The organism is Mesorhizobium sp. P171375 (genome assembly GCF_057786075.1).
This window is the reverse complement of record NZ_JBYNWF010000001.1, coordinates 2,205,372-2,261,984: the sequence shown is the minus strand read 5'-3', so window position 1 is coordinate 2,261,984 and position 56,613 is coordinate 2,205,372. Positions and strand designations below refer to the sequence as shown.

The following is a 56,613-nucleotide window of genomic DNA, read 5'->3' as shown; positions in this document are numbered from 1 at the left end:
GGATGTCGGATATGTCGGGCGCGGTTTTCCATGGCCCATGTTGAGCGGAATGTTGAGCTGATCCAAGGGAATGTGGGCAAGCTGCATGGTTACTCTCCTTTCGCTTTGGTTAAGGTTGTCCCCGCCGCGGAGGCCGAAGGCCGACGCGGCGGGACGGTTTTTGCGCCTATCGGCGCTGCTGTTCCGCCGTGTCGGGCGGAAGCTCGGAATGGGGCTTTGATAGGGCGTCTGCTGCCTGCCGCAGCAGTCGCTCGGCCTCGGTGACGTGGCCGCAAAGTGCGGGCGGCTTCGGCATGGACGGAGATCGGAAAGCGCGCCTGGAAATGCAGGTCGCGCTCTATGCCGAGGCCAAGCGGCCCTTTTACGGATGCAAGCTCGGCCAGACTGACGCTGCCAAGTTCGGGGAAGCCGAAGCCGAGATCGCAAAGACCGAACAGCGTGTCGCCATCGGCGTCGAGTTCGCTCAGAAGCGAGGTCGTGGCACCTGTCGGATCAAACAGTTTCACAACGGGAAAATGGTCGATGTCGGCGCCGGCGGCGCCATGGGCGAGCAGTCGTGCGCGCAGTGGATTGGTGATCAGGATCATGGAAAGACTCCTTGTCAGAACGGGTCGCGTTGACTTCTTGCGTCCGGCGGGAGAAAGGTTCACCGGACCTTCCTCTGATCCGCCTCCCCATTAGAGACCGACCTCGAGCAGCTTTGCGCCGCGCGCGGACACATCGGCGCGTCCATCAGGAGGCGTTTGCCCGCGTGGTGATCGGCTGGACGCCGGGAATGAGCGTCTGCTCCTTTGCGGCGTCGGCTCGGTCGCGGTCAGTTGAGGATCGCGCATCGTCATGCCGCAATCCCTTCTTGCGCCTCGCCTTCCGCATCGGCCGGAAGGCCAAACAGGAAATCAGCGGCCTTTGAAGCTAGGCTGGCGGCACGGAATATAGCGCGGTTGTCCTCGCGCAGCACCTTCAGCCATGAGCCGATGTAATCGGCGTGACGCACGGTCGGCTCGATGCCGAGATTGCTGCAGACGAAGGCGGCAGTGATTTCGGCGACCAATTCTTCACGCGCGTAGGCCTTGGAGCCGAACGAGCCGGAGAGGTCGCGAGCAAGCCGCGTCGGGTGGCCGGTCCAGTGGCCTAGCTCGTGAAAGCAGGTCCGGTAATAGTCGATCTGCTGATGGAACGCTGGCTGCGGCGGCACCTGAATGTGGTCGCTGCACGGCATGTAGAAAGCGCGATCGCCGCCGACCCTGAAATCCGCACCGCTGGCGAGAATGAGCGTCTCGGCCTGCGGCACGATCTCGCACTGTGGCAGCGGCTCGGCGGGGGCATGGAGGTGTTCCGGAAGATTGTCGCATTGCGCGACATTGAAGACGGTAAAGCGCTTCAGAAAATTCACGGCCTGTGGTGCATCGCCCTCGTGGCGTGCGCGCTCCTTCTCGTTCTTTGGGACAAAGCGGTCGGCATGCACGATCGTCGTGCCGCGCTCGCCCTTCCTGACATTGCCGCCCAGGGCAAGCGCCTGCCGGAAGGTCAGCCAATTCTGGCTGGGATAGCTGCGCTCGATGACGGCGCCCCACAGGATGAGGATATTGATGCCGGAATAGGTGCGCCCCGTGGACGCATTCCTCGGCAGGCCGAGGCCTGCTTTTGCGCTGCCCCATGGCTTGACCCATGGCACGGTGCCGCGCTCCAGCTCGGCAATGATGCGGTCGGTGATCTCCTGATAGAGGCTTGCGCCTGGGCGCCTGCCCTTGCCTGCGCCAGCCTCTCCGCTGGTGGTACGCTTGCTGTTTGCACGCATGTGTTATCCTCCGCTCGCCAATCGCCGCGCCTTTCCCCGGAAGCGGGGTGGGCGGCGAGTCGCGACCGGAAAGGCCCGCCGTGGTAGGCGGACCGCATCCGAAGGACCGGAACGAAGAGGAGGACCCTGAGCGGCACGCGAAGGGTTGCGGGCTGCCGCGGCGGGTCTAGAAGGGAGTGTCGCCCGCCCCGCGCCACCGGGAAAGGCCAACAGACAAACCGCGCCGCCCGCAAGGGCGGCGGCCGTCACAGCCCGAAGGGCTGCCCACGCCAAGGGGCGAAGCCGAATGGCCGAGACCGCCTGAGCTTGCCGAAGAAAAGCGGGCTCGGTTCACGAGCACCTGGTGCGCGTCGTCAGGCGCGCGGGCGCCCGCCAAGTTTTTTCGCACATGGTCAGGCGCCGCAGTTACGTCGAGAACCAAAAGGCATCGGCGCCGTGCGCGCGGCTTCCTCCGAAAACCAGCGCTCGCCTTTCAACAAATTGAGGCGTTGTCCCACTCAATATTCCTGTCCGTGATCATGATGGATGCGGCGCGCCCGCTAGGACCGGAGGCTGGAGAGAATCTCGCACGGATCAGCGTCAAGGGCCGCAGTTATGTCGAGAAACTCGATGACATCGAGACGCCGCTCTGCGCCCTCGTACTTGGCCACGAAGGATTGGGGACGACCAAGCTTGTCAGCCAGCTGCTTCTGGGTCAGGCCTTTGGCCTTGCGCAGCAAAACCAGCCGGGCCAGGAACCGCTGGTGGCGGGGCGATCGAAGGGATTTGGGCATGGAGGCGAACCGGTCGGGTAAAGACCGGATCAGCGACTAATCCCGGTTTCGGATTATCCCATTTTGGGATATACTGCCTGCGCTCACAGGCGAGGTTCGCAGGCATGAATGGACCAATGGGAACAGATGAGACTCGAAGCTCAAGTTTGAGCGATGAAGTCCCCTGGTCGGAGAACCTCACGAGCTACGACAGGGAGCATTTCACGATCTACCTGCGGATCCTGGATGCCTGCGCCGAGAATGCCAGCGAAAAGGAGATGGCCGAGCGCATCCTCGGCATCGACCCGTCCATTGACCCGGTCCGCGCCCGCAAAGCTCTTCGCAGCCATATCGACCGTGCGAACTGGATGGTGACGACCGGCTACAAGGAACTGTTCGCCGGCTGATGCACAGCGCCCAATGCCACGTGTTTCGAGTAGGCAAGTCTCTGTAGCCAAATTCGGCAGCGCACGGCCGCGACAGCGGGCGCTGCGGGAGCGGTCACAACTGGTTCGCGTACTGTTTGACTGCCATTTCCAGTGCTTGCATCAAAGGCACAGCCTTGGAGAAGAGGAAGCCTTGGGCGGTTCGGCAACCAAGCTTGTGCAGGGTTTGCCGATCCGCCTCTGTTTCGACGCCCTCGGCCATGACCTCGATCCCGAGCATGTCACCGAGTTCGATGACGGATTTGACAAGCAGTCGGTCCTCTCGGGACTTGGCCAAGCCGCGAATGAAGCCTTGGTCTATTTTCACCTTGCGTATCCGACGGTCCTTGAGAGATGCCAAGGTAGAAAAGCCGGTGCCGAAGTCGTCGAGCGCGATGGAAATACCGGCATGCGAAAGCCGTCCGAGCTTTTCATCCACTCTGTCCGGATCCACCGGCGATTCTTCGGTAATCTCGATTTCGAACATCGTCGCAGGCAGGCCTCTTGCGGCCAGACCATCCAGAACCATGTCGTCGATATCGCCGGCTTCCAGTTCGCGCGGGGAAACATTCATCGCCACACGAATGTTACGACAGTCAGCTTTCACCAAGCCGTCGATAAAAGCACAACAGTCGGCGAATACGGTTTGCGTCAGCAGCTGAAGCATTCCGGTTTCGCGTGCGGCTGTGATGATTTCGGGTGGAGAGATGGCACCATGTGTCGGATGGGACCATCTCAGCAAGGCTTCAAAACCGACCACGGCCTCGGTGTCGAGTTTCACGATCGGCTGGAACCAAGGTTGCAATCTTCCCGTCTTTATCGCCGAATGAAGGTCCCGTTCGATGGACTGGCGGCGTTGGAGTTCCCGGTCGAGTTCGGCATCGAACAGGCAAAATTCGTTCCTGCCATGGCGCTTGGCCGTATAAAGGGCGATATCGGCCCGCAACAGCATTTCAGTCAGGCTCGACGTCTGCGCCAAGTATATCCCTATCGATGCCCCGACGCGCACGGACGCGACCCCGATATAGGGGCGAGCAATTTTGGCTATGATATTGGAGGCGAGATCACTGGCAGAAAGCGAAGCTCTCGTTGAGGGAAAAACCAGCACGAATTCATCGCCGCCGATACGAGCTAGCGTTGAGCCTTCCGGTGCTTCCTGCTCTATGCGGCGGGCGATCATGACAAGCAGTTCATCACCGGTCCTGTGACCGTAGGTGTCGTTGACAGATTTAAAGCCGTCCAGATCAATCAGCATTGCCACGAAGGGGCCATCCGCGGTCTTGAACCGACCGATGGCGTGTTCAAGGCCCCGCCTGTTGAGAAGGGCGGTCAAATGGTCCTCCCTGGAGTTGCGCTCCATTTCCGACGCAAGTCGCTCTGCCTCATGTCTCAGGCGGCTTGCTTCGCGGAAGCGCGCCTGCCCAACAAACGAAGCTCGGACCAAGCCGCCCATGAAGAGCAGAACGGTGAAAGCCAGAATGTAGCGTTCAAAATTGCCTTTCGCCAAAAGGCACGCCACCGTGATGAGGAGTGGAGGTGTGATGAAGCTGGTCGCCGCCGCGGCATACGAACTGCCATATGTAACCGCACCAGCTGAAATGCCCGCCAGTATGACCAGATGCATCGGTGCTTGAGGTGTTGTGTATCCAACAGTCAGCACGGCCGGGAAGGACCAGGCAAACCCTGCCAGAAGGGCAAGGACGCCAAACATGCGAAGGCGCGGCAAAACGCCAAGCGAATCCTGATGGCGCCCCGTTTCCTTTAGCTGAAAACGGGCGAGTGCAAGCCGGGCGGCATTTAGCGCATTGACGACCAGGAACCAGCTTGCAGCGGCAAAGCCGCCGCCAGAAAGGGCCTGCACCCCGCAAATCAGGCCTGACAGGATCGCGCTTATCGGCATCGACACGAAGAGCCCGGCCCTCAGGTCAGCAAGCTGATCCTGACGGATTTTGGCCTCCAGCGATTCTTCTTTCTTTAGGGGTGCCATGAATGGACCAGCTTGCTTCCGTCATTGTTCGCGAGGACCAAACCTATGCAAGCCCACTGAAGGACGGGTTAACTACCCAGCGAGGGTAACCGGTGCGCTCACCATGCTTCGGGTCACACCTTTGGCTTAGCATTGCCGAATCATCAAGGTTTCGCCCGCGCGCGTGCCTTGATCCGAATCATGCCATGATCGGCAACGTCACCAGGAAGCAGCCTTGCCCGCGACGCTGCGAGCCAGCAAGAGAAGCCGCGCCGAGACAGCGCTCCAGAGCGGTAGCGCTCTGTGCGATTCACCGCCTGAGCATGGCCGAAATGCCATGGCGGACAAAGGGAAGATGTTGGGCAAAGCGGAGCCCAGCATGTCTTGCAAGCCGTGCCGCCGGGTGCTCGCTTGAGTAAAGACCGACAAGCATGTTGGTGGCATGATAGAGCGGCGCCGCCGACAGCCGCAGCCGGCTTTCATATCTGCCGAGCATGTCGGGATCGGCAATGTCGCGGCGTGCGCGACATGCTGTCAGTATTTTATGAGCGAGTTGCTTCTGGCCGCTGAGGCCGATGTTGAAGCCATGCGCGGTCACCGGGTGCATGCCGATGGCAGCGTCTCCTATAAGTGCCGCACTCGGTGCCGAGAACTTGTGCGCCCAGGTCGTGACCAGCGGATAGGCATGGCGGGTGCTTGCCAGGGTCAACTGCCCGAGGCGTCCTCGACACCGGTTCATCAATTCCATGAGGAACAATTCGTCATCGAGAACAGACAGTCTATCGGCCTCGATTGAGCGCAAAGTCAGAAGCAGCGACGACACGCCTTCCATGAGCGGCAACATCGCTATGGTCTGATGGTGGTCGAACCATTCGACCGCGATCTGGCGATGGAAGCGCTCGTGCCTCACTCGGCAAATCAGCATGGAGTGGCCAAGCGGATGGATGTTGGCGCCAATGCCGAGCAGGTCGCGCATCGCGGACAAACGCGAATCCGCTGCTACGAGCAGCCGAGCGGCCAATTGCCTGCCATCAGAAAGCGTTATGACCGCCTCGTCGTCGCTGGTTGTTGCATTCACGACCGAGTTGCCGCACAGCAGCCGGGCATGATCCTGGAAGTAGACAATTTTGAACAGGGCATCGCGGATCCGACAATTTGGGACCAGAAATCCGAGTGGTTCCCCAGATCCGCTGCGAGTATCGAAGCACAGGGCGAAAGGGCTCGATCCGTTGAGCACGCGCGCGCCATGAAGCGGTGATTTGTCAGATGCGGGCATGGCGTCCCAGGCGCCGAGCTCGCGAAGGATTCTCACCGAAGCGTGCGTCAGCGCGATCTCGCGACCGTCGAAAGCCGGATTCGCCAGGCTGTCGAGCGACTGCCGTTCAACCACTGCCACCTTGAGTCGGCTCAGGGCGAGCGATGCTGCGAAGGCAAGTCCGACCGGCCCAGCTCCGACGACAATGATGTCGAATGTGTCGACAGAGCCGGCCATCAGCGTGCCGCCATAGCGGCTATCTGCGATACGAAGCGCTCTTGAAGCATCGCAATCACCCACGGTTTGCCGCTCATCTCCCCATCGTCGATAGACATGCGTTCTCCGTTGGAAGCCTGGTCAATGAAACCACGCCGACGAAGAGATAACGCTGATCTGGATCAACCAGGCTCGATAACCCGGCAACGGCGGGTTCACGGTCGAGTGGTCGATTGCCGTGAAAACGTTTGCATGTCTAGGCATTCTGAATGGTCGGCTTCCCAATCGCGTGCCCCTACTGGCCAAAGGTTCGGCAACGTATTGTGGCTGATCCGTTCTTCGCACGCGCGCCGATATCATCATGACGAGGCAATCCAGCAAAGACTCGGTCGACTGACGACCAGCATCCGCACAGTCGTTGGGCGCCGCCAACCGGTTCAGCCTCGCGGCTCTTCCCGATCGATAAGGATCCGCTGGGCGGAGCCGTCGAGATCTTCGTATTGGCCGCTCTTCAGATCCACAGGAAGCGCCGGTCCAAGCCCCACCAAAACAGGCAGCGGCCATCGCATTCCGTCAGGACGGGCATCTTGCTGCCGACAGCGTACTCTCCGCCCATGACGGGCGCTAGACGCCGAAGGAACTCGCCGACGGCCTCATGTCCAAGTGATGTGGGAAGGGAGCAGAACCAAAGGGACTCTGCTCCGCGTCCCCGCCTTTCCGCAGCTATGAAACCTTCACCGAACGGATCCGTACTGAGGAGGAGGCCGTCCTTGACTTGCCCGACGCCGGCAACCTTCTCAGCCGCAACGATCGCTGCCTTCCGCTGACGCTCGTCGACAATCGCCCCCTTCAGTTCGACAAGGCCGTCGCTGACCCTCACATCGATCAAGTCACCACCGCTCCAGGTTTGTGACTGCAGTTCGGCAAGGATAGCCTTGCGGATCAGGTCGTCATCGGGTGGCGTGGTTCCCTGTTTCGGCATGGCGCGGATCAGGACAAGCAGCAAATCAGTTCGCGTGATGATGCCGATGACCCTGTCCCGATCGACAATCGGAAGATTGTTGATGCGATGTTGCATCATCAGGTCGACAATATCTGCAATCGAGGCGCCAGGAGGCGCCGAGATGACGGGTGTGGTCATCACCTGATGGATGATCCGTCCGTTCGAGCGCGCATAGTCATTGGCGACTGTGCCCGGGCCAAGATCAAACTCCAGCCAGCGCGGACGCACACGCTGGGTCCCAAGTTCTTCTCGGCGCAAGAAGTCGCTTTTGCTTACAATACCAATCAGGGTGCCGTCGCTGTCTGCTACCGGCAGGCAGCTGACCTTGTTTGAAAGCATGAGCTCGATCGCTTGCGCGATCGTCGCGTTCGCATCCGTCGTGATGACTGGCTTTGTCATTATGGATTCGGCTTGCATCCTCACCCTCCTGATCTTTCGTCGGACGACGATAGGACATCCCGACCCGCGGCGCGTTGATCTGAGTCACTTGGAACAAGGAGGATTCTCCGCGCCGTCGTCGCGGTCGATAAGAATGCGCTCCGCAGCGCCATCGAGATCATCGTACTGGCCGCTTCTCAACGCCCACAGGAAGCCGGACAGGCCGAGTGCGCCAAGGAACAACGCCACCGGAATGAGATAGGCGAGCGTCGTCATGAGTATCGGGCCAAGGTGCCGGCCCGCGCGGGCCTGTCCTGCCGCGCAGTTTCGGACGACGCACCCGTTGCGAAGCCTTGCAGACGCATTGCGTTTCCAATCACAAGCAATGACGAGGCAGACATCGCGACCGCCGCGATCAGAGGCGTAACATGACCCAGAATGGCGATCGGCACGGCCACAGCATTGTAAACGATAGCAATTGTTATGTTCTGTCGGATCAGGCTTCCCGCCTTGCGCGACACGTCCAGCGCCAGCGGGATCGCCAAGAGGCTTTCGCGCAGAAAAACGAAGTCGGCTGCATTGCGGCCAATGTCGGCGGCGGTGGCGGGTGCGATCGAGACATGCGCGGCGCTCAGCGCCGGCGTGTCATTGAGGCCGTCGCCAACCATCAGAACCTTGTGCCCGTCTCTCGCCAGGCTCTCGATGCGTTCAACCTTGCCGGACGGCAGCAGGCAGGGAACGAAGTCATCGACACCAAGCACGTCCGCAACCTCGGCGCAGCCTTTCGCGGTATCGCCCGACAGCATTTCCACGCACATACCAGCGTTGCGCAGTTGATCGATCGCTGCCCTGGTGTCGAGGCGCAGCGCATCCTCGAAAACGAAGGATGCGACAATCATGCCGTTTTTCGTCAGGACTGTTCCGCCGTAGCCATGTTTGCCTTCGCCGCCGGTTCGAGCCTTCCAGCCAGCCCATCCGCGTCGACCCAGCCGCCAGATGCTACCGGCGGCTGTGGCTTCGATCCCGAAACCCGGGTGCTCGGTCACCGCGTCGAATTTGTGCTGGCTGCTGCTGACGGAAAAGCTGGCAATGGCCTTTGAATATGGATGACGCGAATGCGCGGCCAAGTCGGCAGCGATTGCCAGCATGGCGGGATCAATCGAAGCTGCGTTGACGAGCCGTGGCTTCCCAAGCGTGAGCGTCCCGGTCTTGTCGAACACGGCTGTATCGATCGTCGCCAGGCGCTCCATGGCCGAGCCGTCCTTGACCATGATGCCGTTTTCGAACAGGCGCCGCGCGGCCACCACCTGAACGATTGGAACGGCGAGGCCAAGCGCGCAGGGGCATGTGATGATGAGAACAGCGATTGCGATCGTCATCGCCCGGTGCCAGTCGCCAGTCACCGCCATCCAGCCCAGGAAGGTTGCCAAGGCGGTGAGATGAACCACGGGCGCGTAGAGTGCCGACACGCGGTCGGCGATACGGCGATACCGGGCGCGACCACCTTCGGCGGCCTCCATCAACCGAACCATTTCCGCCAGGAACGAATCCTTGGCGGCCGCTGTCGCCTCAATCGTCAGCGGACCGGTGAGGTTGAGGACACCGGCCTGCACAATCTCCCCTGGCGCGACGTTTCGCGGCGTGCTCTCGCCAGTGACCAGTGAGCAGTCAAGATCCGACGCTCCATGAACGATCGTGCTGTCGACGGGGATTCTCTCGCCGGCTGCAATGAGCAGTTGCATCCCCGGTTCGATTTCGCCAACCGGCAAATAGTCCCGTGCGCCATCGCCGCGCAGCACCATGGCGCCACGCGCAGCCAACTGTGACAGGTTCTTTACCGCGGTCCGCGCGCGTTCGCGCATCACGTGATCGAGCGTGCGGCCGATCAACAGGAAGAACAGCAGCGATACCGACGCGTCGAAATAGGCGTGGTCGCCATGGGTGATCGTCTCATAGAGGCTCATGGCGTAGGCCAGCGACACGCCGACGGCGATCGGCACGTCCATGTTCATGCGGCCGTGGCGCAGCGCAGTCCACGCCGATTTGAAGAAGATCCCGCCGGCAAAGGCGAGGGCGGGAATGGCGATGAGCGCCGAGACCCAGTGGAACAGGTCGCGGGTAGCGCCTTCGGCGCCGGACCAGACCGATACCGAGAGCAGCATGATGTTGCCCGCAGCAAAGCCGGCAATAGCGACGGCGCGGATAAGCTCCGAAAGCATCTTGTCCTTTGCATCAATCTCGGCTTCGAACAAATGCGCCTGATAGCCGAGCCGGCCGAGCACAGCGACCAAAGGTGGAGCCTCGTCGCCGCGCCAGCGGACTGAGACCCGCTTGGTTGACAGGTTCACGCGAGCTGCCTCGACGTGACCGAGTTTTCCCAAGGCCGTCTCGATCGTCTGGATGCAGGCGCCGCAATGAACGGTCGGCACCGAAAGGTCGGTCTGATGAAGGTCGTCGCCAAGCGATCGGCTGGCCAGCCTGACCTCCTGGCTGGACGGCAGAACTGAAGTGGCGCTGACAAGATCCAGCGCGACTTCCGCGCCCGGTGCACAGCAGCTCATTTTAGCGCTCCATTGGAAATCATGACCCTGCGCACGTCGCGATAAGGTCTGGCCAGGCCGGCTTCGGCGTCGATTTCGATGATCCAGACACCATCCCTTGGCACGTGTTGTGCTGCAAACTCCTGGCCAGAGACCAGGGCGAGCGTGACGGACTCATCCTCTTTCTCGTAAGCGGGATGGCGAAACAGCGCCTTCACGCCATGCAGGGGAACCGGTTTGCCGGCGGCGTCGGTGAGGCCATAGCGGACTTCACCCCATGCGACGGTCAGCTTTCCGGTCCAGCCAAGCGCTGCCTGCGCACGGCCTTCCTCGGCCTTCTTGTTGAATTGCTGGCTCGCCACATAGGTATTTCCGACGACAAGGCCGGTCCAGCTTGTGTTGGCAAGCGTCGCCATCGTGAGATTGACCGCGATGACCACGCCGAAAAAGGCAAGGATGGTGGCCAACATGTGCCTGCCGGTGAACTCGCGGGGGTTTCGCGTGGTGGCGTTCATCTGGCGATCTCCGGCGAGTTGAAGGTGGCGGTGTATTCGTTGGACTCGAAGCTGACCTTGTCTTCGACCCGGAATGTGAAGGTATGCGCCTGGCCATGAATCTGGTCGGCGGGCAGGCGCACGAAAACCTTCAACATCTTCAGCCGGTCGGGTTCGACCTGGACTGCAAAGGAGCGATCGGCGGGGAGATCGACGCCAACGATGCTCATCTCCGCGCCTGGCAAACCCCCGAGGGTGACGATAATCGTTCTCGGTTCGGGGATCATGTTCAAGAGCTTGACGGTATAGCCATTGCGGATCGAGCCGTCCGAGAGCGTCACGAATTGCGGGTTGCGGTCGTGCAGGACATTGATTTCGAGCCGGTCGCGCGTCAGCAGCGAAAAGAGCAGGCCCAGCCCGATCAGCGACCACATGGCCATGTAGACATAGGTTCGTGGCCGAAAGATCTTGCTGATATGGAAATGCGCCACCCTGTCCGAAAACAGGCCGTCATCCGTCCTGACCAGTGATGGATTGACCGAGCTGGCGCCGCCGGCGGTGGCCAGGATCATGTTGGCGTTGTAGTCGGAGAGCGTCGCGTAGGAGATCAGTCCTCGCGCTTTGCCGAGCTTGTCCATGACGCCGTCACAGGCATCGATGCAGAGCGCGCAGGTGATGCATTCGAGTTGCTGACCGTCGCGTATGTCGATCCCCATCGGACAGACGGCGACACAGGCATTGCAGTCGACGCAATCGCCGACGGGATGCCCTGCGGCAAGAACCTTCTTGGCGTGACGCGTGCGCGGTTCGCCGCGCCAGTCATTGTAGGTGACGGTGAGCGAGCTCTCGTCGAGCATGGCTGCCTGGATGCGCGGCCATGGGCACATATAGGTGCAGACCTGTTCGCGCATCAGCCCGCCAAACGTGTAGGTCGTCGCCGTCAGGACCGCGACGGTGATGTAGGCGACAGGCGCTGCCGTGCCGGTGAAGAGTTCGCCGAGCAGCGTCGGCGCATCGGCGAAATAGAAGATCCATGCGCCACCAGTCGCTGCGGCTATGACCAGCCAGATGACGTGTTTCGATGCCCGCAGCACAAGCTTACGAGTGGTCCAAGGACCGGCATCGAGCTTGATGCGTGCGTTGCGGTCGCCCTCGATCGCGCGCTCGACGACCAGGAACAGATCGACCCATACGGTCTGTGGGCATGTGTAGCCACACCATGCACGGCCGACGGTTGACGTGATCAGGAAAAGACCGACGCCGGCCATGACCAGAAGGCCGGCGACATAGTAGAATTCCTGCGGCCATATCTCGACGAAGAAGAAGTAGAAGCGCCGGTTGGCGACATCAAGCAGCACCGCCTGGTCGGGGGCAAACGGACCCCGATCCCAGCGCAGCCACGGCGTCAGATAGTAGATGCCCAGCGTGAGCGCCATCACGATCCATTTGAATCGGCGAAAGCTGCCCGAGGCCCGCTTCGGGAAGATCTTCCTGCGCGCGGCATACATTGGCTGGCGCACCTTGGCGGAGTTGAAAGTGGGTTCGATCCGTTCTATTTGCGTGTTATCGAGCACGAGAAGCTCCAGTCACCAGCGACGATTTCGCCGGAAGCCGACTCATCGGTTCTGGATGATGCCGAGGCCCGGCTTGCGCCGGGCCTCGTCGCTTGGCGGGAGGGGGAGGACGAGAATAGGCTGCTTTCCTATTCTCCGCCGCCAAGCGAATGGATGTAGACCGCCAGTTCCTTGACCTTGATCTCGCCGAGGCGCGCGCCCCAAGCCGGCATCACGCCGTGTTTCGGTGCGGTTACCTGGGCGGCGATGGCCGCTTCGCCTGACCCGTAGAGCCAGATGGCGTCGGTCAGATCTGGAGCGCCGAGTTCCTTGTTGCCTTTTGCATTGTCGCCATGACAGGCCACGCAGTTTTCGGCAAAGACCTTTGCGCCCGGCGCGACCAATGCTTGATTGACGACGGCCCCCGACAGACTGGCGACGTAGGCGCTGACCTGTTTGATCTGGTCGGCGGTGATGATGTCGGCAAAGGCGGGCATTTCCGACAGGCGCGTATCCGGATCGGAGGCGAAGCGAATGCCATGTGTAACCGTCTGCTGGATCTGCTCCGCCTTGCCGCCCCACAGCCAGTCGTCGTCGTTGAGGTTGGGGAAGCCCTTGGAGCCCTGGGCGCCGGAGCCATGGCACTGGACGCAATTGAGCTTGAACGCGGCACCGCCGGCGGCGACGGCGAATTCGCGCAGCGTGTCGTCCGCCGCGATCTCCGAAACACTTTTCGCTTCTATCGCGGCGACATATTTGCCCTTGGCCGCTTCAGCCGCGGACAACTCGTTCCCGACATCGTTGCGGCTGGAGTAGCCGAGCACCCCCTTGGTTGCCGTGTGCAGCAGAGGCCATGCCGGATAGGCGATGGTGTAGCCGATCGCCCAGACTATGGTGATGTAGAACGTCCAGATCCACCAGCGCGGAAGCGGGTTGTTGAGCTCCCGGATGCCGTCCCACTCATGACCGGTGGTTGAAACACCAGAGATTTCATCGATGTGCTCGTCGCTCATGATCAGTCCTCCTTCAGAGGAATTTGAGCTGCTTCGCCGGCTTGCCTGCGGCTTCCGGGACGAACTGCAAAGGCAACAGATCCGATGAAGAAAAGAGCCATGGCAAGTAGGCCCCAGCTGTCGGCAAACTCCCGCATGAAATTGTACGTCATGGCCATTGTCCTCAGCGGTAGCCGGCGGTCTCATCGTAGTTCTTGAAATCGACCAACGTGCCGAGCATCTGGAGATAGGCGACCAGCGCGTCCATCTCGGTGACCTGTTGCGGGTTGCCGTCGAAGTCGCCGATCTCAGCCTTGGGGTAGCGGGCCTCGAGGCCGGATGTGTCGGCGTTGGGATCAGCCTGCGCCATCAAATCGGCATTGGCGTTGGCGATCATGTCGTCGGAGTAGGGGACGCCGACGCGCCTGTTGGCGACCAGATGCGTAGAGAAGTCCTTCACCGCGATCGGCTTGTCCTTCAGGAAGGCATAGCTCGGCATGATCGATTCCGGCACCACGGACCGTGGATCTGTCAGGTGATCCACGTGCCACAGGTTGGAATAGCGGTCGCCGACGCGGGCGAGATCAGGTCCGGTGCGCTTCGATCCCCACTGGAACGGGTGGTCGTACATCGACTCGGCCGCCAGGCTGTAGTGGCCGTAGCGCTCGACCTCGTCACGGAACGGCCTGATCATCTGGCTGTGGCAGAGGTAGCAGCCCTCGCGGACGTAGATGTTGCGCCCGACCAGTTCGAGCGGCGAGTAAGGCCGCATGCCTTCCACCTTCTCGATCGTGTTATCGAGATAGAAGAGCGGCGCGATCTCGACGATGCCGCCGATTGTCACGACCAGCAGCGACCCGAGGAGAAGAAGTGTAGCGTTCTTCTCGATCAGTGCGTGTCTGTTCATCAACCTCATTTTCTGTCTCATCATCGCGCAAGCTGGAGGGCGGGGGTGGAGCGCGGCAGCGGATCCTGCTCGCGCCGGTAGCCGAGGATGGTCATGGCAATGTTCCAGGCCATGATCAGGGCGCCGGAGAGGTACATGGCCCCACCGATGGCGCGCATGATGTAATAAGGATGCATGGCTGCCACGGTTTCGGCGAAGGAGTAGACCAGGAAGCCCTGCTCGTCGTATTCGCGCCACATCAGGCCCTGCATGATGCCGGACACCCACATCACCGCGGCGTAGACAACGATGCCAAGCGTCGCCAGCCAGAAGTGCCAGGTCACGAGGCGCAGCGAGTAGAGCCGTTCACGGTTCCACAGCTTCGGCACCATGAAGTAGATCGCGCCAAACGAGATCATGCCAACCCAGCCGAGTGCGCCCGAATGGACGTGCCCGATGGTCCAGTCGGTATAGTGCGACAGAGAATTGACCGTCTTGATCGACATCACCGGGCCCTCGAAAGTCGACATGCCGTAGAAGGCGATGGCCATCACCATCATGCGGATGATCGGGTCAGTGCGCAGCTTGTCCCAGGCGCCCGACAGCGTCATCAGGCCATTGATCATGCCGCCCCATGACGGCATCCACAGCATGATCGAGAACACCATGCCGAGTGTCTGCGCCCAGTCAGGCAAAGCGGTGTAGTGCAGGTGATGGGGCCCGGCCCAGATGTAGAGGAAGATGATTGCCCAGAAATGGACGATCGACAGGCGGTAGGAATAGACCGGCCGGTTGGCCTGCTTGGGCACGAAATAATACATCATGCCCAGGAAGCCGGCGGTCAGGAAGAACCCGACGGCATTGTGGCCGTACCACCACTGCGTCAGGGCGTCCTGGACTCCGGAAAATGCGGAATAGCTCTTGGATCCGAGGAAGGAGGCCGGCATCGAGAGGTTGTTGATCACATGCAGCATCGCGATGGTCACGATGAAGGAGAGATAGAACCAGTTGGCGACGTAGATGTGCGGTTCCTTGCGCTTCAAGATCGTGCCCAGGAAAAGGATCAGGTAGGCGACCCAGACGATGGTCAGCCAGATGTCGACATACCATTCGGGTTCCGCATATTCGCGGCTCTCGGTGATGCCGAGCAGATAACCGGTCGCGGCCATGACAATGAAGAGCTGGTAGCCCCAGAACACGAACCAGGCGAGATCGCCACCGAACAGCCGAGCGCGGCATGTGCGTTGGACGACATAGAGAGACGTGCAAAGCAACGCGTTGCCGCCGAAGGCAAAGACGACGCCCGAGGTGTGCAGAGGCCGCAAGCGGCCGAAGTTGAACCAGGGCTGGATGTTGAGATCGGGATAGGCAAGCTGCAGCGCGATGACCACGCCGACAAGCATGCCGATGACACCCCAGAACATGGTGGCGATGGCGCCATAGCGGATTGGACCATCCATGTAGACGGACGGGTCGATCGGAGCGGCAGGCTTGAACTCAGTGTTACGCAGTAGGATCGCAGTGAAGCCGGCCAAGGCGAAGAACAAGACCCACATATGCTGGCGAAAGGGTTCATCCACCCCAGCGCCAGCCGCCACCAAAGCCGCGAATGCGAACAGGCTTAGAAGCACGATTTCTTTGCCGAATTTCATCGCAAGCCCCGATTTCCAATTCCGGCGGATGCCAAACCGCGGTGCCTTATTGCGCAGCCGTCGCCTGCTCGCCCTGATCCATGTCAGAGCCGCACCATTTTGCTCGAGCAGCATCGAGTTCGGTGCGATCAGACTGCGACGATCGAATGTGGAAGCGCACCACCGGCCGCCCGTTTATGGATGGGGCCTGGTGTCCCCGGTCGGGCCCCGGGCTGCGGAGGCGACCGCGGGCGTGTGGGGGAACGCACCTTCTGCGACGCTGGAAAGCAGGTCGATGCCTTACCGAACGCCGATCGTTCAATGCCTTGGAACAGCCAGCGCCAGCGTTACGCTGCCGTCGTGACATTCATGGCTTGGGGAGACGGCGATTTTCCCCTGCGGATGAGGCGAATTGACTTCGGCCAAGTGTGGATGCTTCGCCGACGAGCCGAAACGCAACTGGCGCATACGATCGGATGGAGAACGGGCTGTCGCTACGCGACTTCTTCTGAGCCCAACGCGAGCATGCCCTGCCCCGAATGAAGTAAGTGACGGGGCCATGCAGCTTCTGCGTCATTCAAACGGCTGTAGCGCCTCGGCCGCCGCAGCGCCGTTCCAGCCGGCTCATGCTGTCCACGGTGACGCGGCGGTTGTTCTCGATCCGAATCACGCCGTCCATTCTCAGGCTGGTCAGCTGACGGCTCACGGTCTCGTTTGTGATTCCAAGGAAATCAGAAATGTCGGCACGCGTCATCGGCAGCTCGAAGCACGTCGAGCTAGCCGTCGGGTCAACATTGGAGTCGATGTTCCGGGCAATCATGAGGAGAAAGCTCGCCACCTTCTCTGGTGCGGTCTTGCGCCCCAGAGTCACCATCCATTCGCGTGCCTCTTCAAGTTCGTTCAGCGCCTGCTTGAGCAGGCGATGCACAAATTCGGGTGACTGCTTCATCATCCGTTCGATGGCCGCTCTGGGAAACGAGCATAGCGAGACAGCTGTTGCCGCTTCGGCATTGATCGCACTTTTCATCTTGAAGGGCCGACCCAGAAAATCCGGGGCGAACTGCAGGCCGACAATCTGTTGGCGTCCATCTGACAGGCTCTTCGTGAGCTTCACCACGCCTGAAAGCACGTTCGAATAACAGTCGACCGCCTCGGCGTCGCCGATCAGTTCGACCCCCGGCTCGATATTGTGCCGCGACGACGTCTTGGCGAGGTAAGCCAAATGGTCTGGCTCTAGCGCGCCACAGACACCGCGGCGCCGTGCCTCGCAAGACAGGCAAAGAACGGGGATGCCTGAACTGTGAATATCCTGCCGTAATGTCATTCGATCGCTCTACCGGTCCGTGCGGGCAGGATAGCATCCACGGTAGAAAAATCCTTGCGGCAGTTTGTCCGTGCTGAAGGTTGATCGAAATCAGGGCTTAGGCTCATCCAAGCATCCACAGTTCGGGCGACGCAAACACGGTGGACCACGACATGCGACAAAAGCTAGTTGCCAGATTTGGCGAGAACGTCCCGCGCTATACGAGCTACCCGACCGCGCCCCATTTCCATCCAGGCGTTGATGCTGCCGTTTGTCGTGGCTGGCTGCAAGCGCTCGGCGGTGGTGACGAGATCTCGCTCTATCTGCACATCCCTTACTGCGACAAGCTTTGCTGGTTCTGTGCCTGCCATACCAAGCAGACACGCCATTACGAACCGGTGACCACATATCTGCGCTCACTGCATGCCGAGATCGCCACCGTCGCCAGTCTTGTCGCAGGCAAGGGTCGCGTCCGTGCCGTCCATTTCGGTGGCGGTTCGCCGACCATGCTCAAACCCGAAGATATGGTGGCGCTGGGAACCGCCCTGCGCAACAGCTTCGGCTTTCTTCCCGGCGCCACGATCAGCGTTGAAATCGAACCCAACGATATGGATGAAGCCCGCCTCGATGCGCTTGCCGAAATCGGCATGACTCGTGCGAGCCTCGGCGTCCAGGACTTCGATCCGAAGGTTCAGAAGGCAATCAACCGCGAGCAGAGCTTTTTGCAGACCAAAGCGGTCGTTGACGGTGTTCGTTCGCGCGGCGTCGAATCCGTCAATCTAGACCTGCTCTACGGCCTGCCGCACCAGACGAGGGAGAGCGTCTCCTCCACCGTGGCGCAGGCGCTGACCTTGGAACCCGACAGGATAGCGCTTTTTGGCTACGCCCATGTGCCGTGGTTCAAGAAACATCAGACGATGATAGACGAGGCATGGCTGCCCGGTCCCGCGGAGAGATTTGCTCAATCGCAACTGGCCGCGCGGGCGATCGTGGACCAGGGGTACGAAGCAATCGGCCTCGACCATTTCGCCAAACCCGGCGATGCCCTGGCCCTTGCCGCCCGCGCCGGAACACTGCACCGCAACTTTCAGGGTTACACCGACGATTGCTGCGAAACCTTGATTGGGTTAGGCCCATCGTCCATCAGCCAGTTTCGGCAGGGCTATGCGCAGAACATGCCTTCGACCAGCGAATATCGATGCACGGTTGATGACGGCGGGCTGGCCGCTGTTCGGGGTATCGCACTTTCCAACGACGACCGCGTTCGCGGCTGGATCATCGAGCGTTTGATGTGCGACTTCGCCTTCTCGGCCATCGATCTGGTGGAACGCTTCGGCGAGGCCGGCCAGAGGCTCCTCCTTCAGTCAAGTTCCATGGCCCTCCACGATCCGGTTCGATTGCTTGAACTTGATGGCGACAGATTCGTTGTGCCGGCTGAAAGTCGCCCTTTCGTCCGAAGCATCGCGGCCAGGTTCGACAAATATTTCGAAGCTGGAACGGCCAGGCACTCGGCGGCAGTCTGAGCACTCAGAGGAACGGTCATGCCTCTCAGTCGATCATGGACCGCGGTACGTTTGTTGATCGGCGACCGTCTATCGAGACAAGATTCGGAGCGGACCAGACGCGTCTTGGCGCAGCGACGATATCGTCCGCTCGAGCCCTGCCTGTCGGATCATGGTTGTCGGCGACAGCTCCCTTCGACCTGAACCACCCGTTCACCCGAATTCTGCCGGCGCAGTTCCAGTGGAAAGGGCCTGGGCTAGACGGCTCTCTTGTTACCCCAGAGCACAACGTGCAGCTGCGGTAGCACGCGGGCCTCGAACCATCTGTCGCGGGTCACGCTGTCAACCAGCCACTCCATGCGCTTCAATATTCCGTCAAGGTCGACAGGCGCGTCATCATTTGTGGGGTGTGGCGGCGTGTGATTGCCGGGCTGCAGATAGATCGGAAGTTGCGGAAATTGCGCAGCGGCGTCTTTCGCGTAGGTGTAGTCCCTTTCGTCGAAAACAATGAGCTTGAGCACGACTTGGGGCTTGCCTTGTGCCGCCTGGAGGCACGCCTCGACAGCGGCCCAATCTGTCGTCATTTGGCTTGACGGCGGCTTTGGGCTGAGGATCAGCACGTCAAGCTGCGCAAACCAGTCCCTGGCAAGCGACCCTTGGGTTTCCAGCGCAAAACGGTAACCGTCACCATGGCCCCGGTCGATGAGCGCGCCGAGCGGCTGGATGGCCGGATTGCCGCCTGATAGCGACACCATCAGCGGGCGGCCACCGGAAAGGGCAAGCACATTTTTCCACACCGCGCCAACGGACATCATCTCCCATTCATGGCGGAATTGATTGTCCACAGCATGGAGGCTGTCGCACCAGGAACAGCGATAGTCACACCCGCCGGTTCTGACGAAGATCGTCGGCAAACCTATGAGCACGCCCTCGCCCTGGATCGTCGGCCCGAAAATCTCGCTAACGCGGATTGCGGGATGAGTATTCGTCATGGCCGGTATTCCGCCCAGGTTTTCGGCGTTTCGCTCACCCGCACGGCCGCGGTTTCGCTCAGGCGTGCCTTGCACCAGTCGTAGAAATGTCTGGCCAGATATTCCGCCGTGACTTGCTCGTGTCCCAGCACGTCGTTGAGATGCTGGTGGTCGAAGCTCTCGTCGATGTAGCGTTTGAATGGCGCCAAGTCGTGGTAGTCGCGCACGAAGCCGTGATCGTCCAGTTCATCCGCTGAAAGCTCCACTTCGACGATGTAGTTATGTCCGTGCAGGCGCGCGCATTGGTGATCGGGTGGCAATGAGGTGAGCTGATGCGAGGCTGAGAAGTGGAATTCCTTGGTGATGCGGAACATTACGCGGTGGTCCTTCGCAGCGCTCCGAGCCAGAAGTCGGAGTCCTCATACTCGGTTGGGTCCGGGTGCCCAGCCATGTGAAACGCCTCACGCCGCTCGACGCAGGTCCCGCACCTCCCGCAATGACGCTCGGCGCCCTTGTAACAGGACCAGGTCTGCGCAAACGGCGTGCCGTATTTGGCTCCATCCGTAACAATGTCCGCCTTCGTCAGGTTCACATAGGGTGCATAAAGGTGAATCTGCGCGTAGCCGTCGAGCGCGTGGTCCTGCATCATCTGGAAAGCGTCGATGAAGGCCGGACGGCAATCGGGATAGACAACGTGATCCCCACCATGCACGGCCGTCGCCACTGCGTCAGCGTCTTGCGCTGCGGCGAGGCCGAAGGCAATGGCCAACATGATGGCGTTCCGGTTGGGCACCACGGTTATCTTCATCGTGTCTTCGGCATAGTGCCCGTCGGGCACGTCCACATTGTCGGTCAGCGCGGAGCCGGAAAGGCCGCCGCCGATCTCGTGGATATCGATGATTCGCTGCGGGACACTCAGGCGCTCCGCGCAAAGGGTGGCGAAGCCCAATTCCTTCCTATGCCGTTGGCCGTAATCGAACGATAGCAGGCCGGTAAGCTGGTGCTCCGCTGCCACCTTGTGGGCAAGAGTAACGGAATCCAATCCGCCGGAGCAGACGACGAGAGTCTTCATCGTTGGGTCCTTGTTTTAACCGGGTAGGCTGCGACCGGAGATTTCTCTGCGCTCCAGTACTTCAGGAAAACCATTTTGTGAAGTGAACGGAGACCAATTCGTGCGCTTGCGTGCGATGCGCAAAAAGCCATCGCGGTGAGCTGCAAGGACACGGACTGGCGAGACGTCACCCTTCAGCGGAATGCTCAAAGTCGAACGCTTCTCGGGGACAAAGTTCTCGACGAGCAGAGCCTGTCGGTCCCGAGCGCCGAGCGACGCCATTGCAACGGTTTCGGAGAGTACAAAGCCGAGATGGGCTTGCCGCAAACAGCTCACTTACCAGGGATGTTCAGCGATGCCGAAATCCAGATATCGGGGTGGATTATGAGATCAATTGTCGCGACAGCTTTGGCTGGCCTGCTCCTTGCGCTTCGTAGATGCAGCGCATTCCACGTCAGGATCATTTTGATGAGCACGCCCTCAATGGATAACCGGCGAACCCTGAATAACCGGTCGTGAGCCGACATCTGTGAACAAGCGGTGTGGTCGATTGCAATCACCCATGTCTTGCGCACAGGTACCTTATGGCAGTGGATGAACTGAACTTGATGGTTTTACAGATGGCAGTCGAAAGCGTCCGCTCGCTCTCGTTGAGCTTCGCTGAAAAAGCCGCCGAGATAGCCACCAGGAGCCGCGGCAGCCTGCTTTTCAACGTGCGGATCGACGGTGACGCGCAGGTCCAGCGGGTCGCAGCCATCCGATATCACGGCGGCCAATTCGGCGTGCTGGCGTTAGACGGACACGGCCTAGTTACCCACTATTGCATCGTTAACGGTATGTTCTCACATTACATTGCGGCCTTGGAGAGCTGGCACAGGATGCCCCTGTCGATGCAGGCCAAGATGGATGCCAACGGCAATGCCCGTCTCTTCGTAGCGGCGTTGCGGGATGCCGGACATATGCTGGGCACCTAGCATTTGGCCAGAGTGCATCTCTGAATTTGCAAGTGCATCACTGCGATGGCGCCGGCATGATCGTCATGCTCGAAAAGGGCTGCGGCGGCCGCGGCAAAGCGGTCGCCGCGATGATGGTGTCAACGGCGTTGCATCGATGCGAGCGTTTAGAACAGAGGTCTCCTCCTGGCATCGAGCGTATGCAAGGAGCTACGCAAGCGCAAATGTATCAAGTATTTTGAAGGGACGACCCCTCATGCATACTTAGCTGCGATGCTCGGGCGGCATAAGCCTCGTTGCCATCTAGCCGCCTTGATGCACGGCGATAAGCTTTTGACGGCCTGAAGCGACGCTGTGGTCGCCGTTGCGGTGCTTTTCCACGCGCCTCGTCAGGCGCCGGGATTGCTCCGGCGTGATGGCAGGCGGGGGACGAAGCGGATATCGCCACCGTGGGCGCCGACCTCGACCCGCGCGATGATGCGCTCGACGCGGCTCCAACTAGCGGCGCCGTCAACGAACTTCTTGAACCTGCGGACCTTGCCTGTCTTGGCCGACGCTTCGAAGCGCGCGGTCGTGCTGGCCTCCAGATCCGCGACATGCTTGCGCAGGGTCGTGGTGGGCGCGAGGCCAAAGATGAAGTCGACGTCGTTGGCGCGGCACCAGTCGATGACCTGCGGGTTGCAATAAGGGCTATCGCCGCGGAGCAGGATTCGAATGTTCGGCCAGTTGATCTGGATCGCCCGCACCAGACGGTGCAGGTGGGGGCGGATCTCAGCCCCACTCGGCCGCTTGGCCGGTCGCAGGATCGCGCTGACGAACCGTCCCGCACCATCGAACACGACGATCGGCTGGAAGCCGTACTCGTCATGGTGGGCATTGAACAGGCGAAGCTGTTGGCCTCCGTGCACAGCGTCGAAGGTGTCGTCAATGTCGAGTACGATCCGCTTCGGCACTTGCCGGAACGAGGCGCAATAGAGATCGACCATCGCCCGCCCCATCGCGACCAGCTCCCGCACCCCGGGTAGGTTCTCCAGCCGGCACAGCGTCGATTGCGACGCCAGATCCCGACCCGACGGCAGCGCATCCTGGGCCATCTTGAAGACCGATCGCGGCGCAGCCGGTTGGCGTCGTTGCCGTCCTCGTAGCCGGCGCCGATCACCTTCATGCGAAAGTCGATCATGTCCGCCAGGCTGTGGACGACCTGGTCCGGGCAGCGCGGATCGTCGATGCAACGCGCCAGACGCTCGGCCACCCGCAACCGCTTTTCCACCTCGGCCTAGGCCAGAACGCCGCTGTGGACGACAGCATGCCGCCGTCGAAACGGGCGACGACGGACTTGCCGCCGACTAAAACCGCTCAGCGGCAGCGCAAGATCGTTCATGGTGGGTGTGGTCTCCGGGAAATTTCGGATCGGCTTAAGCAACCAAATCCTACGTCATTTTCAACGGGCTTGCGCCACATCCACCAACCCCCATGAATTTGGTTAGGTTGATGCTGCGTGCCGCCGCCGTGAGGCCGCGCTCGCTAAGCAGCGCGTCGAGAACGACGAGAAGATTCAGATCGAGCCCTTTGAAACGCATGTCTTAGCTATCCATAGCGTGGATGAATTTGATTGAAACAAACGATTTTACCAATTTTCCGGAATGTCGCATGGACCTGGCAGGACCTCACGTGCGCCGATCACTGCCTCTATCGCGTGGCGAGTCCCTTGAGAAGAGCCCGAAAGAGGAAATCTGTCGCGTGCGGTGGAGATTGTACTGGGAAAAAGAGGCAGCGCTCCAAATCATGTCGAACTCTCCGACGAATGGCGACCGGTACAATAGTTGATCGCAACTGGTCCGGAGCTATGAAACATCTCGATTACATATGAGGTGCCGAGTGAATACGCTGACAGCACTCACCGTCGCAGCGTTTAGCTGACGTTTGACGACGGTTCCTATCCATTTACACGCAGATTATTGATGTGCTGGCGCAAAAGCGGGAGGCCGGCGACTTTTCTTCGTCATCGGGCTGACGCCGCAGAAGCCGGAACTCGTCCGGTTCCTATGGGCATTGGGCTTGGTCGGCGCACAGGCTCTATGAGGGGCAATTTTGGCAACGCGACGCGACTCGGGTTTTGAACGACGCCGAAAACGCAAGCTGGAAAGGAACAAGATGGCAGATCAACTCGCCAACGAAATAATCGCAATGATCAAGAAGCGCGCCGCGTCGGAGGGCGGCATAGCGCCTGCCACGGGCGGCGAAATAACGGCTGCCACGGGACTGACTTCGCTCGGTATCGATTCACTGGGATTGGCGGACGTTCTCTGGGACCTGGAGCAGGCCTACGGCATCGAGATCGAGATGAATACGGCCGAGGCATGGTCGGATCTCCAGAATGTTGGGGGCATGGTGGAAGCCGTGCGCAGCTTGCTCCCTACGGGGGTGTGAATGGACAGGCGCGTCGTGATTACTGGGATTGGCGGGATTTGCGGGCTTGGAACCAACGCCGCCGCCATTTGGACAGAGATGCGAGAAGGCCGCTCCGCCATCGGCCCAATCGTCAACTCCGAGTTCCATGAATTGAGGGTCAGGATCGGTGCCGAGATCAAGGCCCTGCCGGAGCATGACATCGACAGCAAGCAACTCATCTCCATGGACCGCTTCAGCCTGCTCGCTGTGCTTGCGGCGCGCGAAGCCATGCGTCAGGCCGGACTTTCCTCCAAAGAGGGAAATAGCTATCGCTTCGGTGCGACGGTGGGCGTTGGCGGCTGCGGGTGGGATGCGATCGAGCAAACCTACCGCGCCATCCTTCTGGGCGGTAAGCGTGCCGCTCTCTTGACTGTACCCAAGGCGATGCCGGGTGCCGCTGCCGGCCAGGTCAGCATGAGTCTCGGCCTGCGCGGGCCGGTCTTCGGCGTCACGTCCGCCTGTTCCTCGGCAAACCATGCGATTGCCTGCGCGGTGGACCAGATCAGGCTCGGCCGGGCCGACGTGATGCTTGCCGGCGGCAGCGAAGCGCCGCTCATATGGGGTGTGCTGAAGGCATGGGAAGCGATCCGCGTGCTTTCGCCCGATACTTGCCGGCCATTCTCGGCCGATCGCCAGGGCCTGTCGCTTGGTGAAGGCGCCGGCATGGCGGTGCTGGAAAGCTACGAGCATGCCCTGGCTCGGGGCGCCACCATCCTTGCCGAAATTGCCGGTGTCGGCCTTTCCGCCGATGCGTCCGGCATCGTCGCGCCGACTGTCGAGGGGCCGGAGGCAGCAATGCGGGCCTGCCTTGCCGATGCCAGGCTGGACGCCGAGGATGTCGACTATCTCAACGCGCACGGCACCGGCACCAAGGCAAACGACCAGATCGAGACGGCGGCGATCAAGCGCGTCTTCGGTCAGCACGCCTTCTCAATGTCCATTTCTTCTACCAAGTCCATGCACGCGCATTGCCTCGGCGCCTCCGGCGCGCTCGAGTTGATCGCCTGCGTGATGGCTATCCGCGAGAGCGTCGTGCCGCCGACTGCCAATTATCGTGAGCTGGACCCCGATTGCGATCTCGACGTCACGCCCAATGTGGCACGCGAGCGCAAGGTCCGCGTGGCACTGAGCAACTCCTTCGCCTTTGGCGGCACGAACGCGGTTCTGGCGTTCAGGCAGGTGTAGAAGCCATGAAAGATGCTTCCGGCAACATTATCTCTCGCATCCAGATGCTTGCCGGATAACCTTGTGAAGGGCGGGTCATTGACCGCCTCGGCGAATGCGGGAAGTGGCAGCGGAAGCTCGAGGATCCGGGGGTATCGTCTTTGCGAAATTCTTAACTGTTGAACCGGCTTGGACGTACCGCCGCTCCGTAAAAGGTAAGCGAGGCCATGCGGGCTCGGCTTGAGGGTCTGAAGCTGTACACGACAATGTCTGGAAGCCGCAGGGTCGGCTCTGCGCCCGTTATAGTCGCCTGAGTGCTGCCGGCCCGGCCGCGCCGCGGGCTCCGTCAACGAACTTCTTGAACCTGCGGACCTTGCCTGTCTTGGCCGACGCTTCGAAGCGCGCGGTCGTGCTGGCCTCCAGATCCGCGACATGCTTGCGCAGGGTCGTGGTGGGCGCGAGGCCAAAGATGAAGTCGACGTCGTTGGCGCGGCACCAGTCGATGACCTGCGGGTTGCAATAAGGGCTATCGCCGCGCAGGATTCGAATGTTCGGCCAGTTGATCTGGATCGCCCGCACCAGACGGTGCAGGTGGGGGCGGATCTCAGCCCCACTCGGCCGCTTGGCCGGTCGCAGGATCGCGCTGACGAACCGTCCCGCACCATCGAACACGACGATCGGCTGGAAGCCGTACTCGTCATGGTGGGCATTGAACAGGCGAAGCTGTTGGCCTCCGTGCACAGCGTCGAAGGTGTCGTCAATGTCGAGTACGATCCGCTTCGGCACTTGCCGGAACGAGGCGCAATAGAGATCGACCATCGCCCGCCCCATCGCGACCAGCTCCCGCACCCCGGGTAGGTTCTCCAGCCGGCACAGCGTCGATTGCGACGCCAGATCCCGACCCGACGGCAGCGCATCCTGGGCCATCTTGAAGACCGATCGCGGCGCAGCCGGTTGGCGTCGTTGCCATCCTCGTAGCCGGCGCCGATCACCTTCATGCGAAAGTCGATCATGTCCGCCAGGCTGTGGACGACCTGGTCCGGGCAGCGCGGATCGTCGATGCAACGCGCCAGACGCTCGGCCACCCGCAACCGCTTTTCCACCTCGGCCAAGGCCAGAACGCCGCTGTTGGACGACAGCATGCCGCCGTCGAAACGGGCGACGACGGACTTGCCGCCGACTAAAACCGCTCAGCGGCAGCGCAAGATCGTTCATGGTGGGTGTGGTCTCCGGGAAATTTCGGATCGGCTTAAGCAACCTAATCCTACGTCATTTCAACGGGCTTGCGCCACATCCACCAACCCCCATGAATTTTTCAGGCTGGCAGAGAGGGTGCTTGCGGTGCACTCACTGACACGAGATCGCAAATGGAGGCGCGTGACCACCAGAACTGGCGACACCCAAGGTGGTCCGCTGGACCCGCAGGAGGAACCACAAGGTGTCAGCGGGCAGAGCGCAAGCGAGTCCCTACTTCGATCTTTCTAGAAGCGCGCCGGCAGCCTGGGCGGGGGGCTTGGGGGTCAGACTGCCGGCGCACGCCACTCACGAAGAGCGGCCCCTTTTCCTGGTTCGAACGCCCATAGTCAACCCGGAAACGTCAGGATGCCCGCCATGTTACTTTCAGAGCGGCGCGACTTCGCCATGGTGGACGATTCAGCCTAGGAGTAGCCACTCTCGTAGGCCGAGTTGATGCTCAAGCCAGCATCGCCTTGCCGAACTAGGAAGAGTTCGCCGTTAGTCCTTCGTCGCGAGCCGATGCCGTCGTGCACGTTTCGTAGCACTCCGGGCGGCTATATCGCTTTGTTGTTCGGTGAGCTGCGCCAGAAGGCATCGCATCAATCAATCAAGCGTCGACATCAGCCGCAAGCTTCACATCACAACAGCTAGTCCACCCATTGCAGATCATCCGATCTGTTCAGGCGGCGTCCGAAATGTCCAACTCCGACTCAAGAATTCCCACAGGTATGGAAAGCGATTTCGCTATCCGATCCCGATAGCCCTTGCTGTACCTCAGACCTCGCTCGATGTTTTGGATTTCCTCAGCGGCCAGCCCGCACGCGACGGCCAGGTCGTCGATCGAATATCCAAGGTGCTCGCGATAAGCGCGGACGATGTGGGTTCCCTGGGACATAGCCGTCAAGACTGGTTCGGGAATGCGCGAATCCTTCATAAACATCTCCAAGAACTGGGAGCTCCCTCGGAGATTCCTCCCGAGGCGCACACCTAGCAAATAAAAAAAATGGTCGTCCATTCGGCCGAACCGGCCTCATGCATGGGATGGGCCGCTGAATTGGCCGGGCCGGAATATGGCGGCTCACCTGCTTCTGATCAAGTATCAAGACTGCCCGTGCTGAGAGCCTGGTCGGCGTAGCGCATGCGACCTGCGATCCTTCGTGGACCATTCTCGCCGATGGCTTTCTTGAACAGCAACTCGAACTTTCGGCACGGACACTGCTTCCTTCGGCAATCTCCACCGGCGAGGCAGCGAAAGACCCGCTCGTAACCGCTACCGAGTTTCGCAATTGCAGCAAACAATGGTCATCTGGTTTCATCCGGGCTTCGGATCCAGACAAGGGGTACCGCTTTCCTGGAGGCGCATCGCCACCTGTACAGGTTCACAATCATTCGACCGTGACCGATTTTGCGAGATTGCGCGGCTGGTCTACATCCGTCCCCATGAAGAGCGCCGTGTGGTAGGCTAGAAGCTGTATCGGGAGCGAGAAGATCATTGGCGCGATAATCTCGTCGACAACCGGCAGCACGAGCGTGTGCATGGTTTCGAGTTTCGATACGGCTGCCCCTTTTTCATCGGTGATGAGGATAATCCGCCCTCCACGGGCAGCCACTTCCTGCATGTTGGAAACGGTCTTGTCGAAAAGACGGTCATGGGGCGCGATGACGATCACTGGCATGTTCTCGTCTATCAAGGCGATCGGCCCGTGCTTCAATTCACCCGCTGCATAGCCCTCGGCATGGATGTAGGAAATCTCCTTGAGCTTCAGCGCACCTTCCATCGCTAGCGGGAAACTGGTGCCACGGCCGAGATACAGGACGTCACGACACTTTGACAGTTCGCGCGACAAGAACTCGATTTCCGGCTGGATGCACTCGAGTACGTGGCCCATCACGCGCGGCAATTCGGCGAGGCTCCTGACGAGCGCCTGCAGCTCGTGTTCGGGGACGGTCCCGCGGGCTCTGGCCGCGCCGATGGCGAGTGCTGCTAGAACGGCAAGCTGGCAGGTAAAAGCCTTGGTAGAGGCGACGCCGATCTCCGGTCCGGCAAGGATCGGGAAAACCGTATCGGCCTCCCGAGCGATGGTCGATTCGCAGGCATTGACGATAGCGCCAATTTTCAGCCCACGCTCCTTGCAGTACCTCAATGACGCAAGCGTATCGGCGGTTTCGCCGGACTGCGAGATGAAAAGAGCCGCCGACTGCGGCGGCAACGGGATCTCGCGGTAACGGAATTCGGACGCAACGTCGATTTCAACCGTCAGGCGCGCATAGCGCTCGAACCAGTATTTTCCGATCAGTCCGGCGAAATAGGCGGTCCCGCAGGCAGAGATCGCCAAGCTCGGGACCTTGGCGAAATCAATGCCAGGAACCATGTCGCGACTGTCTATGATGTTAATGTAATGACGGAGAGCATGGGCGATGACCTCGGGCTGCTCGTAAATCTCCTTCTCCATGAAGTGGCGATGGTTGCCCTTGTTGGCGAGATCGGCCGCGGCCGTGGAGATATGGCGCGGACGCTCGACGGGACGGCCGTCGACATCGAAGATATGGGCGCCCGAATTGCCGACAACGGCCCAGTCGCCGTCGATGAGATAGGTAATTTCATTGGTGAAGGGAGCAAGGGCGATCGCGTCGGAGCCCAGGAACATCTCGCCGTCGCCGTGACCGATCGCGAGCGGTGGTCCGTTGCGCGCCGCCGTGATGGTCGACGGTTCATCTTCGAAGAGGATGGCAAGCGCATAAGCGCCCTTGACGCGTTTCAGCATGGCACGCGTGGCCTCTTGCGGCCTCATGCCCTCTCGGCGGTATCTTGCCAAGAGATGCCCAACGACCTCGGTGTCGGTGTCGGTCTGGAACTCGGCGCCATCCGCCGCCAATTCGTCCTTCAGCTCGGTGAAATTCTCGATGATGCCGTTATGGACTACGGCGACACCGTCGCTCAAGTGCGGGTGCGCATTGCGTTCGGTCGAGGCCCCGTGGGTTGCCCAACGCGTGTGGCCGATGCCGACGTTGCCGCTCAGCGGCTCTTCCTTCAGTCGCGTCTCGAGATTGACGAGCTTGCCCTCGGCGCGCCGGCGGTGCAAGGCACCCTCGATGATCGTCGCAACGCCGGCGGAATCATAGCCGCGATATTCCAAACCCTTCAACGCGCCGATCAACCGATCCGACACCGGCTGTTGCCCAACGATGCCAACAATCCCGCACATGTTCGTCTCCGCACTTTGCGGGCAGCACCAGCCCACGCGAGACGGATACCCGTCCGGCCGCTTTAAGTGGCGGCCTTGTAGTAGAATCCCATAATATTGGTAAAATTGATTGTTGTGATAACTACCATCCACCCGATGGATAGGTCGGCGGCTGTGGAGCCACGACCCAAACTTCTATTCGCGCCTGACGCTCTTATGAGGATCGCAAACTCACACCCGCGGCAGGATCACGGCCTCGGAAAGGCCAGGAGGCCTTGGACAGTGGACGGACGACGGGCCTGCGACCCCTTGTCAGGCAGTCGGCATCTAGGAGCATGGTGCCGCCGACTTGGGCATCGGCGATGGTCTGTCTTGGCGACAGAGTTCGCTTCAGGACCTTCGTCGTCTCGCGCGGCTGCCAGTGTCAGTTGACGATAACAAAATGTCCGCCCGGGGGCGAGCGCCTCACGCACCGCACGTGCCAGCCGCGGTCGGTCCGGGACGCCGTCGAAGGCGTTGGCCGTGAAGACGAAACCGACGGGGCGCGACACCAGAGTAGCGAGTTCATAGCGCGTAGCCGGCGACCAATAGCAATTGGTCGCGCCGGCGCCGGTCAGCCGGCGGTGCGCGGCCTTCAGCTGGTCGGCGTAGTGCGACGACAGGCGGGCGATCGTGGCGATCGGCACAGCCGCCCCGCAACAGAGGTCGACCACCTCCATGCCCGGCTTCAGCCCGGTTGTCGCAAGCGCCATCTTCGCTGCGGTCGCGCTTGTCATGCTGCTCTTTCCTGGCCTTTGCAAGAACACGAACCTCGGCTTCGGTCGGAATGGCAATGTGCGAAGGGCGACCCGATCTGCGGCAAGCTCATCGCCAGGGAAGAGGCGAATGATGGGCAGCCCCACTACCGCCTGATGACCACCGGCGGCCGCCGATGTTCCCAGCATTCGCGTTCCAAGGTCGGCATGTCGTGCTCCTCGCTGGCATAGCCGAGGCAGAAATAGCCGATCAGCGTCCATTCGGGCGGCGTGTCGAGAATTTCGGCCATCTCGGTCGCATCGAGGATCGACACCCAGCCCATGCCGATGCCCTCCGCCCGCGCCGCCACCCACAGTGTGTGCACTGCCATGACGGCCGAATAGTCGATGGTCGCCGCCATGGTCATGCGACCGAGCCCATGGCCTTGTCGGGTCGTGCGGTCGGCGAAGACCGCGAATTGACAGGGCGCCTCGTCGAGCCCGGCAAGCTTCAGCCGGGCATAGAGTGCGGCGCGCTCTCCCGAAAAGTGCGTGAGCGCCTCGGCATTGCAGCGCTCGAAGCAGTCTCTCACGGCAGTGCGCCGCTTGAGGCTCTCGACGACTACGAAGCGCCAGGGCTGGCTGAGGCCAACGGAGGGCGCAATGCTGGCGAGCTCGAGCAGGCGTTCCAGCGTACCCTCTGGCAGAGCCGTCGGCTCGAAGCGCCGCACATCCCTGCGCCAGCGCAGCAGCGTGATCAGCTCGGAGCGAAAATCGTCGGTGAAATCTGGAGTTGACGGCATGGCGGTCTCGTTAGGTATGGATTGGCATTAGGGAGTACAGTGTGGACAGCCTCTGCCTATTGCCAAGCTGGCTTGTTGCGTCCGACAATCGCGTCATGCGACCCCAACCGCAAACGATAGAAAAATCTTTCCTCGTGGGCGGCGCTATTACGATGCAATCGACCAAGCCAGTTTCGATCAGCTCGCACCGCGGTGAATCGTGTACCAGGCCGTTGCTAAATGCGCCATTGACACTCAGGCGCACCCGTATCGCTCACCAGGCCTCCGAATGCAGAGAACGTCGGCCTGGAACGCGGAGACGGCGACAGGCATCTCAGCTTGCATATGGTCGTTCCTGCCGCATCGCCTGCAACTCAGTTTGCTTCCGACCACGTCGGCCTCGACGTCCCCGAAGATTCCCCAGGTCATTCGGCAGATACCATCGTCTGACGTCATAGCGCCGCAGCGGACAGCACCAGCTGCCCAGTTTCATTTGGTGCATCGCTGAGCTTCCAGTCGCCACCGCAATTTCGTCTTCCACCAGCGTCAGGCCTGACCCAAATTGCAGCTCATCCCTCTCACAGTCAATTCGCGCTTGAATTATATGTTCTACTTTCGTTCACTGTTCGGACGACACATTAGAAAGAGCTGGAATGGAATCTATCATCAGCCTTCGACAGCCGCCAAAGGTGGCCGCTGTTCAAGCCCGCCGAAAAGTTTGGATGCCGTTCACAAGGGGAGAGCATTGGTGGGACCTTGCCGGCGCCATCTACCTCTTTGTTCTTCTCGGGGAACATCGCCCGGGCCAGTGGTCTCAATCGTGACCGGAGAGTAAAAATAACTGACGCGCATCAGGGCTCGCGCACGTGGAACGCAATGAGCATCCCCAGTTACTGGCACATTCTACAATCAGCTACCAACTGACAAACGTATGGCAGGAGACGGATGAGACGTGGACGGTGTTCGACCGTCGTACCGCAGAGTCGCCATAAGTCGCATTTAGGAGGTCCTGATATTTGATGCAAATGGCTGGGAACGTTGCTCACCCTCAACTCGGAGGTGACCGTTACCATAAACAGCGGATGGGCTGGTGCCGTCATGAAGTTGGAGGGCGACTTGCCTCCTCTAGCCGTTTTCGCAACCTATTCCGTCGCCGTCTCGGTCAAGATCATAGATATCGGTGCCTACGACAGAGACCGGCCCGTGTACGTATGCGGGACCATTGCCCTTTCCGGAGGAACAGTCGACATCGCTGGCGATTGGAACACAGGCGCCTGTGTAGTTAGGGTCGCAGGATTCTTGGCCATGAGCGCTGCTGATGAAGGACGCCAGACCCAGAGCGACCGCGCCTAGACGATGAAACCGCATCAAACACCCGCCAGCTAACACCAAAGAAATCTTAGCGGGCATGTTAGCTCCATGCAATATTAGCGCTGGCTTGGGCGCCTATATATCACCACCAAGCTCCAAAGAGATAAGTTATTGCCGCACTGCAATGATCAAGATCGCGTTGAGGGTCGCGCGATGGCGGGCTACTTGATTTCGGTTTGGCAGATGCGTGGCCAAAGACCGACGCGTGCTGCCAGGCATATGCATCTTCGGCGGGGTTTGACTTTTGATATTGCTAGGCAGGAAGGTCGCTAGCTGTACAGACCAGCTTATTACCGAGGTCGAGAATCCTAGTACCGATCGGTGGTAGTGCATCCACAGCAGTCTGATTTGACAGCCGTCGTCGAGCCGGAGTTCGCATCGCCCTCTGCGGTGAGGCCTCCGTAAGCGTCTGCGACGACCGACAGAGTCGACAAGCACGCGCTTCGTTCAGCGCCCCGAGGTGATCATGGCTGAAAGCGGCCCTACAAGGGCGGCCGATAGTAGCCTTCAAGGCCTACAAGAGGCAAACGCTGTGGAATCGTGTGCAGGGCGAGGTCGGCGGCCCGGTCCCGAAGGAGCATAAGAAGCCCGAATGGCTGAAGCCGGGACTGGTCCGCCGGTCACGAGGTCGGAGGGCGAAGAGAAGCTGCGCCTCGCGAGGCTACGGATTTCTGGGAGGATAACCAAAGAGCGCGGCCAGTCTTAGGTATATTGTACGATTGTTACCCAAGCGGCGGCCGCATGGACTCTCATCATCTTGGAACTACATTGCCAGAATGGCACAGCTCTTTGAATCCGCCCCAATGAGCGCTTCATTTCAGATGATCGTGGACCACTATGAGACAGCGGTTTCACTCCAGGAGCGCATTGTAACTCGCGCTCGACAAGTCGGCTTGGCGACCAAAAGCGATGACGAATTTCTGGAGCATCTGAATGCCGCGTTAGAGCGGGTGCGCCAAAGCTTGGCTCGGGCCGATTAACGTAATTGATTAAAAAATGGGACATCCGCGGTCGGCAGGCATACAGTGTGCCATCGACGGCAACTCTAAGGGCGTCCGTCGGCTGTGAGCGATCAACATGCTTCCGCCCCAATAGGGAGAGGGAGCTATGACAGACTCCAGTTCACAAACTCACACTGCCGCGCAACGCGACACCGGCCAAAATTCGATCTATCGCAATTCGCTGCTGCTACGAATGTGCTCGGCAGATTTGGCATTGCTGCAACCTCATTTCGAAAGCGTCTCCCTTGGGCTGAAGACGCATCTCGAAGTGGCGGGGTCACCAATCAGCACCGTGTACTTCTTCGAGAGCGGTCTCGGGTCAGTGGTGGGCGAGCTGCGGCCTGGTATCGAAGCTGAGATCGGAATCATTGGTTGTGAGGGCATGACCGGCTCAGCGCTTATCATGGGCGATGACCGGTCAACGCACGATTGTTACGTCCAATTAGAAGCCCGAGCCTTTGTTATCGACGCGGGCCTCTTCACCAAGGCGCTTCTGACAAGCCCAACCTTGCGAACCTTTCTGCTCCGCTACGTTCACTACTTTCACCTCCAGGCAAGCTTCACGGCGCTCAGCAATGCCCGGATGAACATAGTCGACAGGCTCTCAAGATGGCTGGTGATGTGTGATGATCGCGTCGACGGGAACAGCTTTGCGATTACGCACGAGTTCTTATCAGTTATGTTCGGTGTCAGGCGGCCCGGCGTCACCATAGCGCTGCAAACCTTGGAGGGCCAAGGTCTGATACGCTCAATGCGAGGAGAGGTAGTCATTCTTGATCGCGCGCGTCTAATTGCGCTGGCAGATGGGTCATATGGCAGGGCTGAAGCCGAATACGCTCGGCTAGTCGGCAAACTGCATTGATCGCAGGCGCCGCGGCGTCCGTAGCGCCGCGACGGTGATCGCCAACGAATGTGCTCGAACAGGAGATGGTCGATCTCCTGCATTGGAGTCACGTAAGCCGCCTAGACAGAGCCTTCACCGCCGACGTTGCCGAGCATCGGGATCCAAGACGAAGCTGTCATGCCGGCACCGCTGCATGCGCCGCGCGAGGAACAAACCGCCCCTCGCCTTCGTTCAGGATCCCGAAGCACGATACGGCTGTGCACCACCTTCCGGCCACTCAAAGGAGACCCGAGACGACTTGGTCCGTAAAGGAGGTTTTCGAAGAGCATCTGAGGCTTCGCGCGGCAGGCGATATCGAGGAGGATCTCTTGGGCGCACTGCCATCTAACCTCGATTAAACAGGCACTGATGCGCTGGCTGGAGCAATGGCGAGACTCATTGCACCAGCCAAGTTCAGGGCATGTGCAGACAACCGCCTTTGGCCCGGAACAGATCGATTGGCGGCATAGCCTTATCTTCCCTCACAACGGGAAGGCTGTTTCGGGACTTTTCGAAATCAGCGGATCACAGGCTCGCCATGGAAGCGGCGGCGCGATGGAGGAGAAACGCCGAAGCCAACTTCCATCATCAGCCGTGGCCTGTGCGACGGCACGGTGCCCATATGGAACCCGAACGGATCCTCGACGAAACCGAAACCGGCCTTGCCGGTCAGCGTGACCGGACTCTGCTTGCCGTAGACGTCCAGAATCTCTTGCGCTGGATGGCCGACGACAAGCGTAAATTGGTGCTTGAGGGCGCGGCGATCATGGCTGCCGCGAACATAGATATGCGGGCCGGTCCCCTCGTCGACGGGCACCAGATAGAAAAAGAACTTCAGCATCCGCCAGTCGTCCAGGTCGAAGTGGTATTTGCCGAGCGAAGCCAGGTTCTTGTCCGCGTCCGACGCCTGGCCGGTCGGGAAGCTCCACCAGACGCGCGTCGTGATCAGCGTCGCCTGGCCGCCGAGATAGTGCGCCGCTATATCCATGAGCAGCGGATCGTTTTGGATGGCAACGGCCGACTTACAGCCCAGAATGCGCTCGAAATAATGGCCGCTGAGCAACGGACGGCCAAATCGCGCCTCAGCCTCCGCATGCTCCGCCGGCATGAACTCGAGTCGGCGATCGAAATTGCCGAAACAAGGTGTGCACCTGGCGAATGCGGCTACATCTTCAGCCACCATTGCAGGCAGGACAAGGCCGGGAAAAAGCCCATCCATCCGCAGCGCGTCGACAACGTCGTGGCAATTGACACCGGCAAACATAGTGTCCTGGGCTCTTTGCGGCCTTCGGACCGGCTTTGCACCACGCCAGTGCATTCTCCGTGCCGGCATGGTGCGCGCCAACATGAACATGGGCAGCCACGCCGGGTTCTCGCGAATATCCGACAGGTAGGTCGGAATGCGTACGGCTATGCGACGCAGCATGCTGCCGTTTCGCGCGATTGTCTCAAGGCTTGCAGCGCCGGCTTTGTCGGAGTTCATAACGGTCATCGGGGTCCTCAGGTCATGAATGCACTTATCGACGAAGTTGGGTCCCGGTGTTTCGCCGAAACCCGATTCGCCGCGGAAGAACTAGGCGCTTGCCACGTTTTGTGCAACGCACCATTGCAGTGAGAAAATGGAGGTTGCGCGTTCGTTATAAGACAATCGCAACCACTCCAATTACCTCAGGAACTGTCTGTAGCCGCCGCCCATCAGGTAGCGGCCGCGTTGGATGGCGCGACGTACCTGATCGCGAAGATGGCCGCCTGGATGACGCCAATCTTCTTCGACACGGCGTCTCCCGAACAAGGCAATGGCGACCTCCTGATGAGATGCTCCCGCCAGCGAGCCATCCAAAGCCTGCAGTACAATACGCAGACGCGCTCCGCGGTGTTCCGGCGGAAAGCAAGCAGCTGACACGCGGCGGCAATCATTGATGTCGTTCAGGAACTGAAGGGCAGCGACATGGAACTTGAGGTGCTGCGGCTGAAGGATCGCGTCGACATATAGCCGCAACGGGCGGAGGACGGACGCACCGGAAACGGCGATCTGCAGACTCCGGCAGTTCTCCCTCAGCAGCACGTGCTGCATGCCCGCAGCTGTCAGCAGGATGTCCTTGCAGCATGAGAGCGAAGAAAGGTGAAGCGGTTCAAAATCGTGGTCGAGCCCCAGCGGCTCCGCGGCCGCTCGTAGAATACAGGCGCAATCGCGCGGATCCCAAAAGACCCTCGCCGATGTAGCGTCCGACTGTGGCGCGTCCGCGAAAAAGGAGGCTCCATTGTCTTAGGAAAGCTGATTCTGTCGTCAACTCGATTATCTTCATGTCGGCCTGGGTTCCGACAAAGCAGGCGGACGGTGCCATTTTGGCGTGGTCGCGCTGGAATTGTGGATTGCGCCGAAGAAACTCCCAGGCCCAGCCAGTGCGTGGCAATCGTCTGGCGTAGTGGTAAGCGTCCTGGCGACGCCAGTCCGGCCAGCATACAAGGCCGACCGTCGCTTCCTTGGGCAAACCAGCATCCTTCATGGCACAGGTGTCCACAATGGCGCTATGCTGACGGGCCTAGAACCGGTTGCCACAGTACCGGTCCGCTCAGACGTCCCCTGCTGCGGATGCGCAAAAGGCTCGCGTGGGAAATCTCGAGAAACCCAGCCACCGCCTCCGTTTTGCCGACGCACTTGGGTTCTCCGATGCGCGACAATGGCCACGTAGCAAGGCGGAGGATCCGCTCCATGCGCGTGTCCGTCACCGTTACGATCCGGGTCAGATCCTTGGCCAAGCCGAACTCGATCATGCCCGCGAAGAGCTCGTAGGTCGCCTGGGCCAGCCCGCCCGCTGCCTTGGGCGCCGACGGAGGAAGATCGAGCGCGAAACGACTGCTCTCCCATATGTCGGTGGTCGAGGGCACGACGTCAGCACCCAGCAGCACCGGGAAGGTGTCGCGCAACATTGTGGGTCCGGTGCTGGGCAAAAGACGCACGCAACCGCGAATTCGCCAGTCGGATCCTTTGAGGAGCAGATAGACAGGCTTGAGAGCATCAAACGGATCGGATTCCATCTGGTCTTCGGTATCAACTTCCCAATCGAGCCTTTCCTTGAACACCCGAAACCTGAGCCCGTGCATCTCTTTGAGCTCGCCTGCAAAATCACTGTAAAAGTCTGGTGCTATCAGTTGCATCATGGTCGCCTCCATGTGGGATGTGTTCCCGCCATCGAAGGGCAAAGCTGACAGCGATGCAGCCTGTAGAGGTTTACAGGTATCGTGGCTGAGAATCAGGATCTCGTCAGGCCGGAGGCAGCCATTCGTGCAACGGCTTGGTTGATCGTTCGAACGCCAAACTTTGCCTTGGCGTTTTCCAGATGAAAGGTCACGGTGCGCTTTGAGACGCCGAGAAGCTGGCTAGTATCCCAAGCCGACTTGCCGCGCGCCGCCCATTTCAGACACTCGAACTCCCGCGGGGTGAGCGTTACACCATCCACCACGCGATGATCGGCGAGCCTTCGCCGGACATGGATATGAAAGTTGATGGCCACCAGCTGCAATGCTTTTTCGTAACGTGCCAGTGACCGCAACAGAGGCGGACGGGACTCGTCGGAAGCAAAGGTCAGGGCAGCAAACCGGCCGAGATGATCATGCATGGACATCGTCAGGTCGCCGCAGATGCCAAACTCAGCCGCACTCTCTAGAATTTGTTGCTGCGAATTCGGCAGACCGTGCCGAGCGCGATCCACACCCCAATCGAATGTATCCCAGCCTTGCAGCCCGCGCAGGATGACCGGATCGAGACTGTGGTACCGCTGTTGCAGATAACGTGACGTCCAGGATGAAGGATAGTTTGAAATCAATTGGGGGGCGTCGCCGGAGGCTGACGGGTAGGTGAAATAGGCGAATAGCGGGAAGTCGAAGCCGGCTGCAGCGGAGGCCATTGCCTCACAGAGATCGGCAGCATCAACACTTGCAGACAGTTGCTCGACGAAGTTCTCAAACACGCGATGCATGTGTCCTGTGCGTAACCTCCGTAACACTCAATGCCAGGCAGAGACCTTGTTTTAGATGATCCCGGACGAATACGGCGCGTGCCGAGAACGTGGCTAATCTGTTGAACCAATCCGAAATAGTCTGACGTTGTCTATGAGCCGTGTGCCGCCGAGCCAGGCGGCGGCAAGCAACCGTGCCGGTCGATCGAGGCTTGTTATCGGGTGCAGATCTGCCTCATCGCGAAGTTCCAGGTATTCGACCTCGCGATAGCCTGCAGCCAGAATTGCTGCGCGAGATTCTGCAAGCGTTGGCAGGATGGGTGAGCCGCGCTCAAGCCGCTCAGCCGTCTTGAGCAGGACCGATGATAGCTTGGGAGCAACAGCGCGTTCCGCTGGCGAGAGCCGCACATTGCGCGATGATAACGCAAGACCGTCGGCTTCACGGACTGTCGGACAGGCAACAATGGTGATTGGAATATCCAGATCCCGGGCCATGCGCCTGACCAGGTGAATTTGCTGAAAGTCCTTTTCGCCAAAGAAGCCGAAGTCAGCGCTGGTCTGCAGGAAGAGCTTGGCGACGACGGTCGCCACGCCGTCGAAATGCCCCGGCCGGAATGTACCGCACAGGCCTTCGCTGACACCGCAAACCGAAACGGTGGTGGCGAAGCCCGCCGGATACATCTCCTCTGCATCTGGCGCATAAAGCAGGTGCGCGCCAACCGGTGCCAGTTTGGCGGCATCCTCGTCCTCGGTGCGGGGATACGCGGCAAGATCGGCCTGGCTGTTGAATTGCTTCGGGTTGACGAAGAGCGTCACTATCACACGGTCTGCCTTCTCGAGTGCAGCGCGCACCAGGCTGAGATGGCCCTCATGCAGGACGCCCATCGTTGGCACCAGGGCTATCCTCACACCTTCGCAGCGCCATGCGGCGACGCTTTCGCGAAGCTGGTCAACGCTCCTGACGATCGGCACGCTCACGCTGCTTCTCCGCTCTTGGTGGCGTCCGTGTCGGCGGGCTTGGGCGCATCGGCAAACACGTGCTCTGCGGCGGGAAACTGGCGCTCCTTCACCTCGCGCGCATAGGAAGCGATCGCAGCCGCAGCCGCCTCCCGGAGTTCAGCATAGCGCTTGACGAACTTGGGCCGGAAGTCGCCGAAGAGGCCCAGCATGTCGTCGACGACGAGAATCTGGCCGTCACAGGCTGCCGAGGCACCGATGCCAATGGTCGGGGTCGCCACCTCCTTGGTGATCCGGCGGGCGAGCGCCTCAGGAACCTTCTCCAGGACGACCGCAAAGGCGCCCGCTTCGCCCACCGCAATTGCGTCGCGCCTGATGCGCTCGGCATCCCCGCCCCTGCCCTGTACGCGGTAGCCACCGATGGTGTTGATGGCCTGCGGCGTCAATCCGACATGGGCCATGACGGGCACGCCGCGTGCGGCGAGGAAGCCGATCGTCTCTGCCATCGCTTCGCCGCCTTCGAGCTTGACGGCCGTGCAGCCGGTCTCGGCCATGACGCGCGCGGCATTGCGGAAAGCCTGCTCTGGGCTTTCCTCGTAGGAACCGAACGGCAGGTCGACCACCATCAGCGCCTGCTTGATGCCACGGCGCACCGCCTGGCCGTGCGTGATCATCATCTCCAGCGTGACACCGAGCGTCGAGGGCAGGCCGTGGAGAACCATGCCGACGCTGTCGCCGACGAGCACCACATCACAATGGGGATCGACAAGCCGGGCGACTGGGGTGGTGTAGGCGGTAAGGCAGACGAGCGGCGTCCCACCTTTGCGCGAACGAATATCCGGCGGTGTGATCGCCCTGGTGTCACCATAAGCGCTCATGGGACCCTCCTTCCCCTACGTTACCAGCTGCGGCTGTCGCCTTTGGCACATTTTTGTGCAGGTGCGAAGAGCAAAAAAATGGCCATGCAGCTGCGGGGTGTTGACGTGCCAATTGGCACGCTTACACTAAATCGATTAAGGTGCCCCCGAGTTGGCCAAATAATGGACGATCAGGCAATAGGACTCAGGAAAGACAGAGCCGCCGGCAAGGCCGACAACGTCAAAGTGGACTTGATCGCCTTTGTGGTCGCCGTAAACGGCAGTCAACCCTGTGTCCTCACCATCGGCCAGGCGGACACCTTGCCCTCCGGTCCCTTTGCGCTTGAGCACCGATCGCTGCAATCCGGCTTGAGGGGGTGGGTCGAGCAGCAAACCGGCCATCGGCTGGGGTACATTGAGCAACTCTACACGTTCGCGGATCGGGATCGCATCGGCGCCGAGCGCCAGCAGCGCGTCATCTCCATCAGCTATCTGGCATTGACGCGCAAGGAACAGGCAGCGGGCTCGCCCAAGTGCGGATGGCAGAGTTGGTATGAATATTTTCCATGGGAGGACCACCGCTCCGGCACGCCTGCGGTCGTGCTGGACGTTCTGCGGCCGCGCCTGATCGAATGGGCAAACGGGGTTGGCGATTCGGCCACGCGACGTGAACGCTGGCAGCGGGCGACGATAGCCTTTGGCTTCGACGACCGCCTTTGGAACGAGGAACTCACGCTTCAACGCTATGAGTTAGTCTACGAAGCAGGCCTGGTCCAAGAGGCCGTAAGAGGGCGGGACGCAGGACCCCCGCCGCTGGTGCCCAGCAAGTCCATGGTCGCCGATCATCGCCGCATCGTGGCGACCGGCATTGCGCGGCTGCGCTCCAAGATCAAATACCGCCCAGTCGTCTTTGAGCTGATGCCGCCGGTCTTCACGCTTTTGCAGCTGCAGCGAACCGTGGAGGCGCTCGCCGGCAGGCTCATCCACAAGCCGAACTTTCGGCGACTGATCGAACAGCAGGAGCTGGTCGAGGAGACCGGAGAGGCCACCACTGAGACCGGCGGCCGGCCAGCGAAGCTTTTCCGTTTCCGCCACGCCGTTCTCGACGATAGGCTCATCGCCGGGACAAAATTGCCGCTGGCGCGGGGTTGACATCCCTTATACTCACAGCAAGTATATGCTGGTTATTTTCAGTTAGAGTATAAGCGGGAGGGGGTCGATGGGCGCCATGCTGCCTACGGCCGCGTTGCTCTACGAGCGCGTCCGACGAGTGATCCCGCCGATTGAATGGCCGGCTTTCGCCGAGGATATCGAGGCGATCCTTGCGCTGAAGCGCGAGCGCAACGCGATCATCCTGGCGCACAATTATCAGACGCCCGAGATCTTCCACTGCGTGGCCGACATCGTCGGCGACAGCTTGGCACTAGCCCGCACGGCTGCGACGGTCGAGGCGCAAGTCATCGTGCTGGCCGGCGTCCATTTCATGGCCGAAACGGCCAAGCTCCTCAATCCGGGCAAGACCGTGCTCATTCCGGATCTCAGCGCCGGTTGCTCGTTGGCGGACTCAATCACGGCAGAAGACGTGCGCTTGATGCGCCAGCGTTATCCCGGCGTTCCGATCATCACTTATGTAAATACGTCCGCCGAAGTGAAGGCCGAGTCGGATATCTGCTGTACATCCGGCAACGCCAAGGCGGTCGTCGAATCCCTTGGGGTTCTCCGGGTGATCATGTTGCCGGACGAATATCTGGCCCAGAATATCGCCGCTCAGACAGATGTGCAGATCATCGCCTGGAAAGGGCGTTGCGAGGTGCATGAGCGCTTTACACCGGCCGACATCCGCGAGTTGCGCGAAAGCCATCCCGGCGTGGTCGTGCTCGCCCATCCCGAATGCCCGCCCGACGTCGTTGCTGAAGCAGATTTTTCCGGCTCGACGGCTGCCATGTCCGACTATGTCGAAAGGCAAAGGCCGCCACGTGTCGTGCTGATGACGGAATGCTCAATGAGCGACAACGTCGCGTTAGCGCACCCAGAGGTCGAGTTCATCCGGCCCTGCAATTTGTGCCCGCATATGAAGCGGATCACGCTTGCCAACATCCGCACGGCGCTCGAGCAGAACCACCATGTCGTAACCGTCGAACCCGGGATCGCCGGGCGCGCGCGGCTAGCGGTCGAACGGATGCTGGCAGTTTGAGCGCCGACCTCCGCAGCTTCTTCGGGCGGCCCATCATCATCGGCGGCGGCATCGCCGGACTGATGACCGCGCTTCAACTGTCGCCGGAGCCGGTGCTTCTTCTGTCAAGGTCGCTGCTGGGAGCTGACAACTCGAGCACCTGGGCCCAGGGGGGCCTGGCTGCAAGTTTCGGCGAAGACGACGATCCGGCAAGGCACCTGGCCGATACGGTTGCCGCCGGGGATGGTCTCTGCGACAGAGACGTGGCGAGCCGCATCCTCCAAGCCGCGCCCAAGGCCATAGAGGGGCTTGCGGGCTTTGGGGTTCGCTTTGACCGCACGCCGGAAGGATCACTGTGCCTCGGATTGGAGGCCGCACACAGCCGACGTCGCATCGTTCATGCGCATGGGGACGGCACCGGGCGTGAGATCATGCGTGCGCTGATCGCGGCTGTGCGTTCCACTCCGTCGATAGTTGTCGTGGAGGGCGTGGAAGCGCGCCGGCTCGCAGTGCGAGAGAATGCGATCCGAGGCGTCTGGGCGAGCTGTTCGATCGCACCTTTCTTCTTCGGCTCACGGCGGGTGGTTCTCGCCACCGGTGGCATCGGGGGACTGTTTCTCGACACCACGAACCCTTGGGGCAGTTGCGGACAAGGCCTTGCGCTTGCGGCCCGCGCTGGAGCTGTCCTAGCCGACCTCGAATTCATTCAGTTCCACCCGACCGCGCTTGACGGCCCAGAACGCCCTATGGCGCTGGTCAGCGAGGCTGTGCGAGGCGAAGGTGCTGCCCTGATCGATGAAACCGGCCAGGCTTTTCTCCAGAGCGTGCCCGGGGCGGAACTTGCGCCTCGCGATGTCTTGGCCCGCGCCGTGTGGAACCATCTTGCGGACGGCCACCATGTTTTTCTCGATGCCCGACAACGGCCAGGCCCGGCATTCGCTCGACATTTCCCGACAATCGCATCAGCCTGCCTTGGAGCGGGCATCAATCCCGCGCGCGATCTCATCCCCATTCGTCCGGCCCAACACTACCACATGGGTGGCGTTGCCGTGGACAGCTCGGGCAGGACCTCCGTCAAGGGGCTGTGGGCCTGCGGCGAAGTCGCTTCGACAGGACTGCATGGCGCCAACAGGCTCGCCAGCAATTCCTTGACGGAGGCAATCGTGTGCGCCCGCTGGGTCGCTGAAAGCGTCGCCGGAACGCCTGCGCGCAGAACAAGGCCTGCGTTTGCGAACGTTTACCCACCGCCCGCTCCGATAGCCGTGCGCGTTTTTCTGTCGCGCGCACTCGGCATCGTCCGGGATGGTCAAGCGTTGAAAGCAGCCGCGCGTGCCTTATTGCCGCTCGCCGAAAGCAAGGATGCGGTCTCGGATCCGGCGGCTGTCGGGCTAATGATTGCTGTTGCCGCCTTGTTGCGCGAAGAAAGCCGCGGCGCTCATTACCGGACAGATTTTCCTCATCATGCGACTGCCGCCCGACGGTCCGAAATCACGCTCGAAGCCGCCTTGGCGGCTGCGCGGGAACTCGGACACTCGCCAAGCTCCGAAGGTGCAAAGGGATGATGCTCTCACCGCTCCCCACGGTCCTGCTTGAGCCGCTTGTACGGGCATCTCTTCTTGAAGACCTTGGCAGAGCCGGCGACTTGACCACGGACGCCATCGTCCCGAAGGAATGCCAAGCGGGAACCGTGTTGGTGGCGCGACAGTCCGGAGTTGTCGCCGGCATCGATCTGGCGATGCTCGCTTTCGGCTTGATTGATCCTGGTGTCGAAATCTCCGTGGAGCGGGCAGACGGCTGCAATGTCGTGGATGGAGAGGTCATTGCATCAGTGGTTGGCCCGGCCCGGGCCATTCTCACAGCCGAAAGGACGGCACTCAATTTTTTGTGCCATCTGAGCGGCATCGCCACAGCAACGGCATTGATGGTCGCTGCGGTTCGTGGATATGGCGCGAAGATCGTCTGCACCCGCAAGACGACGCCCGGATTGCGGGCAGTCGAAAAGTATGCCGTGCGCGCAGGTGGCGGGTCCAATCACCGCTTCGGCCTGGACGATGCAATTTTGATCAAGGACAACCACATCGCCATCGCAGGCGGCGTCCGGCCAGCGCTCGAGCGAGCACGAAGAGCGGCCGGTCATCTCGTCAAGATCGAAGTCGAGGTCGATACTCTGGCCCAGTTGGAGGAGGTACTTGGCTTCGCTCCCGATGCGGTTCTGCTCGACAACATGTCCCTCCCCGATCTTCGCCGCGCCGTCGCAATGGTCGGTGGCCGCGCTATCACCGAGGCTTCTGGCGGGATCACGTCGCATACAGCGCGAGCGGTTGCCGCGACCGGCGTTGATCTGATTTCGGTCGGCCGACTCATCCACAGCGCGCCGATCCTGGATATCGGCCTCGACCATCGGGGCTCATGATTGTCTGAGTAACGAACAGGATTGGGTCAACTGTCCTTTCCGATCATCATAGTCAGATAGCAAAGACCCGCAAGACAGACCGGAGGAACAGCATGGAGATGCAAACGGCAAGTTCAACGCAGACACCGCCACAGGCCAAATCTCTTGACCCCCCTGACCCTGGAGCGTGGACCTTGGAGAAGGCTCAGGCACTTTACCATGCCCCCTTCAACAATCTCCTCTTCCTGGCGCAAACGGTGCACCGCCAGAATTTCGATCCAAACAAGGTCCAGCTCAGCCGGCTGCTCAGCATCAAGACCGGAGGATGCCCGGAGGATTGTGGCTATTGCAGCCAGTCGGCGCGTCACGAAACCGGGTTGGAGGCGTCCAAGCTGATGGATGTCAGGCGCGTCATCGCCGAAGCGACCAAGGCGCGTGATGCCGGCGCCACCCGTTATTGCATGGGCGCGGCCTGGCGAAACCCCAAGGCGCGCGACATGGATGCGGTGGTGGCGATGGTCGAAGGCGTCAAGGCGCTGGGCCTGGAGACCTGCATGACACTCGGCATGCTCGATCTTGAGCAAGCCGCTCGACTGAAGCAGGCGGGCCTCGACTACTACAACCACAACATCGATACGTCAGAACGCTACTATAGCGAGATCATCGGTACGCGGAGCTTTGCCGAGCGGCTCGAGACGCTTGACCACGTTCGCAAATCCGGCATCAAGGTCTGCTGTGGAGGCATTGTCGGCATGGGCGAGGAGCCGGTGGACCGGATCGACATGCTGGTGACGCTGGCCAATCTGCCGGAACATCCGCAAAGCGTTCCGATCAACATGCTGATCCCGATCGCCGGTACGCCGCTTGCAGACGCCAAGCCCATTGAGCCGATCGAATTCGTGCGCGTGATCGCGCTGGCGCGCATCATGATGCCGAAATCGCATGTCCGTCTGTCCGCCGGCCGCACCGCGATGACTGACGAGATGCAGGCGCTGTGCTTTTTTGCCGGCGCCAACTCGATCTTCTTCGGCGACACGCTGCTGACGGCGGACAATCCCGGTGAGGACAAGGATACCCTGCTGTTCCGGCGCCTTGGCATCGATCCGATGGAACTCGAGGCGCAATGAACGGGGCGCCGCTTGCCCGTTATGATGCGACCTTGCAGGGGCTAGCGCGCAAGGACCGGCTGCGGACGCTTTCGCCCCGGGCCGGGCTGGACTTCTCGTCGAACGACTATCTCGGGCTGGCCGCGTCCAGAAGACTTGGCGATGCGGTTGTGGCGGCGATTGCGCGGGGCACGCCGGTTGGCGCCACCGGGTCGCGGCTGTTGCGCGGCAATGCACCGGAACACGAGCAGCTCGAGGCAGACGCGGCGGCATTCTTTGGAGCCGACCGCGCGCTGTTCTTCGGCAGCGGCTACATCGCCAACTTCGCTCTGCTGAGCGCCCTGCCGCAGAAGGGCGATCTTTTGGTTGTCGATGAGCTCGCCCATGCCAGCATGCATGAGGGTGCGCAGGCCGGGCGCGCACAGTTCGTGCTGGCCGCGCACAACGACGCCACCGCTGTCGAGGATGCGATTACACGTTGGCGCGTCGCAGGCGGCATGGGATGCGTCTGGATCGCGGTGGAAAGCCTTTACAGCATGGATGGCGACTGCGCGCCTTTGGAGAGCCTGGTCGCACTTGCCGATCGGCACGGCGCATTCATCGTCATTGATGAGGCGCATGCCACCGGCGTCTGGGGACCGGATGGCCGGGGGCTTGCCGCCGCTTTCGAGGGCCGCGACAACATCATAGCGCTCCACACCTGCGGCAAGGCGCTCGGCGCATCTGGTGGGCTCGTCACCGGGCCGAGGGCACTGTGCGAATATCTGATCAACCGTTGCCGGCCATTCATCTACGCAACCGCGCCATCGCCACTGATGGCGGTCGTGGCGCGCGAGGCACTCGCAATGCTCGCCGACGAGCCTATGCGGCGTGTTCAGCTGCATGAACGCGTCGCCAGCGCCGGCCGGTTGGTCAATCGCTGGGGTGTGACACCAAGTGGCTCTCAGATCCAGCCCTTAGTAATCGGCGATGTCAGGCGCACCATGGCAGTGGCGGCGCGCCTGCAGGCCCGCGGCTTCGACATACGCGGCGTTCGTCCTCCGACCGTGCCCGAGGGCACGTCGCGGCTGCGCATCTCACTGACGCTCAATATTGGCGAAGCCGACATTTCCGCCATGGTCGAGGCGCTGGTCGAGGTGTTGGCCGAAACATCACCGGAGGCGATATGACCCAACGCATCGTCATCACCGGAACGGATACCGGAGTTGGCAAGACCGTGTTTGCGGCTGGGCTCGCCGGTTTGCTGGACGGCTTTTACTGGAAACCGGTGCAATCGGGCCTCGACGGCGAGACCGACAGCGAGGTTGTCGCGCGGCTTGCCGGCTTGCCCTCAGAGCGCGTGCTGCCGGAAGCCTACCGCTTGCGGAGCCCGCTGTCGCCGCATCGTTCGGCCGAGATCGACGGCGTGGCGATCAAGGCTGCCGATCTTGCTTTTCCCGTCCTACCGACGCCGCTCGTCATCGAAGGCTCCGGCGGCCTAATGGTGCCGCTCAACCGGCGCACAAGGTTAATCGACATCTTCGCTGAATGGCGGCTGCCCGTTATTCTGTGCGCCCGCACCACACTCGGCACCATCAACCACACCTTGCTATCGGTCGAGGCGCTCCGCGCCCGCTCCATCCCGTTGGCGGGCATCGCTTTCATCGGCGATGAGATGGCCGATACGCAACGGACCATCGTGGAATTCAGCGGTGCCCCGCAGCTCGGCAGGCTGCCGCACCTCGATGTGCTGACGGGGAAAACACTGAGGGACGCAATGGTTGCCGGCTTCGCCTTCGCCTCGATTACTGGAGGTGACTGATGTCGCAGTCTCATGTGTGGCATCCCTTCACCCAGCACGCACTCGAGCCTGCGATCCCAGAAATCGTCCTGACTGAGGGCGCCTATCTCCACAGGGCCGACGGCGCCCGCATCCTGGACGCCATCTCCTCCTGGTGGGTCGTCACACATGGCCACCGCCATCCCCGCATCATGAAGGCAATCGAGACAACCGCGTCGAGCCTCGACCAGATTATCTTTGCGGGCTTCACGCACGAGCCGGCAGAGCGCTTGGCCAAGGCGCTTGTCGGCCTCGCTCCCGCTGGACTCGACTGGGTGTTCTATTCCGACAGTGGCTCGACCTCAGTCGAAGTCGCGCTGAAGATGGCGCTCGGTTATTTCCGCAACATCGGCGCGCCGCGCTCGCGCATCGTCGTCATGGAGCACAGCTATCATGGTGACACGATTGGAACGATGAGCGTCGGTGCGCGTGGCGTGTTCAACGCCGCCTATGAACCCTTGCTGTTCGAGGTCGACATCATCCCCTTTCCGGCCGCGGGGCACGAGCAGGAGACGCTGGATCGTTTCGAGGCTGTGACCCGCGATCGACGAGCCGCAGCCTTGATCGTCGAGCCGCTGGTGCTGGGCGCCGGCGGCATGCTGATGTATCCAGCATCGGTTCTGGCCGAATTGAAGAAGATCACTGAGGCCTCCGGCTCGCTGCTGATCGCCGACGAGGTGATGACCGGCTGGGGACGCACCGGAACCATGTTCGCCTGCGAGCAGGCATCGATTTCTCCAGATATCCTGTGCACCTCCAAAGGCTTGACCGGCGGCACCATCCCGCTGGCCGTAACGCTTGTCACCGATGCCATCTTCCGGGCGCACTATTCCGAGGACCGGAAGAAGACGTTTTTCCATTCGAGCTCCTACACCGCCAATCCGATTGCCTGTGCGGCAGCACTCGCCAATGTCGAGATCTGGCGCGACGAGCCAGTGGCCGGGCGGATCACGGCCTTGAGCGTGATGCAGGCCGTCGGGCTGCAACGCTTTCGGGACAATCCATATTTTGCCGACTGTCGAGCCACGGGAACGATCGCGGCGCTCGACCTGCGAACCGGTTCAGCAGGTTATCTCGCCGAGATTGGTCCGAAGCTGCGCGCTTTCTTCCTCGAGCGCGGCCTACTTGTGCGCCCGCTCGGCAATGTCCTCTACCTTCTGCCACCCTATTGCATCGCAGGCGACGAGCTCGAACGACTATATGACGCCATCGAGGAGGCCGGGGAACGCTTCGGGTCAAGGCCATGAGCAAGTCGTCGCGCATTCTCGGACTTGGCCATCACGTGCCTGGGCGCAAGGTGGCCAATGCCGAGATCGAGAGCAATCTCGGCCTCGAGCCGGGCTGGATCGAAAGGCGTACCGGAATCCGTTCGCGCTTCTGGGCAACGGACGAAGACACGCTGTCGGGTCTTGCCACCCGGGCTGGCGACATGGCGCTGGTGAACGCCGGTATTGCGCGCCACGACATCGGTCTGCTGTTGCTTGCCACCTCGACGCCCGACCATCTTCTGCCGCCAAGCGCGCCGCTGGTCGCACACAAGCTTGGCCTTGGCCGCGCAGGCGCGGTCGATCTGACCGGCGCCTGCGCCGGCTTCATCTATGCGCTCATGTTTGCGGACGGGTTCACCCGCCTGCATGGCAAACCAGCGCTGGTCATCGCCGCCAACATCCTCAGCCGCCGCATCAATCCAGCCGAGCGCGCGAGCTCAGTCTTGTTCGCCGATGCCGCCGGCGCCCTGGTGATCGGTCAGTGCGATGATGCTGATCGGGGCATTCTCGGTGCCTCGGTGGCTTCGGACGGCTCGCGCTACGGGCTGATCCAGATTCCCGCAGGAGGAAGCAACACGCCGTTCCATGGCGACCTCGACCTCGGGCAGACCCGGATGACGATGACCGACGGGCCCCAAGTGTTCGCAAAGGCCGTCGAGATGATGACCGATTGCTCGACAGCCGCGCTAGCCACTGCGGGAGTGCGGCCACACAATGTCGGCCGGTTTGTGCCGCATCAGGCCAATACTCGGATTTTCGGCGCGGTCGGAAGAAACCTCGGCATTGCGGACCAAGCAATTGTCAAGACGATTGCCGAATACGGCAACTCTTCGGCCGCGACGGTCCCGCTGTCGCTCTCGCTCGCCAACCAGATGAAGCCATTCCAGCCAGGAGAGAAAATCCTTCTGGCGGCGGCGGGTGCGGGTCTCAGCGGCGGCGCTCTCGTGGTTGGAATCTAGCCGGCCGGCTCACGCGCGCAGGATTGGTCATGAATGGCAATAGGAGCAACAGAACCAATGCCAAAAAATGGCCTTCTGAAGCTCGACATGACCAAGCTGACGCAGCACGACCCGTGCGAGCCTCTGGATGAGTTCAAATGCAACACCCGTTGCACCAATCGTACCATCTGAATAAAGCTCAATTACAAAGGGTGAGCCGCCCCATATATGTCGGATACCCGACATTGTTCACATAAAAGGCTCGATGCTTACACGCTCTTTGCTGGCTGCTCTTTGCTGTCTTCTCTTTTCTCTTTGCTCTTTGCTCTTCCGTCTTGACTAGCAGGAGCCTGCGGCTTATCTCATTGCCGCGTTAGCACTCGCTTCGGCTGAGTGCTAGGCATGCTCCGGCAACGGAGCACCGTTCAACATCCGCACCAAGGAAATCCAAAAATGGCAAAGTCGAATTTCCGGCCGCTGCATGACCGCGTGGTCGTACGCCGGGTCGAATCCGAATCCAAGACCGCCGGCGGGATCATCATCCCGGATACGGCGAAGGAAAAGCCGCAGGAAGGCGAGATCATCGCCGTCGGCTCCGGCGCTCGCGACGAAGCCGGCAAGCTGGTCCCGCTGGACGTCAAGGCCGGCGACCGCATCCTGTTCGGCAAGTGGTCGGGCACCGAAGTCAAGCTCAATGGCGAAGACCTTCTGATCATGAAGGAATCCGACATTATGGGCATCATCGGCTGATTATCGGCCTCACCGTCAACTGAATTTCGGGCTTGATCGCAAGCCCCTGCCAGGAGCTAAAAAATGGCTGCCAAAGACGTAAAATTCTCCCGCGACGCGCGCGAGCGCATGCTTCACGGCATCAACATCCTCGCCGACGCGGTGAAGGTGACCCTCGGCCCCAAGGGCCGCAACGTCGTCATCGACAAGTCGTTCGGCGCACCGCGCATCACCAAGGACGGCGTCACCGTCGCCAAGGAAATCGAACTTTCCGACAAGTTCGAAAACATGGGCGCGCAGATGATCCGCGAAGTTGCTTCGAAGACCAACGACATCGCCGGTGATGGCACCACGACCGCGACCGTCCTGGCGCAGTCGATCGTCCAGGAAGGTAACAAGGCCGTTGCCGCCGGCATGAACCCGATGGACCTGAAGCGCGGCATCGACCTGGCCGTGACCGAAGTGGTCGCGGCTCTCGGCAACGCTGCCAAGAAGATCAAGACCTCCGAGGAAGTTGCCCAGGTCGGCACGATCGCCGGCAATGGCGACGAGTCGGTCGGCAAGATGATCGCCGAAGCGATGCAGAAGGTCGGCAATGAAGGCGTCATCACGGTTGAAGAAGCCAAGACCGCCGAGACCGAGCTGGAAGTCGTCGAAGGCATGCAGTTCGACCGCGGCTATCTCTCGCCCTACTTCGTCACCAACGCCGACAAGATGGTTGCCGAGCTCGAGGACGTCTACATCCTCCTGCACGAGAAGAAGCTGTCCAACCTCCAGGCCATGCTGCCGGTTCTCGAAGCCGTCGTGCAGACCTCCAAGCCGCTGCTCATCATCTCGGAAGACGTCGAAGGCGAGGCTCTGGCCACGCTGGTCGTCAACAAGCTGCGCGGTGGCCTGAAGATCGCCGCCGTCAAGGCGCCGGGCTTCGGTGATCGCCGCAAGGCCATGCTGGAAGACATCGCCATCCTCACCGGTGGCCAGGTCATTTCGGAAGACCTCGGCATCAAGCTCGAGAATGTCGGCCTCAACATGCTCGGCCGCGCCAAGAAGGTGTCGATCTCCAAGGAGAACACCACCATTGTCGACGGCGCCGGCAAGAAGGACGAGATCCAGGGCCGCGTTGCCCAGATCAAGCAGCAGATCGAAGAGACCACGTCGGACTACGACAAGGAGAAGCTGCAGGAACGTCTGGCGAAGCTCGCGGGCGGCGTCGCGGTGATCCGCGTCGGCGGCGCGACGGAAGTCGAAGTCAAGGAAAAGAAGGACCGCGTCGATGACGCCCTCAACGCGACCCGCGCGGCCGTGGAAGAAGGCATCGTTGCAGGCGGCGGCGTCGCACTGCTGCGCGCTTCGGCCAACATCAAGGTCACCGGCGTCAATGCCGACCAGGCTGCCGGCATCAACATCGTTCGTCGTGCACTGCAGGCTCCGGCCCGTCAGATCGCTTCGAACGCAGGTGCGGAAGCTTCGATCGTTGCCGGCAAGATCCTCGACAACAAGGGCGCGACCTACGGCTACAACGCCCAGACCGGCGAATATGGCGACATGATCGCCATGGGTATCGTCGATCCGGTCAAGGTCGTTCGCACTGCCCTCCAGGACGCGGCCTCGGTCGCCGGCCTGCTCGTCACCACCGAAGCCATGATCGCGGAGGCTCCGAAGAAGGAGTCAGCTGGCGGCGGCATGCCTGGCGGCATGGGCGGCGGCGGTATGGGCGGCATGGGCGGGATGGGCGGTATGGATTTTTAATCCAGCCCCTATCAACTTACAGCGGACAGGGCGGCAGCAATGCCGCCCTTTCCTTGTGTGCCGAACATGATCGAAACCTTGGAGTGCGTCCCGAGGATCTCGTTCGAGCCTCACCGCATGGTCGAGAATTAGGATCTTGTCTGATCGAGCAATTCGCGGGCTCAACCTGGTCAAACCGGCGCCCCCTACGAACTGCCCGATCCTTGAGGATTCCGCTGCGCCACAATCACGATGATTCATTCAGTTGGTAGCTATTGGCGGTGAATCATGAGGGGCATTGAGGAGCGTGGCAAGGCGATCCATCTCGGCATTTAACTCCATCGAGCGTGATATCAGGGACAATTCTCTCATCGGAACCGGCGGCTGGCGTTGAAGGACCCGGTGAATCACCCTGATCTATAGTGGAGCAGACGCGCTCTGAGCCTCAAGAGCGTTTCCTCCTCTGAGTATCCTTGATCTGCCGCTGGACATTCTCGTTGATATTGCTGAGCGGCTCAGCCCGATGGATCTGCTGAGGATTTCGCACACAAATCAAGAGCTGCGTGTCGCCGCGATGATAGTCGCAACGCCTCAAGAAAGGCGGATTCAGGTTCAGGCCATCTGTGGCAGCCCTTGCAACCGGGCTCCAGCAGCGTCTCGTCGTCATGGCCGAGGGGCCTCGTGACCCCGACGACTGCGCTACGGCCTTGTGGGGCCTCGGAGCGGGCGTTGCAGCGCTTGCACCCGAGCTCCAGCGGCGTCTCATCCTCCTCGCCGAAGGGCTTGAGCCCAGGTGTCAGACCATTGCCCTGGAGGGCCTCGGAGCAGGCGTGGGTGGCGGACATAGCAGCCTGTCCCATACCTATGAATACGTTTGGCTGAAGCAGACCGATGGCTGCGCGTCGAAGCCGAAGCCGTCGAGTTCGCGGACAAACGGGAACTGCGCGATCTTGCTCGACATGAGCGTGTCGAGCTGGTCGCGGATCGCCGTCAACTTCAGCCGATCCAGGATTGCGATCAGCAGGTCATGATCTAGGGTCGTCATCACCAGCTCCCTCCGGCCGCCGCTTCGTACTCGGCGAGTGGCCGCAGCAAGGTGGCCGGGGGTGATCTTGATCCGCTCGGCGCGCACCGGCCCTTCGAAGCCGGCAACGCCGACAAAAGGCTCTGTCGCAAACCTGGAAATGGGGTTGTGAACGGCCATTTCGGCCTGTCCGTCAGGCAGCGAGGAGATCGAAACAGCGATCGACAGCCTTGTAGGCATACCTCGCCTGTCGCTTGCCCATCATGTGGATCATCTCGATGCCGGAGAGGATAACCACGTCGTTCGCATGCGACTTGAAGCCGATAGCCTGGTCGAAATGGCGGCCCTTGAACATCACGTGCTCCTCCACAGCTGAGGCGTTTTTCTTGCCATGCTCGCTTACAAAAAGGTTTGCGACAGAGCCGTTCGAACCGCATGCCGACACCATCGTCAAGGGCGGCCGCGATGTCCATTATGGCCACAAGCTCACCCTGACGACGGGCAGGCAGTCTGTTCTTTCAATTTAGACCAACTATGCGGATGCCGCCTCAGTCAATTCAAGAATGTAACCAATGCCGCGCATGGTCGTGATACGTGGCGTTGCACCTGACCTTCTCAGGTGTCCACGTAAGCGATAGATTCCGACTTCAAGCGCGTTGGCAGATACCTCGTCGTTGAACGAATAGAGGTGATCTTCCAACTGCGCACGAGGCACGATGCGGCCTGCACGGATAAGCAGATGCTCTAAAATACATAGTTCGCGGCGTGCGATCTTCAGAGGATGACCCGAGACGGAAACCTGTCGGCCGATCGGATCGAAATTGAGATTGCCAAATACAACGATGGGGTCGGTCACCTGTGTCGACCGGCGCAGAATGGCTCTCATTCTGGCGATGAGCTCATCGAAAGAGACGGGCTTGAGCAGAAAGTCGTCCGCGCCACCGTTGAAAATTGCAATCCGCTTCTCGAGATCGTTGATGCTACTCATAATGAGGGTTGGAACTGAATGCCCGTTGCTCCTTAGCTGTCTCAGCCAGCCCAAGCCATCGCCATCTGGCAGAGCCAACTCCAGCAGGAGAATTTCATAGGTTGCGCAACAAAATGCCCTCGATGCCTGTTCCAGGTTGCCAACTACATCAACGGCAAAACCGCTATCCCCGAGCGCAACTCGCACAGCGCGCGTAAGATCCACATGATGATCAATGAGCAGCGTTCGCATTTCACGTCCTATCAAGGTCGGACAGGTCACCGTCCGCTGTAAGACCGGGGCGACAGCGGAAGTCGCGCAACTCTTCGTAGTGTTCGTAACGCTCTTTCCGATGGGTGATCGCGGGAGCATGCAAGCCGCACGCCTGCAATAGTCGGGGATGGAACACGTGAAGACCTGTTGACGGGCTGAAACCGTCGGTCGGCGGGCCCACAATGCCACCGACTCTGCCTGCGATTTCTCTGCGCATCGATCCTCCTATGGGTTGCGTCGCAACATCCAGCTGAGGTCGCAAGGGCAGGTTGCGGCTTTGTTCATTGAGAGGACCCCCTGGAGGCAATACCAGGAGGATTCCCTATATGGCACTTCCCGATTTACCACCGGTCATTCCGAACCACGTTCGGCGGCTTTGAAGACACTCATTGAGCGCGGCTAGGTAAATCAAGGGTACGACTGCCGGGTGTCGATGCCGCTTTTGAAGCAGGCATCGGCACCAGCTCGGTGAGCGTCGCCCGCGCAATTCAGCTGACGCGCTCGATACACCCAGTCGAATCGTGCCGCAACTTGCCGCGCCGACAGGGCGCCCGAAGACTTCAGACTTGTGACCGAAGGTCTACGCCCAGTCCTCCTCCCATTATCCACCTCCCTCAAATCAAAGTGGACGTTCAATCTGAACAAATTACGCCATCGTATCACAAACGACTTACCGATCCCCGACGTGCTCTAGCCTTAGTGCTTGTTAAGAAGGTCGGCTACTGTCTCTCCGCGTCGCCGGGCATCGGCGGCGAGCCACACCTCCCCCACCTCATACACGTCGCCGTGGGTACTGAACGGCACAATGACGTCAATGGCAGCCGACAGCAGGTCAAGAAGCGTGTGGTCTTCCACAGCAGCTCCTTGCGGGCTGCTCTTGACGAGTGAAAAGAGCTTTTTAAAGCCTTGGACCGGATCCGCCCCATGAATCGTTGATATTGATCCCGCATGGCCGGAGACGACTTCGCTAAGGTAGGCCCAAGCAGCATCATCGCGCATCTCGCCAAGCAATATTCGATCAGGGCGCATGCGCAAGCTGGCTTGCAACAGTTGCTCGGCTGTCACCGCACCTACGCTTGCTCGGTCCTTCGGATAAAGTAACCGGACATGGTTCTCGTGCGGGATTGCAAGTTCGAGCGTGTCCTCGATACTTATCAGCCTCTCTTGCGGGGGTATAGCGTTGATCAAAGTCTTGCTCATTGTCGTTTTGCCGCTTCCAGTAGGTCCGCAAAGCAGCATCGTGAGCCGCCCGCAAACGCATGCTCGCAAAAATTGCTCCAAGTCACCATGGTCGTAGTGCTGAAGAATTGTTTCGTCCTGCCGCTCTTGGCGCTCCTTTCGTGACCGCCATTGATTCCAACGCGAGTATTCGTAGCGAGAAGAAACTTCCTTGAGTTCGGTCACACGACTTGAGGGACGCCGTATCGTCAGGCTTATTGTTCCTGAGGGAACAGCGGGCGGCAAACAGATCTGCAGCCGCTCTCCGTTCGGCAGCTCAGTCGCACAGAGGGGGCTTTGCGGTCCGACATCTTGCTTGCGCAGCGCTCCAGCGAGGATCGCGATGTCCTCCAGATCGTCATAAGATAGCGGCAGCGGATGTTTCGTGAAAACGCCGGCCTGTCGGACAAAGGCTTCCCCAGGCCGGTTGATAGCGACCTCTTCGGTCCTTGGCTCCTCAAGCCATTTCAAAACAGGGTTGAGAAGCAAACGCAATTGAGGGTCAGCCTCCGGTCGCATTGTTGTCTCTCCGGCGTTGGCGATGTTGGGGGGCTGGCGCCACGGCGATCGGTCTAAGATCGTATACATCTGAGAAATCGAGGTCCCGAGCCACAAAGATGGATACAGCATCTCCCTGGTTTTTCTTCAGAGTTGGCGGAACGTTGATCGTTGCTCTAAGGGTCGTGTCAACGGCTTGTCCGGCGTTGCTCTGGAAGCTGTTGATGCCGC

At 60.7% G+C, this 56,613-nt stretch carries 51 protein-coding genes and 5 pseudogenes (1 of these 56 cut by a window edge); 18 read left to right on the top strand and 38 right to left on the bottom strand.

Features of this window, described 5'->3' with window-relative positions; all coding sequences use genetic code 11:
* Positions 1-166: 166 nt before the first annotated feature.
* The 3 genes and pseudogenes from ACYHH6_RS10790 to ACYHH6_RS10780 all read right to left on the bottom strand — a co-directional run bounded on the left by ACYHH6_RS10790 (position 167) and on the right by ACYHH6_RS10780 (position 2,571).
* Positions 167-587 (bottom strand): annotated as a pseudogene (locus ACYHH6_RS10790) (DUF2958 domain-containing protein).
* 248 nt (positions 588-835) lie between these two features.
* Positions 836-1,798, bottom strand: a complete 963-nt coding sequence (locus ACYHH6_RS10785) for an ArdC family protein (RefSeq protein WP_352590762.1) — start codon at positions 1,796-1,798, stop codon at positions 836-838.
* A 539-nt stretch (positions 1,799-2,337) separates the two neighbouring features.
* Entirely contained in the window at positions 2,338-2,571 is a 234-nt protein-coding gene (locus ACYHH6_RS10780) for a helix-turn-helix domain-containing protein (protein WP_023708050.1), read from the bottom strand.
* A 104-nt stretch (positions 2,572-2,675) separates the two neighbouring features.
* On the opposite strand from ACYHH6_RS10780, the gene ACYHH6_RS10775 reads away from it, so the two are divergent.
* Positions 2,676-2,957 (top strand): DNA -binding domain-containing protein, encoded by a 282-nt coding sequence (locus ACYHH6_RS10775; RefSeq protein WP_081731646.1) that lies wholly within the window; start codon positions 2,676-2,678, stop codon positions 2,955-2,957.
* Between the two features lie 94 nt (positions 2,958-3,051).
* Here the strand turns inward: ACYHH6_RS10775 and ACYHH6_RS10770 are convergent, their stop codons facing one another.
* From ACYHH6_RS10770 to ACYHH6_RS10710, 13 genes are all read right to left on the bottom strand, one after another.
* A complete protein-coding gene (locus tag ACYHH6_RS10770) occupies positions 3,052-4,962 on the bottom strand; it encodes a putative bifunctional diguanylate cyclase/phosphodiesterase (RefSeq protein ID WP_023685543.1) in 1,911 nt (636 codons plus the stop codon).
* Between the two features lie 289 nt (positions 4,963-5,251).
* Positions 5,252-6,433 carry a 5-demethoxyubiquinol-8 5-hydroxylase UbiM gene (ubiM, locus tag ACYHH6_RS10765; protein WP_023672363.1) on the bottom strand — a complete coding sequence of 394 codons (1,182 nt, stop codon included), beginning with the start codon at positions 6,431-6,433 and terminating at the stop codon, positions 5,252-5,254.
* 416 nt (positions 6,434-6,849) lie between these two features.
* The gene (gene ccoS, locus ACYHH6_RS10760; RefSeq protein ID WP_081740647.1) at positions 6,850-6,981 is read right to left on the bottom strand and encodes a cbb3-type cytochrome oxidase assembly protein CcoS; all 132 of its coding nucleotides are present in this window, start codon (positions 6,979-6,981) and stop codon (positions 6,850-6,852) included.
* Positions 6,924-7,832 carry a CBS domain-containing protein gene (locus ACYHH6_RS10755; RefSeq protein ID WP_352590758.1) on the bottom strand — a complete coding sequence of 303 codons (909 nt, stop codon included), beginning with the start codon at positions 7,830-7,832 and terminating at the stop codon, positions 6,924-6,926. Before ACYHH6_RS10755 ends, ccoS (ACYHH6_RS10760) begins: the two co-directional genes overlap by 58 nt.
* A gap of 66 nt (positions 7,833-7,898) precedes the next feature.
* Entirely contained in the window at positions 7,899-8,069 is a 171-nt protein-coding gene (ccoS, locus tag ACYHH6_RS10750) for a cbb3-type cytochrome oxidase assembly protein CcoS (RefSeq protein ID WP_023818738.1), read from the bottom strand.
* Positions 8,066-10,354 (bottom strand): cation-translocating P-type ATPase, encoded by a 2,289-nt coding sequence (locus ACYHH6_RS10745; protein ID WP_352590755.1) that lies wholly within the window; start codon positions 10,352-10,354, stop codon positions 8,066-8,068. Before ACYHH6_RS10745 ends, ccoS (ACYHH6_RS10750) begins: the two co-directional genes overlap by 4 nt.
* Positions 10,351-10,848 (bottom strand): FixH family protein, encoded by a 498-nt coding sequence (locus ACYHH6_RS10740; RefSeq protein ID WP_352590752.1) that lies wholly within the window; start codon positions 10,846-10,848, stop codon positions 10,351-10,353. Before ACYHH6_RS10740 ends, ACYHH6_RS10745 begins: the two co-directional genes overlap by 4 nt.
* A complete protein-coding gene (gene ccoG, locus ACYHH6_RS10735; protein ID WP_352590749.1) occupies positions 10,845-12,401 on the bottom strand; it encodes a cytochrome c oxidase accessory protein CcoG in 1,557 nt (518 codons plus the stop codon). Before ccoG ends, ACYHH6_RS10740 begins: the two co-directional genes overlap by 4 nt.
* A gap of 128 nt (positions 12,402-12,529) precedes the next feature.
* Complete coding sequence (ccoP, locus tag ACYHH6_RS10730; protein ID WP_352590746.1) at positions 12,530-13,393, bottom strand: cytochrome-c oxidase, cbb3-type subunit III; 864 nt, start codon at positions 13,391-13,393, stop codon at positions 12,530-12,532.
* 2 nt (positions 13,394-13,395) lie between these two features.
* Entirely contained in the window at positions 13,396-13,545 is a 150-nt protein-coding gene (locus tag ACYHH6_RS10725; protein WP_023690689.1) for a CcoQ/FixQ family Cbb3-type cytochrome c oxidase assembly chaperone, read from the bottom strand.
* A gap of 11 nt (positions 13,546-13,556) precedes the next feature.
* Positions 13,557-14,288, bottom strand: coding sequence for a cytochrome-c oxidase, cbb3-type subunit II (gene ccoO, locus ACYHH6_RS10720; RefSeq protein WP_352590743.1), 732 nt, complete (start codon positions 14,286-14,288; stop codon positions 13,557-13,559).
* An 11-nt stretch (positions 14,289-14,299) separates the two neighbouring features.
* Positions 14,300-15,910, bottom strand: coding sequence for a cytochrome-c oxidase, cbb3-type subunit I (gene ccoN, locus ACYHH6_RS10715; RefSeq protein WP_031206088.1), 1,611 nt, complete (start codon positions 15,908-15,910; stop codon positions 14,300-14,302).
* Positions 15,911-16,466: 556 nt separating this feature from the next.
* Positions 16,467-17,213 carry a Crp/Fnr family transcriptional regulator gene (locus tag ACYHH6_RS10710; protein WP_352590740.1) on the bottom strand — a complete coding sequence of 249 codons (747 nt, stop codon included), beginning with the start codon at positions 17,211-17,213 and terminating at the stop codon, positions 16,467-16,469.
* 152 nt (positions 17,214-17,365) lie between these two features.
* Here ACYHH6_RS10710 and hemN point away from each other — a divergent pair, with 152 nt between their 5' ends.
* Positions 17,366-18,715 (top strand): oxygen-independent coproporphyrinogen III oxidase, encoded by a 1,350-nt coding sequence (gene hemN, locus ACYHH6_RS10705; RefSeq protein WP_352544525.1) that lies wholly within the window; start codon positions 17,366-17,368, stop codon positions 18,713-18,715.
* 236 nt (positions 18,716-18,951) lie between these two features.
* On the opposite strand, the gene queE is transcribed toward hemN, so the two are convergent.
* Genes queE through queC form a run of 3 tightly spaced genes read right to left on the bottom strand, consistent with a single transcriptional unit; the run spans position 18,952 to position 20,737 of the window.
* Positions 18,952-19,686 carry a 7-carboxy-7-deazaguanine synthase QueE gene (gene queE / locus ACYHH6_RS10700; protein ID WP_023713158.1) on the bottom strand — a complete coding sequence of 245 codons (735 nt, stop codon included), beginning with the start codon at positions 19,684-19,686 and terminating at the stop codon, positions 18,952-18,954.
* Positions 19,683-20,039, bottom strand: coding sequence for a 6-carboxytetrahydropterin synthase QueD (queD, locus tag ACYHH6_RS10695; RefSeq protein WP_352590737.1), 357 nt, complete (start codon positions 20,037-20,039; stop codon positions 19,683-19,685). The genes queE and queD overlap by 4 nt, the downstream gene beginning before the upstream one ends.
* On the bottom strand, positions 20,039-20,737 hold the full coding sequence (gene queC, locus ACYHH6_RS10690) for a 7-cyano-7-deazaguanine synthase QueC (RefSeq protein ID WP_352544527.1): 699 nt from the start codon (positions 20,735-20,737) through the stop codon (positions 20,039-20,041). The genes queD and queC overlap by 1 nt, the downstream gene beginning before the upstream one ends.
* 563 nt (positions 20,738-21,300) lie before the next feature.
* Between queC and ACYHH6_RS10685 the strand changes: the two genes are divergently transcribed.
* Entirely contained in the window at positions 21,301-21,690 is a 390-nt protein-coding gene (locus ACYHH6_RS10685) for a hypothetical protein (RefSeq protein WP_023673549.1), read from the top strand.
* Positions 21,691-21,746: 56 nt separating this feature from the next.
* Positions 21,747-21,911 (top strand): hypothetical protein, encoded by a 165-nt coding sequence (locus ACYHH6_RS10680; protein WP_023685557.1) that lies wholly within the window; start codon positions 21,747-21,749, stop codon positions 21,909-21,911.
* 186 nt (positions 21,912-22,097) lie between these two features.
* Here the strand turns inward: ACYHH6_RS10680 and ACYHH6_RS10675 are convergent.
* Positions 22,098-23,050, bottom strand: a pseudogene (locus tag ACYHH6_RS10675) (IS1380 family transposase); the annotation flags it as partial.
* 97 nt (positions 23,051-23,147) lie between these two features.
* Positions 23,148-23,249 (bottom strand): annotated as a pseudogene (locus tag ACYHH6_RS10670) (LysR family transcriptional regulator); the annotation flags it as partial.
* A gap of 574 nt (positions 23,250-23,823) precedes the next feature.
* On the opposite strand from ACYHH6_RS10670, the gene ACYHH6_RS10665 reads away from it, so the two are divergent.
* Positions 23,824-24,099 (top strand): acyl carrier protein, encoded by a 276-nt coding sequence (locus tag ACYHH6_RS10665; protein WP_023673543.1) that lies wholly within the window; start codon positions 23,824-23,826, stop codon positions 24,097-24,099.
* The gene (locus tag ACYHH6_RS10660) at positions 24,100-25,305 is read left to right on the top strand and encodes a beta-ketoacyl-[acyl-carrier-protein] synthase family protein (RefSeq protein ID WP_023707447.1); all 1,206 of its coding nucleotides are present in this window, start codon (positions 24,100-24,102) and stop codon (positions 25,303-25,305) included.
* 318 nt (positions 25,306-25,623) lie between these two features.
* Here ACYHH6_RS10660 and ACYHH6_RS10655 read toward each other — a convergent pair.
* The 5 genes and pseudogenes from ACYHH6_RS10655 to bluB form a co-directional block, all read right to left on the bottom strand.
* Positions 25,624-26,499 (bottom strand): annotated as a pseudogene (locus tag ACYHH6_RS10655) (IS1380 family transposase); the annotation flags it as partial.
* 700 nt (positions 26,500-27,199) lie between these two features.
* Complete coding sequence (locus tag ACYHH6_RS10650) at positions 27,200-27,454, bottom strand: helix-turn-helix domain-containing protein (RefSeq protein WP_031197535.1); 255 nt, start codon at positions 27,452-27,454, stop codon at positions 27,200-27,202.
* A gap of 451 nt (positions 27,455-27,905) precedes the next feature.
* Positions 27,906-29,726, bottom strand: coding sequence for a glutamine--fructose-6-phosphate transaminase (isomerizing) (gene glmS, locus ACYHH6_RS10645; protein WP_031215567.1), 1,821 nt, complete (start codon positions 29,724-29,726; stop codon positions 27,906-27,908).
* Between the two features lie 227 nt (positions 29,727-29,953).
* On the bottom strand, positions 29,954-30,481 hold the full coding sequence (locus ACYHH6_RS10640; protein ID WP_352592787.1) for a class I SAM-dependent methyltransferase: 528 nt from the start codon (positions 30,479-30,481) through the stop codon (positions 29,954-29,956).
* Between the two features lie 125 nt (positions 30,482-30,606).
* Positions 30,607-31,242: a 5,6-dimethylbenzimidazole synthase gene (gene bluB / locus ACYHH6_RS10635; protein ID WP_352561188.1), complete on the bottom strand. Its 636-nt coding sequence runs from the start codon at positions 31,240-31,242 to the stop codon at positions 30,607-30,609.
* A 2,457-nt stretch (positions 31,243-33,699) separates the two neighbouring features.
* On the opposite strand from bluB, the gene ACYHH6_RS10630 reads away from it, so the two are divergent.
* Positions 33,700-34,455 (top strand): Crp/Fnr family transcriptional regulator, encoded by a 756-nt coding sequence (locus ACYHH6_RS10630; protein WP_352592784.1) that lies wholly within the window; start codon positions 33,700-33,702, stop codon positions 34,453-34,455.
* 538 nt (positions 34,456-34,993) lie between these two features.
* Here ACYHH6_RS10630 and ACYHH6_RS10625 read toward each other — a convergent pair.
* The 7 genes from ACYHH6_RS10625 to panB all read right to left on the bottom strand — a co-directional run bounded on the left by ACYHH6_RS10625 (position 34,994) and on the right by panB (position 40,270).
* Positions 34,994-35,968 (bottom strand): hypothetical protein, encoded by a 975-nt coding sequence (locus ACYHH6_RS10625; protein ID WP_023708080.1) that lies wholly within the window; start codon positions 35,966-35,968, stop codon positions 34,994-34,996.
* A gap of 171 nt (positions 35,969-36,139) precedes the next feature.
* Positions 36,140-36,550, bottom strand: coding sequence for a DUF2285 domain-containing protein (locus ACYHH6_RS10620; RefSeq protein ID WP_023673629.1), 411 nt, complete (start codon positions 36,548-36,550; stop codon positions 36,140-36,142).
* Positions 36,551-36,608: 58 nt separating this feature from the next.
* Positions 36,609-36,983 (bottom strand): transcriptional regulator domain-containing protein, encoded by a 375-nt coding sequence (locus tag ACYHH6_RS10615; RefSeq protein ID WP_352461172.1) that lies wholly within the window; start codon positions 36,981-36,983, stop codon positions 36,609-36,611.
* A 22-nt stretch (positions 36,984-37,005) separates the two neighbouring features.
* Entirely contained in the window at positions 37,006-37,638 is a 633-nt protein-coding gene (locus ACYHH6_RS10610) for an acyl-homoserine-lactone synthase (RefSeq protein ID WP_023707030.1), read from the bottom strand.
* A 92-nt stretch (positions 37,639-37,730) separates the two neighbouring features.
* Positions 37,731-38,456, bottom strand: a complete 726-nt coding sequence (locus ACYHH6_RS10605) for a LuxR family transcriptional regulator (protein ID WP_352592781.1) — start codon at positions 38,454-38,456, stop codon at positions 37,731-37,733.
* 93 nt (positions 38,457-38,549) lie between these two features.
* Positions 38,550-39,413: a pantoate--beta-alanine ligase gene (gene panC / locus ACYHH6_RS10600; protein WP_023740408.1), complete on the bottom strand. Its 864-nt coding sequence runs from the start codon at positions 39,411-39,413 to the stop codon at positions 38,550-38,552.
* A complete protein-coding gene (gene panB / locus ACYHH6_RS10595; RefSeq protein WP_023707031.1) occupies positions 39,410-40,270 on the bottom strand; it encodes a 3-methyl-2-oxobutanoate hydroxymethyltransferase in 861 nt (286 codons plus the stop codon). Before panB ends, panC begins: the two co-directional genes overlap by 4 nt.
* Positions 40,271-40,432: 162 nt before the next feature.
* Here panB and ACYHH6_RS10590 point away from each other — a divergent pair, with 162 nt between their 5' ends.
* The 11 genes from ACYHH6_RS10590 to groL all read left to right on the top strand — a co-directional run bounded on the left by ACYHH6_RS10590 (position 40,433) and on the right by groL (position 52,423).
* Positions 40,433-41,401, top strand: coding sequence for an NUDIX hydrolase (locus tag ACYHH6_RS10590; RefSeq protein WP_023673634.1), 969 nt, complete (start codon positions 40,433-40,435; stop codon positions 41,399-41,401).
* Between the two features lie 67 nt (positions 41,402-41,468).
* Positions 41,469-42,443, top strand: coding sequence for a quinolinate synthase NadA (nadA, locus tag ACYHH6_RS10585; protein WP_023673635.1), 975 nt, complete (start codon positions 41,469-41,471; stop codon positions 42,441-42,443).
* Entirely contained in the window at positions 42,440-43,984 is a 1,545-nt protein-coding gene (locus ACYHH6_RS10580) for an L-aspartate oxidase (protein WP_352592778.1), read from the top strand. Before nadA ends, ACYHH6_RS10580 begins: the two co-directional genes overlap by 4 nt.
* Positions 43,981-44,835 (top strand): carboxylating nicotinate-nucleotide diphosphorylase, encoded by an 855-nt coding sequence (nadC, locus tag ACYHH6_RS10575; protein ID WP_352592775.1) that lies wholly within the window; start codon positions 43,981-43,983, stop codon positions 44,833-44,835. Before ACYHH6_RS10580 ends, nadC begins: the two co-directional genes overlap by 4 nt.
* A 92-nt stretch (positions 44,836-44,927) precedes the next feature.
* Positions 44,928-45,941, top strand: a complete 1,014-nt coding sequence (gene bioB / locus ACYHH6_RS10570; protein WP_031203143.1) for a biotin synthase BioB — start codon at positions 44,928-44,930, stop codon at positions 45,939-45,941.
* Positions 45,938-47,089 (top strand): 8-amino-7-oxononanoate synthase, encoded by a 1,152-nt coding sequence (locus ACYHH6_RS10565; protein WP_023673639.1) that lies wholly within the window; start codon positions 45,938-45,940, stop codon positions 47,087-47,089. The genes bioB and ACYHH6_RS10565 overlap by 4 nt, the downstream gene beginning before the upstream one ends.
* Positions 47,086-47,721 carry a dethiobiotin synthase gene (gene bioD / locus ACYHH6_RS10560; protein ID WP_023673640.1) on the top strand — a complete coding sequence of 212 codons (636 nt, stop codon included), beginning with the start codon at positions 47,086-47,088 and terminating at the stop codon, positions 47,719-47,721. Before ACYHH6_RS10565 ends, bioD begins: the two co-directional genes overlap by 4 nt.
* Positions 47,721-48,986, top strand: coding sequence for an adenosylmethionine--8-amino-7-oxononanoate transaminase (locus ACYHH6_RS10555; RefSeq protein ID WP_023673641.1), 1,266 nt, complete (start codon positions 47,721-47,723; stop codon positions 48,984-48,986). The genes bioD and ACYHH6_RS10555 overlap by 1 nt, the downstream gene beginning before the upstream one ends.
* The gene (locus ACYHH6_RS10550) at positions 48,983-49,966 is read left to right on the top strand and encodes a beta-ketoacyl-ACP synthase III (RefSeq protein ID WP_023727895.1); all 984 of its coding nucleotides are present in this window, start codon (positions 48,983-48,985) and stop codon (positions 49,964-49,966) included. Before ACYHH6_RS10555 ends, ACYHH6_RS10550 begins: the two co-directional genes overlap by 4 nt.
* Before the next feature lie 432 nt (positions 49,967-50,398).
* Entirely contained in the window at positions 50,399-50,695 is a 297-nt protein-coding gene (groES, locus tag ACYHH6_RS10545) for a co-chaperone GroES (protein ID WP_019863563.1), read from the top strand.
* Positions 50,696-50,758: 63 nt separating this feature from the next.
* On the top strand, positions 50,759-52,423 hold the full coding sequence (gene groL, locus ACYHH6_RS10540; protein ID WP_286460910.1) for a chaperonin GroEL: 1,665 nt from the start codon (positions 50,759-50,761) through the stop codon (positions 52,421-52,423).
* Positions 52,424-53,288: 865 nt separating this feature from the next.
* On the opposite strand, the pseudogene ACYHH6_RS10535 reads toward groL, so the two are convergent.
* From ACYHH6_RS10535 to virB10, 5 genes and pseudogenes are all read right to left on the bottom strand, one after another.
* Positions 53,289-53,447 (bottom strand): annotated as a pseudogene (locus ACYHH6_RS10535) (ATP-binding protein); the annotation flags it as partial.
* A 172-nt stretch (positions 53,448-53,619) separates the two neighbouring features.
* Positions 53,620-53,781 carry a hypothetical protein gene (locus ACYHH6_RS10530; RefSeq protein WP_373432818.1) on the bottom strand — a complete coding sequence of 54 codons (162 nt, stop codon included), beginning with the start codon at positions 53,779-53,781 and terminating at the stop codon, positions 53,620-53,622.
* Between the two features lie 177 nt (positions 53,782-53,958).
* Complete coding sequence (locus ACYHH6_RS10525) at positions 53,959-54,645, bottom strand: response regulator (RefSeq protein ID WP_023673698.1); 687 nt, start codon at positions 54,643-54,645, stop codon at positions 53,959-53,961.
* A 717-nt stretch (positions 54,646-55,362) separates the two neighbouring features.
* Positions 55,363-56,403: a P-type DNA transfer ATPase VirB11 gene (gene virB11, locus ACYHH6_RS10520; RefSeq protein WP_023673699.1), complete on the bottom strand. Its 1,041-nt coding sequence runs from the start codon at positions 56,401-56,403 to the stop codon at positions 55,363-55,365.
* On the bottom strand, positions 56,387-56,613 hold the 3' end of the coding sequence (gene virB10, locus ACYHH6_RS10515) for a type IV secretion system protein VirB10 (RefSeq protein ID WP_023708086.1). It continues 913 nt past the right edge of the window; 227 of the gene's 1,140 nt are visible here — the last part of the coding sequence; its start codon lies beyond the right edge, outside the window; its stop codon occupies positions 56,387-56,389. Before virB10 ends, virB11 begins: the two co-directional genes overlap by 17 nt.

Bases quoted from the DNA above. Each gene is read 5' to 3' on its own strand.
- ACYHH6_RS10785 (WP_352590762.1), bottom strand. From the start codon at position 1,798: ATGCGTGCAAACAGCAAGCGTACCACCAGCGGAGAGGCTGGCGCAGGC.
- ACYHH6_RS10780 (WP_023708050.1), bottom strand. From the start codon at position 2,571: ATGCCCAAATCCCTTCGATCGCCCCGCCACCAGCGGTTCCTGGCCCGG.
- ACYHH6_RS10775 (WP_081731646.1), top strand. From the start codon at position 2,676: ATGAATGGACCAATGGGAACAGATGAGACTCGAAGCTCAAGTTTGAGC.
- ACYHH6_RS10770 (WP_023685543.1), bottom strand. From the start codon at position 4,962: ATGGCACCCCTAAAGAAAGAAGAATCGCTGGAGGCCAAAATCCGTCAG.
- ubiM (WP_023672363.1), bottom strand. From the start codon at position 6,433: ATGGCCGGCTCTGTCGACACATTCGACATCATTGTCGTCGGAGCTGGG.
- ccoS (WP_081740647.1), bottom strand. From the start codon at position 6,981: ATGCGATGGCCGCTGCCTGTTTTGGTGGGGCTTGGACCGGCGCTTCCT.
- ACYHH6_RS10755 (WP_352590758.1), bottom strand. From the start codon at position 7,832: ATGCAAGCCGAATCCATAATGACAAAGCCAGTCATCACGACGGATGCG.
- ccoS (WP_023818738.1), bottom strand. From the start codon at position 8,069: ATGACGACGCTCGCCTATCTCATTCCGGTGGCGTTGTTCCTTGGCGCA.
- ACYHH6_RS10745 (WP_352590755.1), bottom strand. From the start codon at position 10,354: ATGAGCTGCTGTGCACCGGGCGCGGAAGTCGCGCTGGATCTTGTCAGC.
- ACYHH6_RS10740 (WP_352590752.1), bottom strand. From the start codon at position 10,848: ATGAACGCCACCACGCGAAACCCCCGCGAGTTCACCGGCAGGCACATG.
- ccoP (WP_352590746.1), bottom strand. From the start codon at position 13,393: ATGAGCGACGAGCACATCGATGAAATCTCTGGTGTTTCAACCACCGGT.
- ACYHH6_RS10725 (WP_023690689.1), bottom strand. From the start codon at position 13,545: ATGACGTACAATTTCATGCGGGAGTTTGCCGACAGCTGGGGCCTACTT.
- ccoO (WP_352590743.1), bottom strand. From the start codon at position 14,288: ATGAGGTTGATGAACAGACACGCACTGATCGAGAAGAACGCTACACTT.
- ccoN (WP_031206088.1), bottom strand. From the start codon at position 15,910: ATGAAATTCGGCAAAGAAATCGTGCTTCTAAGCCTGTTCGCATTCGCG.
- ACYHH6_RS10710 (WP_352590740.1), bottom strand. From the start codon at position 17,213: ATGACATTACGGCAGGATATTCACAGTTCAGGCATCCCCGTTCTTTGC.
- hemN (WP_352544525.1), top strand. From the start codon at position 17,366: ATGCGACAAAAGCTAGTTGCCAGATTTGGCGAGAACGTCCCGCGCTAT.
- queE (WP_023713158.1), bottom strand. From the start codon at position 19,686: ATGACGAATACTCATCCCGCAATCCGCGTTAGCGAGATTTTCGGGCCG.
- queD (WP_352590737.1), bottom strand. From the start codon at position 20,039: ATGTTCCGCATCACCAAGGAATTCCACTTCTCAGCCTCGCATCAGCTC.
- queC (WP_352544527.1), bottom strand. From the start codon at position 20,737: ATGAAGACTCTCGTCGTCTGCTCCGGCGGATTGGATTCCGTTACTCTT.
- ACYHH6_RS10685 (WP_023673549.1), top strand. From the start codon at position 21,301: ATGGCAGTGGATGAACTGAACTTGATGGTTTTACAGATGGCAGTCGAA.
- ACYHH6_RS10680 (WP_023685557.1), top strand. From the start codon at position 21,747: ATGATCGTCATGCTCGAAAAGGGCTGCGGCGGCCGCGGCAAAGCGGTC.
- ACYHH6_RS10665 (WP_023673543.1), top strand. From the start codon at position 23,824: ATGGCAGATCAACTCGCCAACGAAATAATCGCAATGATCAAGAAGCGC.
- ACYHH6_RS10660 (WP_023707447.1), top strand. From the start codon at position 24,100: ATGGACAGGCGCGTCGTGATTACTGGGATTGGCGGGATTTGCGGGCTT.
- ACYHH6_RS10650 (WP_031197535.1), bottom strand. From the start codon at position 27,454: ATGAAGGATTCGCGCATTCCCGAACCAGTCTTGACGGCTATGTCCCAG.
- glmS (WP_031215567.1), bottom strand. From the start codon at position 29,726: ATGTGCGGGATTGTTGGCATCGTTGGGCAACAGCCGGTGTCGGATCGG.
- ACYHH6_RS10640 (WP_352592787.1), bottom strand. From the start codon at position 30,481: ATGACAAGCGCGACCGCAGCGAAGATGGCGCTTGCGACAACCGGGCTG.
- bluB (WP_352561188.1), bottom strand. From the start codon at position 31,242: ATGCCGTCAACTCCAGATTTCACCGACGATTTTCGCTCCGAGCTGATC.
- ACYHH6_RS10630 (WP_352592784.1), top strand. From the start codon at position 33,700: ATGACAGACTCCAGTTCACAAACTCACACTGCCGCGCAACGCGACACC.
- ACYHH6_RS10625 (WP_023708080.1), bottom strand. From the start codon at position 35,968: ATGACCGTTATGAACTCCGACAAAGCCGGCGCTGCAAGCCTTGAGACA.
- ACYHH6_RS10620 (WP_023673629.1), bottom strand. From the start codon at position 36,550: ATGCAGCACGTGCTGCTGAGGGAGAACTGCCGGAGTCTGCAGATCGCC.
- ACYHH6_RS10615 (WP_352461172.1), bottom strand. From the start codon at position 36,983: ATGAAGGATGCTGGTTTGCCCAAGGAAGCGACGGTCGGCCTTGTATGC.
- ACYHH6_RS10610 (WP_023707030.1), bottom strand. From the start codon at position 37,638: ATGATGCAACTGATAGCACCAGACTTTTACAGTGATTTTGCAGGCGAG.
- ACYHH6_RS10605 (WP_352592781.1), bottom strand. From the start codon at position 38,456: ATGCATCGCGTGTTTGAGAACTTCGTCGAGCAACTGTCTGCAAGTGTT.
- panB (WP_023707031.1), bottom strand. From the start codon at position 40,270: ATGAGCGCTTATGGTGACACCAGGGCGATCACACCGCCGGATATTCGT.
- ACYHH6_RS10590 (WP_023673634.1), top strand. From the start codon at position 40,433: ATGGACGATCAGGCAATAGGACTCAGGAAAGACAGAGCCGCCGGCAAG.
- nadA (WP_023673635.1), top strand. From the start codon at position 41,469: ATGGGCGCCATGCTGCCTACGGCCGCGTTGCTCTACGAGCGCGTCCGA.
- nadC (WP_352592775.1), top strand. From the start codon at position 43,981: ATGATGCTCTCACCGCTCCCCACGGTCCTGCTTGAGCCGCTTGTACGG.
- bioB (WP_031203143.1), top strand. From the start codon at position 44,928: ATGGAGATGCAAACGGCAAGTTCAACGCAGACACCGCCACAGGCCAAA.
- ACYHH6_RS10565 (WP_023673639.1), top strand. From the start codon at position 45,938: ATGAACGGGGCGCCGCTTGCCCGTTATGATGCGACCTTGCAGGGGCTA.
- bioD (WP_023673640.1), top strand. From the start codon at position 47,086: ATGACCCAACGCATCGTCATCACCGGAACGGATACCGGAGTTGGCAAG.
- ACYHH6_RS10555 (WP_023673641.1), top strand. From the start codon at position 47,721: ATGTCGCAGTCTCATGTGTGGCATCCCTTCACCCAGCACGCACTCGAG.
- ACYHH6_RS10550 (WP_023727895.1), top strand. From the start codon at position 48,983: ATGAGCAAGTCGTCGCGCATTCTCGGACTTGGCCATCACGTGCCTGGG.
- groES (WP_019863563.1), top strand. From the start codon at position 50,399: ATGGCAAAGTCGAATTTCCGGCCGCTGCATGACCGCGTGGTCGTACGC.
- groL (WP_286460910.1), top strand. From the start codon at position 50,759: ATGGCTGCCAAAGACGTAAAATTCTCCCGCGACGCGCGCGAGCGCATG.
- ACYHH6_RS10530 (WP_373432818.1), bottom strand. From the start codon at position 53,781: ATGTTCAAGGGCCGCCATTTCGACCAGGCTATCGGCTTCAAGTCGCAT.
- ACYHH6_RS10525 (WP_023673698.1), bottom strand. From the start codon at position 54,645: ATGCGAACGCTGCTCATTGATCATCATGTGGATCTTACGCGCGCTGTG.
- virB11 (WP_023673699.1), bottom strand. From the start codon at position 56,403: ATGCGACCGGAGGCTGACCCTCAATTGCGTTTGCTTCTCAACCCTGTT.